Origin of the sequence: Microbacterium sp. SORGH_AS_0428, assembly GCF_031453615.1 — a bacterium.
Taxonomy (GTDB): domain Bacteria; phylum Actinomycetota; class Actinomycetes; order Actinomycetales; family Microbacteriaceae; genus Microbacterium.
The window spans coordinates 394,615-451,820 of sequence record NZ_JAVIZT010000001.1; the positions used below are offsets into that span (position 1 = coordinate 394,615).

Annotated in this window: 51 protein-coding genes, 1 other RNA gene and 1 pseudogene (2 of these 53 only partly in view); 23 read left to right on the forward strand and 30 right to left on the reverse strand. The window is 69.2% G+C overall.

Features of this window, described 5'->3' with window-relative positions; genetic code table 11:
• The 3 genes in view from QE374_RS02005 to QE374_RS02015 are tightly spaced (at most 24 nt apart) and all read left to right on the forward strand, a layout consistent with a single transcriptional unit that may run on beyond the window.
• Nucleotides 1-515, forward strand: partial view of a sulfurtransferase gene (locus QE374_RS02005; RefSeq protein WP_309731740.1) — the 3' portion only. It extends 388 nt beyond the left edge of the window; the window shows 515 of its 903 coding nt (coding positions 389-903); its start codon lies beyond the left edge, outside the window; its stop codon occupies nt 513-515.
• 24 nt (nt 516-539) lie between these two features.
• Nucleotides 540-980: a SufE family protein gene (locus tag QE374_RS02010; protein WP_309731741.1), complete on the forward strand. Its 441-nt coding sequence runs from the start codon at nt 540-542 to the stop codon at nt 978-980.
• Between the two features lie 2 nt (nt 981-982).
• Nucleotides 983-1,693, forward strand: coding sequence for a dihydrofolate reductase family protein (locus tag QE374_RS02015; protein WP_309731743.1), 711 nt, complete (start codon nt 983-985; stop codon nt 1,691-1,693).
• Here QE374_RS02015 and QE374_RS02020 read toward each other — a convergent pair.
• The gene (locus QE374_RS02020; RefSeq protein ID WP_309731745.1) at nt 1,662-2,885 is read right to left on the reverse strand and encodes an alpha/beta fold hydrolase; all 1,224 of its coding nucleotides are present in this window, start codon (nt 2,883-2,885) and stop codon (nt 1,662-1,664) included. The genes QE374_RS02015 and QE374_RS02020 overlap by 32 nt on opposite strands.
• 25 nt (nt 2,886-2,910) lie before the next feature.
• Here QE374_RS02020 and QE374_RS02025 point away from each other — a divergent pair, with 25 nt between their 5' ends.
• The 4 genes from QE374_RS02025 (at nt 2,911) to QE374_RS02040 (ending at nt 8,119) form a co-directional block, all read left to right on the forward strand.
• Nucleotides 2,911-3,498: a DUF3000 domain-containing protein gene (locus tag QE374_RS02025; RefSeq protein ID WP_309731747.1), complete on the forward strand. Its 588-nt coding sequence runs from the start codon at nt 2,911-2,913 to the stop codon at nt 3,496-3,498.
• Nucleotides 3,491-4,687, forward strand: coding sequence for an HRDC domain-containing protein (locus QE374_RS02030; RefSeq protein ID WP_309731749.1), 1,197 nt, complete (start codon nt 3,491-3,493; stop codon nt 4,685-4,687). Before QE374_RS02025 ends, QE374_RS02030 begins: the two co-directional genes overlap by 8 nt.
• Before the next feature lie 73 nt (nt 4,688-4,760).
• Nucleotides 4,761-5,966: a thiolase family protein gene (locus QE374_RS02035; protein ID WP_309731751.1), complete on the forward strand. Its 1,206-nt coding sequence runs from the start codon at nt 4,761-4,763 to the stop codon at nt 5,964-5,966.
• 8 nt (nt 5,967-5,974) lie between these two features.
• Nucleotides 5,975-8,119 (forward strand): 3-hydroxyacyl-CoA dehydrogenase NAD-binding domain-containing protein, encoded by a 2,145-nt coding sequence (locus QE374_RS02040; RefSeq protein ID WP_309736572.1) that lies wholly within the window; start codon nt 5,975-5,977, stop codon nt 8,117-8,119.
• 54 nt (nt 8,120-8,173) lie between these two features.
• Here the strand turns inward: QE374_RS02040 and dxs are convergent, their stop codons facing one another.
• From dxs to dut, 6 genes are all read right to left on the reverse strand, one after another.
• Nucleotides 8,174-10,132, reverse strand: coding sequence for a 1-deoxy-D-xylulose-5-phosphate synthase (gene dxs, locus QE374_RS02045; RefSeq protein WP_309731752.1), 1,959 nt, complete (start codon nt 10,130-10,132; stop codon nt 8,174-8,176).
• Between the two features lie 29 nt (nt 10,133-10,161).
• On the reverse strand, nt 10,162-10,533 hold the full coding sequence (locus tag QE374_RS02050; RefSeq protein ID WP_309731753.1) for a DUF2200 domain-containing protein: 372 nt from the start codon (nt 10,531-10,533) through the stop codon (nt 10,162-10,164).
• Nucleotides 10,534-10,607: 74 nt separating this feature from the next.
• A complete protein-coding gene (locus QE374_RS02055) occupies nt 10,608-13,442 on the reverse strand; it encodes an aconitate hydratase (protein ID WP_309731755.1) in 2,835 nt (944 codons plus the stop codon).
• Nucleotides 13,443-13,582: 140 nt separating this feature from the next.
• Nucleotides 13,583-14,371 (reverse strand): DUF3159 domain-containing protein, encoded by a 789-nt coding sequence (locus QE374_RS02060; RefSeq protein ID WP_309731757.1) that lies wholly within the window; start codon nt 14,369-14,371, stop codon nt 13,583-13,585.
• The gene (locus QE374_RS02065; protein WP_309731759.1) at nt 14,368-14,967 is read right to left on the reverse strand and encodes a DUF3710 domain-containing protein; all 600 of its coding nucleotides are present in this window, start codon (nt 14,965-14,967) and stop codon (nt 14,368-14,370) included. Before QE374_RS02065 ends, QE374_RS02060 begins: the two co-directional genes overlap by 4 nt.
• Entirely contained in the window at nt 14,964-15,419 is a 456-nt protein-coding gene (gene dut / locus QE374_RS02070) for a dUTP diphosphatase (RefSeq protein ID WP_309731761.1), read from the reverse strand. Before dut ends, QE374_RS02065 begins: the two co-directional genes overlap by 4 nt.
• A gap of 21 nt (nt 15,420-15,440) precedes the next feature.
• Here dut and QE374_RS02075 point away from each other — a divergent pair, with 21 nt between their 5' ends.
• On the forward strand, nt 15,441-15,911 hold the full coding sequence (locus QE374_RS02075) for a DUF3093 domain-containing protein (RefSeq protein WP_309731762.1): 471 nt from the start codon (nt 15,441-15,443) through the stop codon (nt 15,909-15,911).
• Here the strand turns inward: QE374_RS02075 and QE374_RS02080 are convergent.
• A complete protein-coding gene (locus tag QE374_RS02080) occupies nt 15,886-16,179 on the reverse strand; it encodes a DUF4193 domain-containing protein (protein WP_137416906.1) in 294 nt (97 codons plus the stop codon). The genes QE374_RS02075 and QE374_RS02080 overlap by 26 nt on opposite strands.
• A gap of 213 nt (nt 16,180-16,392) precedes the next feature.
• Here QE374_RS02080 and sepH point away from each other — a divergent pair, with 213 nt between their 5' ends.
• Nucleotides 16,393-17,412 (forward strand): septation protein SepH, encoded by a 1,020-nt coding sequence (sepH, locus tag QE374_RS02085; RefSeq protein WP_309731765.1) that lies wholly within the window; start codon nt 16,393-16,395, stop codon nt 17,410-17,412.
• Nucleotides 17,413-17,417: 5 nt separating this feature from the next.
• Here the strand turns inward: sepH and QE374_RS02090 are convergent, their stop codons facing one another.
• On the reverse strand, nt 17,418-18,539 hold the full coding sequence (locus QE374_RS02090) for an alkaline phosphatase family protein (RefSeq protein ID WP_309731766.1): 1,122 nt from the start codon (nt 18,537-18,539) through the stop codon (nt 17,418-17,420).
• A 54-nt stretch (nt 18,540-18,593) separates the two neighbouring features.
• On the opposite strand from QE374_RS02090, the gene QE374_RS02095 reads away from it, so the two are divergent.
• Entirely contained in the window at nt 18,594-21,053 is a 2,460-nt protein-coding gene (locus QE374_RS02095) for a DNA topoisomerase IV subunit A (protein ID WP_309731768.1), read from the forward strand.
• A 120-nt stretch (nt 21,054-21,173) separates the two neighbouring features.
• Here QE374_RS02095 and QE374_RS02100 read toward each other — a convergent pair whose 3' ends face one another.
• Nucleotides 21,174-23,252, reverse strand: a complete 2,079-nt coding sequence (locus tag QE374_RS02100; RefSeq protein WP_396653308.1) for a type IIA DNA topoisomerase subunit B — start codon at nt 23,250-23,252, stop codon at nt 21,174-21,176.
• 166 nt (nt 23,253-23,418) lie between these two features.
• On the opposite strand from QE374_RS02100, the gene QE374_RS02105 reads away from it, so the two are divergent.
• Nucleotides 23,419-23,643, forward strand: coding sequence for a hypothetical protein (locus QE374_RS02105; protein ID WP_137416902.1), 225 nt, complete (start codon nt 23,419-23,421; stop codon nt 23,641-23,643).
• A gap of 6 nt (nt 23,644-23,649) precedes the next feature.
• Here QE374_RS02105 and QE374_RS02110 read toward each other — a convergent pair whose 3' ends face one another.
• The 6 genes from QE374_RS02110 to QE374_RS02135 all read right to left on the reverse strand — a co-directional run bounded on the left by QE374_RS02110 (nt 23,650) and on the right by QE374_RS02135 (nt 29,859).
• The gene (locus QE374_RS02110) at nt 23,650-24,684 is read right to left on the reverse strand and encodes an alanine racemase (RefSeq protein WP_309731770.1); all 1,035 of its coding nucleotides are present in this window, start codon (nt 24,682-24,684) and stop codon (nt 23,650-23,652) included.
• Complete coding sequence (locus QE374_RS02115) at nt 24,681-25,334, reverse strand: alanine racemase C-terminal domain-containing protein (RefSeq protein WP_309731772.1); 654 nt, start codon at nt 25,332-25,334, stop codon at nt 24,681-24,683. The genes QE374_RS02110 and QE374_RS02115 overlap by 4 nt, the downstream gene beginning before the upstream one ends.
• A gap of 5 nt (nt 25,335-25,339) precedes the next feature.
• A complete protein-coding gene (locus tag QE374_RS02120) occupies nt 25,340-26,086 on the reverse strand; it encodes a glutamine amidotransferase (protein ID WP_309731774.1) in 747 nt (248 codons plus the stop codon).
• A complete protein-coding gene (locus QE374_RS02125) occupies nt 26,083-27,378 on the reverse strand; it encodes a MurT ligase domain-containing protein (RefSeq protein ID WP_309731776.1) in 1,296 nt (431 codons plus the stop codon). The genes QE374_RS02120 and QE374_RS02125 overlap by 4 nt, the downstream gene beginning before the upstream one ends.
• Nucleotides 27,379-27,385: 7 nt before the next feature.
• The gene (locus QE374_RS02130; RefSeq protein WP_309731778.1) at nt 27,386-28,729 is read right to left on the reverse strand and encodes an RNA polymerase sigma factor; all 1,344 of its coding nucleotides are present in this window, start codon (nt 28,727-28,729) and stop codon (nt 27,386-27,388) included.
• A 200-nt stretch (nt 28,730-28,929) separates the two neighbouring features.
• The gene (locus QE374_RS02135) at nt 28,930-29,859 is read right to left on the reverse strand and encodes a PAC2 family protein (protein WP_309731780.1); all 930 of its coding nucleotides are present in this window, start codon (nt 29,857-29,859) and stop codon (nt 28,930-28,932) included.
• A gap of 81 nt (nt 29,860-29,940) precedes the next feature.
• Here QE374_RS02135 and QE374_RS02140 point away from each other — a divergent pair, with 81 nt between their 5' ends.
• The 3 genes and pseudogenes from QE374_RS02140 (at nt 29,941) to sucB (ending at nt 34,546) form a co-directional block, all read left to right on the forward strand.
• Nucleotides 29,941-31,410, forward strand: a complete 1,470-nt coding sequence (locus QE374_RS02140; RefSeq protein ID WP_309731782.1) for a leucyl aminopeptidase — start codon at nt 29,941-29,943, stop codon at nt 31,408-31,410.
• Nucleotides 31,407-32,777, forward strand: a complete 1,371-nt coding sequence (gene lpdA, locus QE374_RS02145; protein ID WP_309731784.1) for a dihydrolipoyl dehydrogenase — start codon at nt 31,407-31,409, stop codon at nt 32,775-32,777. Before QE374_RS02140 ends, lpdA begins: the two co-directional genes overlap by 4 nt.
• 55 nt (nt 32,778-32,832) lie before the next feature.
• A pseudogene (gene sucB / locus QE374_RS02150) lies at nt 32,833-34,546 on the forward strand (2-oxoglutarate dehydrogenase, E2 component, dihydrolipoamide succinyltransferase).
• Between the two features lie 12 nt (nt 34,547-34,558).
• Here sucB and QE374_RS02155 read toward each other — a convergent pair.
• On the reverse strand, nt 34,559-35,827 hold the full coding sequence (locus QE374_RS02155; protein ID WP_309731786.1) for a hypothetical protein: 1,269 nt from the start codon (nt 35,825-35,827) through the stop codon (nt 34,559-34,561).
• A 118-nt stretch (nt 35,828-35,945) separates the two neighbouring features.
• On the opposite strand from QE374_RS02155, the gene QE374_RS02160 reads away from it, so the two are divergent.
• The gene (locus QE374_RS02160) at nt 35,946-36,656 is read left to right on the forward strand and encodes a DUF4191 domain-containing protein (protein WP_309731787.1); all 711 of its coding nucleotides are present in this window, start codon (nt 35,946-35,948) and stop codon (nt 36,654-36,656) included.
• A gap of 3 nt (nt 36,657-36,659) precedes the next feature.
• Here the strand turns inward: QE374_RS02160 and QE374_RS02165 are convergent, their stop codons facing one another.
• The gene (locus QE374_RS02165; RefSeq protein WP_137416891.1) at nt 36,660-37,094 is read right to left on the reverse strand and encodes an RDD family protein; all 435 of its coding nucleotides are present in this window, start codon (nt 37,092-37,094) and stop codon (nt 36,660-36,662) included.
• 135 nt (nt 37,095-37,229) lie between these two features.
• On the opposite strand from QE374_RS02165, the gene glnA reads away from it, so the two are divergent.
• Complete coding sequence (gene glnA, locus QE374_RS02170) at nt 37,230-38,654, forward strand: type I glutamate--ammonia ligase (protein ID WP_137416890.1); 1,425 nt, start codon at nt 37,230-37,232, stop codon at nt 38,652-38,654.
• A gap of 70 nt (nt 38,655-38,724) precedes the next feature.
• Here glnA and QE374_RS02175 read toward each other — a convergent pair whose 3' ends face one another.
• From QE374_RS02175 to QE374_RS02215, 9 genes are all read right to left on the reverse strand, one after another.
• Nucleotides 38,725-39,399, reverse strand: a complete 675-nt coding sequence (locus QE374_RS02175; RefSeq protein WP_309731791.1) for a hypothetical protein — start codon at nt 39,397-39,399, stop codon at nt 38,725-38,727.
• A gap of 188 nt (nt 39,400-39,587) precedes the next feature.
• Nucleotides 39,588-41,006: a PepSY-associated TM helix domain-containing protein gene (locus QE374_RS02180; protein WP_309736577.1), complete on the reverse strand. Its 1,419-nt coding sequence runs from the start codon at nt 41,004-41,006 to the stop codon at nt 39,588-39,590.
• A gap of 11 nt (nt 41,007-41,017) precedes the next feature.
• Nucleotides 41,018-42,244, reverse strand: a complete 1,227-nt coding sequence (locus QE374_RS02185; RefSeq protein WP_309731792.1) for a Dyp-type peroxidase — start codon at nt 42,242-42,244, stop codon at nt 41,018-41,020.
• Nucleotides 42,244-42,786, reverse strand: coding sequence for a copper chaperone PCu(A)C (locus QE374_RS02190; protein WP_309731794.1), 543 nt, complete (start codon nt 42,784-42,786; stop codon nt 42,244-42,246). The genes QE374_RS02185 and QE374_RS02190 overlap by 1 nt, the downstream gene beginning before the upstream one ends.
• A gap of 34 nt (nt 42,787-42,820) precedes the next feature.
• Nucleotides 42,821-43,417: a copper resistance protein CopC gene (locus tag QE374_RS02195; protein WP_309731796.1), complete on the reverse strand. Its 597-nt coding sequence runs from the start codon at nt 43,415-43,417 to the stop codon at nt 42,821-42,823.
• A gap of 108 nt (nt 43,418-43,525) precedes the next feature.
• Entirely contained in the window at nt 43,526-44,143 is a 618-nt protein-coding gene (locus QE374_RS02200) for a hypothetical protein (protein WP_309731798.1), read from the reverse strand.
• A gap of 48 nt (nt 44,144-44,191) precedes the next feature.
• On the reverse strand, nt 44,192-47,191 hold the full coding sequence (locus QE374_RS02205) for a bifunctional [glutamine synthetase] adenylyltransferase/[glutamine synthetase]-adenylyl-L-tyrosine phosphorylase (RefSeq protein ID WP_309731800.1): 3,000 nt from the start codon (nt 47,189-47,191) through the stop codon (nt 44,192-44,194).
• 7 nt (nt 47,192-47,198) lie between these two features.
• Complete coding sequence (locus QE374_RS02210) at nt 47,199-48,536, reverse strand: glutamine synthetase family protein (protein ID WP_309731802.1); 1,338 nt, start codon at nt 48,534-48,536, stop codon at nt 47,199-47,201.
• Between the two features lie 61 nt (nt 48,537-48,597).
• Nucleotides 48,598-48,783, reverse strand: a complete 186-nt coding sequence (locus tag QE374_RS02215; protein ID WP_137416882.1) for an SPOR domain-containing protein — start codon at nt 48,781-48,783, stop codon at nt 48,598-48,600.
• 68 nt (nt 48,784-48,851) lie between these two features.
• Here QE374_RS02215 and ppgK point away from each other — a divergent pair, with 68 nt between their 5' ends.
• Entirely contained in the window at nt 48,852-49,649 is a 798-nt protein-coding gene (gene ppgK, locus QE374_RS02220; RefSeq protein ID WP_309731804.1) for a polyphosphate--glucose phosphotransferase, read from the forward strand.
• A gap of 18 nt (nt 49,650-49,667) precedes the next feature.
• On the forward strand, nt 49,668-49,952 hold the full coding sequence (locus tag QE374_RS02225; protein WP_309731806.1) for a DUF6966 domain-containing protein: 285 nt from the start codon (nt 49,668-49,670) through the stop codon (nt 49,950-49,952).
• A gap of 19 nt (nt 49,953-49,971) precedes the next feature.
• Here the strand turns inward: QE374_RS02225 and rnpB are convergent.
• The 3 genes from rnpB to QE374_RS02240 all read right to left on the reverse strand — a co-directional run bounded on the left by rnpB (nt 49,972) and on the right by QE374_RS02240 (nt 52,747).
• Nucleotides 49,972-50,332, reverse strand: an RNA gene (rnpB, locus tag QE374_RS02230) — RNase P RNA component class A.
• Nucleotides 50,333-50,346: 14 nt separating this feature from the next.
• Nucleotides 50,347-51,996, reverse strand: a complete 1,650-nt coding sequence (locus QE374_RS02235) for a bifunctional 3'-5' exonuclease/DNA polymerase (RefSeq protein WP_309731808.1) — start codon at nt 51,994-51,996, stop codon at nt 50,347-50,349.
• A gap of 19 nt (nt 51,997-52,015) precedes the next feature.
• Nucleotides 52,016-52,747, reverse strand: coding sequence for a C4-type zinc ribbon domain-containing protein (locus QE374_RS02240; protein ID WP_309731811.1), 732 nt, complete (start codon nt 52,745-52,747; stop codon nt 52,016-52,018).
• 142 nt (nt 52,748-52,889) lie between these two features.
• On the opposite strand from QE374_RS02240, the gene QE374_RS02245 reads away from it, so the two are divergent.
• The 5 genes from QE374_RS02245 to QE374_RS02265 all read left to right on the forward strand — a co-directional run.
• Nucleotides 52,890-53,696: an ABC transporter ATP-binding protein gene (locus tag QE374_RS02245; RefSeq protein ID WP_309731813.1), complete on the forward strand. Its 807-nt coding sequence runs from the start codon at nt 52,890-52,892 to the stop codon at nt 53,694-53,696.
• A gap of 47 nt (nt 53,697-53,743) precedes the next feature.
• Nucleotides 53,744-54,748: an aliphatic sulfonate ABC transporter substrate-binding protein gene (locus tag QE374_RS02250; RefSeq protein ID WP_309731814.1), complete on the forward strand. Its 1,005-nt coding sequence runs from the start codon at nt 53,744-53,746 to the stop codon at nt 54,746-54,748.
• 28 nt (nt 54,749-54,776) lie between these two features.
• Entirely contained in the window at nt 54,777-55,595 is an 819-nt protein-coding gene (locus tag QE374_RS02255; protein ID WP_309731817.1) for an ABC transporter permease, read from the forward strand.
• Nucleotides 55,596-55,972: 377 nt separating this feature from the next.
• The gene (locus QE374_RS02260) at nt 55,973-56,491 is read left to right on the forward strand and encodes a hypothetical protein (RefSeq protein WP_309731818.1); all 519 of its coding nucleotides are present in this window, start codon (nt 55,973-55,975) and stop codon (nt 56,489-56,491) included.
• 239 nt (nt 56,492-56,730) lie between these two features.
• Nucleotides 56,731-57,206, forward strand: partial view of a PKD domain-containing protein gene (locus QE374_RS02265; RefSeq protein WP_309731820.1) — the 5' portion only. It continues 58 nt past the right edge of the window; 476 of the gene's 534 nt are visible here — the first part of the coding sequence; its start codon is at nt 56,731-56,733; its stop codon lies off the right edge, out of view.

The following is a 57,206-nucleotide window of genomic DNA, read 5'->3' on the forward strand; positions in this document are numbered from 1 at the left end:
GGATCGCAGAGGGTCGGGAGATCACGACCGAGCCGGCGGACCGCGCGCGCACCGAGTACCCCGTCATCGAGCGCGACGACAGCGTCCTGCGCGCCTACAAAGAGGATGTGCTCGCTCATCTGGGGCATCCGTTGATCGACGTTCGGTCACCCGAGGAGTACTCGGGTGAGCGCACCAGCGCTCCCGCCTACCCGGAGGAGGGCGCACTGCGTGCCGGCCACATCCCCTCTGCGCAGAGTGTGCCGTGGGCACGCGCGGTCGCCGAGGACGGCACGTTCAAGACGCGCACGGACCTGGACGCGATCTACCGCGGTGAGGCGGGCCTGACCGACGGCGAGCCGATCGTCGCATACTGCCGGATCGGGGAGCGCTCCAGTCACACCTGGTTCGTCCTGAAGCACTTGCTCGGCTTCGAGGATGTCCGCAACTACGACGGGTCCTGGACCGAGTGGGGCAGCGCGGTGCGCGTGCCCATCGTCACCGGTGCCGAGCCGGGCGAGGTGCCCGGCCGCTAGACGCCGCGTGCGAGAATGTCGCGGATGACCGACAGCGCCCTCCCCGAGAAGCTCGCCGAGATCCGCGAGGACTTCCTCGCCCTCGCCGAACCCGAACGCCTGCAGCTGCTTCTGGAGTTCTCGCAGGAGCTCCCGCCGATCCCGTCGGAGTACGAGGGACATCCGGAGTTGTGCGAGCGCGTGGCCGAGTGCCAGTCCCCCGTGTACATCGTCGTCGATGTGGATGAGGACGGCATCGTCGCGATGCACGCCACCGCTCCGGCGGAGGCTCCCACGACCCGCGGCTTCGCCAGCATCCTGGCACAGGGGCTGACCGGCCTCACCGTCGCGGACGCCCTCGCGGTTCCTGACGACTACCCGCAGAGCCTGGGCCTGACCCGCGCGGTCTCTCCCCTGCGCATCGCAGGGATGACGGGGATGCTCCTGCGCGCCAAGCGACAGATCCAACGCAAGAGCGGCACCTGAGCATGTACCTCACGCGTGTGATCCCCCGCCCCATCGAACGCATAGACGCCGGCGATGACGCCGGGCTGGCCTGGCTCCGCGCCGAGTACGAGCCGGATGCCGAGCGGTCGGTGCGGCTCAACATGATCACGTCGTTGACGGGTTCGGCGACGGGCACGGACGGTACGAGCGACACGCTCTCGAGTCCCGTCGATCGCCGCATCCTCGGGGTGATCCGCGGGTGGAGCGATGTCGTGGTGGTGGGCGCGCAGAGCGTACGCGCCGAGCGATATGTCGTGCCCAAACGCACCCGACTGGCGATCGTCACACGAACGGGACGGCTCGAAGGCCACCAGCTGGCGCCGGATGATGACACCGCCCGCGTCTTCCTCGTCTGCGCCGAGCGCGATGCCGACACCGTGAGAGGCAACAGCGAGAGTCTGGGTCTCGACGTCATCGCCGTACCCGGCGACGATCTCCAGCCGTCCCGCGTCATCTCGGCCTTCGCGGACCGCGGATGGCTGCGTGTCGTCTGCGAGGGAGGGCCCACGCTCGCCTCGCAGTTCGCTCAGGCAGGCGTCATCGATGAGTTCTGCGTCTCCGTCGCGCCGCAGCTCGTGCCGGCGACCGCGCCGTTCATCCATGTTCCGGACGGTCACGCGCTGGGTGCTCCACACGGCCTGCTCGTCGACGACTCCGGCTTCAGCTATCTGCGGGCTCGGCCGTCGGTGTGAGGCCCTGCGCGCGCACCCAGTCGCGGATGCGATCGCTCCACCGCTGCTCGTCGTAGTTCCAGAGCTTCGTGTGGCGGGCCACCTCGAACACCTCGAGCTCGACGAGGTCGGGCCGCGCCTGACGAAGATCGTGCGATGCGTCCGAGGGCACGAAGCCGTCATCGTCGCTGTGCAGGATCAGGATCGGATCGCGAAGCTCGTCCGCGCGCGCGACGACATCCAGGCGATCGAACGGGATCGGTGTTCCGGTACGGGTGAACGCCGTGCCCCAGTCCGACTGGAGCGCTGAGATGGCGAGCTTGGTCACGGTGACAGGAAGCTTCATGAGGCCCGCCTGGTAGTCGAGCACGACGCGCCAGTCGATGACGGGCGAATCGAGTACGACACCGGCGATCATGTCCCGATGCGCCGAGCTGAGGGCCAGCTGCAGCGCGATCGCGCCTCCCATCGACCATCCCATGAGCAGGATGCGGCGGGCGCCGTTGCGGCGGGCGAAGCCGATCGCCGCATCGACATCGCGCCACTCCGTGGCACCCAGCCCGTAGGTGCCCGTGCGGCTGCGCGGTGCCTCGCCGTCGTTGCGGTACGACACGACGAGCGTGGTGAGGCCAAGGTTGTGCATGAGCGGAACGGCGCGAAGGCACTCCGCCCGGGTCGTGCCGCGGCCGTGGATCTGGATGCACCACAGGTCCGTGTCCTTCTCGGCCGGGAAGAGCCACGCGGGGCACGGCCCGACGGCCGAACCGATGAGCTGGGAGCTGAAGGGCAGCTGCAATTGCTCCGGGCGGTCGAAGTACCAGCCGCTGAACGCCGCCTCAGCGGAGAGCCGTGCGTCCTGACCGACGTGTGTCAGCAGCTTGCGCTTGACGCCCGCTTCATTCTCGGCCAGCACGCTGCCGAGCTTGACGTAGTCCTCGGTGCCGCGGGTGAACAGCCCGTAGCGCCCCGGCAGCTCGGTGTCGTCGTTGCGCTCGAGCGTGATCGTCTGCGACGCCGGATCGAGCGCCAGGATGCGGGTGTCGGCACGACGCCCGGCGGGCGTCACGACCTGACGGGCCACCCGGATGGCGACGGCTCCGATCAGGGCGGAGCACAGCGCGGTCGCAGTCGCGAGAGCGACGGCTGCGCCGCGGAAGAGGGCGAAGGCGGTGGGTGAGGCGCCATGGCGGGCGGCGCGCCTGGAGTCCAACATCGTGGCTTCACTCTAGTCTGTCGCCGTGCCCTCCGACCCAGCCGCACCCGCGTCTGCACTCGACGACGCCGTCGCGCGGATCCTCGAGGTGTCGTTCCGCGAGGACCTCGTCGTGCGTCAGATTCCCGCTCCGTCCGGAATCGCCCCGGCCTCGTTCGCGATGGCCGGCGATGTGCGCCCCGAGCCCGGCGAGCACGAGTCCGCTTTCGGCACGGGCCGCTTCCTTCTCCTCCACGACCCGTCCGAACCCGAGCCCTGGGACTCGCCGTGGCGCATCGTGTGCTTCGCACAGGCGCCTCTCGATACCGAGATCGGCACGGATCCGCTGGTGGCCGACGTCGCCTGGTCCTGGCTCCTCGACGCCCTGCAGACCCGCAGCGCGGGCTACCACGCCGCATCGGGCACGGCCACGAAGACCCTGTCCAAGGGGTTCGGTTCACTCGCCGCCGAGGGAGACGGTGCCCAGATCGAGCTGCGCGCGTCATGGTCCCCGGAGGGCGAGATCGAACGACACGTCGAAGCGTGGGCAGAATTGGTTTGCATGCTCGCCGGGCTTCCGCCCGGCTCGGAAGGGATCGCGCAGATCCGGGGAAGGGGTTCATCCCGTGCCTGAGTACTCCGTCATCGCCGACGAAGCAGAGTTCACGTCGGCGATCGAGAGACTCGCCGAGGGTGAAGGTCCGTTCGCTGTCGACGTGGAACGTGCATCCGGTTTCCGCTATTCACAGCGCGCGTACCTGGTGCAGATCTACCGGCGCGGGTCGGGTGTGTTCCTCATCGATCCGCCGGCCCTCTCCGACTTCTCCCCGCTGCAGGCCGTCCTCGGCACGGCTGACTGGGTGCTCCACGCTGCCAGCCAGGATCTGCCGTCGCTGCGAGAGCTGGGACTGGAGCCGCCGCACATCTTCGACACCGAGCTCGCCTCGCGGCTTCTCGGACACTCCCGCGTCGGGCTCGGTGCCGTCGTCGAGGACACGCTCGGCATCACTCTCGCCAAGGCGCACTCCGCGGCGGACTGGTCGACGCGTCCGCTCCCCCAGTCCTGGCTGGAGTACGCCGCGCTGGATGTGGTGCACCTGGTCGACGTGCGTGACGCGCTCGTGACTGAGCTGGCCGAGCAAGGAAAGACCGAGCTGGCCGAAGAGGAGTTCCAGGCCGTACTCGACCGGCCCGTCAAGCCGCCGCGCACGGACCCCTGGCGACGGTTGAGCGGCCTGCACACCCTCCGTGGGCGCCGCAATCTCGCCATCGCCCGCGCGTTGTGGCAGGCACGCGAAGATCTCGCCGTCGCGCAGGACGTGTCTCCGGGTCGCCTGGTGCCGGACCGCGCGCTCGTGGCGGCCGTCGCAGCCGCTCCGGACAGCAAGCGTGCTCTCGCCGCGGTGAAGGAGTTCACGGGCCGTGCCAGCCGGTCGGAGCTCGACCGGTGGTGGGCGGCCATCGAGGAGGGGCGCGCCGCGACGGATCTCCCTCTCGAGCGTGTCGGCAGCGACGCGCTGCCTCCGCCGCGGGCGTGGATCGACCGCAACCCCGAGGCCGACGCCCGCCTGAAGGCCGCTCGGCCGCTCGTCGAAGCACGCGCCGAGGAGCTGACCATGCCCACCGAGAACCTGTTGACTCCCGAACTGCTGCGCCGCGTCGCGTGGGAGCCGCCGACACCGATCGACGCGGACACCGTGGGGGAAGCCCTCCTCTCCCTGGGCGCCCGCCGCTGGCAGGTGCGAGAAACCGCACAGGTGATCGCCGATGCTTTTGTGGCTTCCGTGCAATCGGTCGAGAACGCGGCGGAGGACGCTTCGTAGGTTCGATCCAACCGGTTTTTTCCGGCCCCGAGCCCCTCCTACGTTGGAGGAAACCCCGATCATTGGAGGCAGAGTGGCCGAGATTTCGGACGTCTTCTTCGTCGACGGCATGCGTACGCCCTTCGGGCGCGCCGGCGAGAAGGGCATGTACTGGAACACCCGCGCGGACGATCTGGTGGTCAAGACGATCATCGGCGTCATGGAGCGCAATCCGCAGGTCCCCGCGGACCGCATCGATGATGTCGCCATCGCCGCGACCAGCCAGACGGGCGACCAGGGACTCACCCTCGGCCGCTCGGCGGCGATCCTGGCAGGTCTGCCGATGACGGTTCCCGGCTTCGCGATCGACCGCATGTGCGCCGGCGCCATGACCAGCGTCACGACGATGGCCGGCTCGATCGGCGTCGGGATGTACGACGTCGCGCTCGCCGGGGGTGTCGAGCACATGGGGCATCACCCCATCGGCGCCAACGCCGACCCGAACCCGCGGTTCGTCGCCGAGCGGATGGTCGACCCGGGAGCGCTCAACATGGGCGTGACCGCGGAGCGCATCTTCGACCGCTTCCCGCATCTGACGCGCGAACGCAGCGACATGTTCGGGATGCTCAGCCAGCACAAGGCGCAGGCGGCGTACGAGAACGGCAGGTTCCAGCCCGACCTCGTGCCCGTGGCGATCAAGGACGCCGACGGTGCGTGGGGCCTCGCGACCGAGGATGAGGGACGACGCCCCGAGACGACGCTCGAGCAGCTCGCGACTCTGAAGACCCCGTTCCGTCCCCATGGTCGCGTGACGGCCGGCACGTCGTCACCGCTCACCGACGGCGCGACGATGGGCCTGCTGGCCGGCGGCGGGGCGGTGAAGGAACTCGGCCTGCAGCCGAAGATGCGCCTCGTCTCGTTCGCCTTCGCCGGTGTGCAGCCGGAGATCATGGGCATCGGGCCGATTCCGGCGACGGAGAAGGCCCTGCGCAAGGCGGGACTGACGATCGACGACATCGGCCTGTTCGAGCTGAACGAGGCCTTCGCGATCCAGGTGATCTCCCTGCTCGACCACTTCGGGATCGCCGACGACGACCCGCGCGTGAACCCCTGGGGCGGCGCCATCGCGCTCGGGCACCCGCTGGCCGCATCCGGCGTGCGTCTGATGATCCAGCTCGCCGCGCAGTTCCGTGAGCGGCCCGACGTCCGCTATGGACTCACCGCGATGTGCGTGGGACTGGGGCAGGGCGGCTCGGTCATCTGGGAGAACCCGTTCTTCGACGGCAAGAAGCGGAAGTGAGTGCCACCATGACCGACTACGACGCGATCGATTTCTCCCCGCTCGACCAGTTCAGCGGCGACGAGGTCGTCACCCACTCCCCCGTGCGCGACATCCGGCTGCCCTCGGGCAAGGTGCTGGCGCTCATCACACTCGACAACGGCCGGGATCACACCCGACCGAACACCCTCGGCCCCGCGACGCTGAAGGAGCTCGGCGACACGCTGTCCGCACTCGCCTCGCGCGCAGCGGCCGGCGAGATCCATGCCGTCGGCATCACGGGCAAGCAGTACATCCTTGCTGCGGGAGCCGACCTCTCCGATGTCTCGAAGGTCCCGTCACGGGATGCCGCCAAGCTCATTGCGCAGCGCGGCCACCAGGTGCTGGGTCGCCTTGCGGAGCTCGGCGTGCCGTCTTTCGCCTTCGTGAACGGCCTCGCGCTCGGCGGCGGCGTCGAGATCGCACTCAACTCCACGTACCGCACGGTGGATGCGTCCGCAGCCGCGATCGCGTTGCCCGAGGTGTTCCTGGGCATCATCCCGGGTTGGGGCGGTTCGTACCTGCTGCCGAACCTCATCGGCATCGAGAAGGCGCTCGAGGTCGTCATCTCGAACCCGCTGAAGCAGAACCGCACGCTCAAGCCCCGCCAGGCGTACGAACTCGGGATGTTCGACGCCATCTTCTCCCCCGCGAACTTCCTCGAGGAGTCTCTCGCCTGGGCCGACGGTGTCATCGGTGGCGCGATCAAGGTCGAGCGCAAGAACGAGCCCGGCAAGATCGAGCGTCTCACGAAGTGGCCGATCGCGATCAAGGTGGCTCGCGGCATGCTGGAGAGCCGGATCGGCACGGTCCCGCGCTCGCCTTACGTCGCGCTCGAGCTCCTCGACAAGGCCAAGGGGGGAACCAGGGCCGAGGGCTTCGCGCGCGAGGACGAGGCGCTGGCGGATCTCGTCGTCGGCGACCAGTTCGCGGCCTCGATGTATGCCTTCGATCTCGTGCAGAAGCGCGCGAAACGCCCCGTGGGCGCGCCGGACAAGACGCTCGCGAAGAAGGTCACCAAGGTCGGCGTCATCGGCGCGGGCCTCATGGCCAGTCAGTTCGCGCTGCTGTTCGTGCGCAAGCTCCGCGTGCCCGTCCTCATCACCGACATCGACCAGGCGCGGGTCGACAAGGGGGTGGCCCACATCCACGAGGAGATCGGCAAGCTCGAGGCGAAGGGGCGTCTGGACGCGGACGCCGCCAACCAGCTGCGCGGACTCGTGACCGGCACGACCGACAAATCGCAGTACGCGGACTGCGACTTCGTCATCGAGGCGGTCTTCGAGGAGGTCGGTGTCAAGCAGCAGGTGTTCGCGGAGATCGAGTCGATCGTGGCCGAAGACGCGATCCTCGCGACCAACACCTCGTCGCTCTCGGTCACCGAGATCGGGTCCAAGCTCGCGCACCCCGAGCGCTTGGTGGGCTTCCACTTCTTCAACCCGGTGGCCGTCATGCCGCTCATCGAGGTGGTCAAGACCGAAGCGACCTCGGATGCGGCGTTGTCCACTGCCTTCGTCGTGGCCAAGGGTCTCGGAAAGAACGCTGTGCTCACCGCCGACGCTCCCGGCTTCGTCGTCAACCGGCTCCTGGCGAAGGTCATGGGCGAAGCGGCACGCGCCGTCTACGAGGGCACGCCGCTGCTCACCGTCGAGAAGGCATTCGCTCCGCTGGGGCTGCCGATGACGCCGTTCCAGCTCATCGATCTGGTGGGCTGGAAGGTTGCGGCGCACGTGCAGGACACGATGGCGCATGCCTTCCCCGACCGGTTCTTCGCGTCGGAGAACTTCCACAAGCTGGCCGAGCTGGCGGAGATCGTCGAGAAGGACAAGAGCGGACGTGTCACGGGCTGGACGAAGGCCGCCGAGAAGGTGTTGAAGCCCGCTGTCGGCACGACACCTGTCGCGGAGGCGGAGATCCTCCGCCGCGTGCAGGACGGCCTGGCGCAGGAGATCCGCATCATGCTGGACGATGCGGTCGTCCCGGAGGTGCAGGACATCGATCTGTGCCTCATCCTCGGCGCGGGCTGGCCGTTCATCGACGGCGGGGCATCGCCGTACCTCGACAGAGAGGGCGCCTCCGAGCGCGTGTTCGGCGCGACGTTCCACACTCCGCCGATCCGCGGCGTCGGCGCCTGACTCACCGTCGAAGGGGCGGCTCACCGAACGGTGGGCCGCCCCTTCGACGTCGTGTCAGGAGCTGCGTGATCCGACGCCCTCGTCGTCCGGAACGCGGAGATCCGCCGCATCCTTCGACCCGCGGGCCACGGGGATCCGCGTGCCCAGCACCTGCGCGACCACATCCTGCGCGATCTTGGCGGCGGTGAGGCCTGCATCCGCGAGGATCTGGTCGCGGGAGGCATGGTCGATGAACTCGTCCGGGACTCCGAGTTCGTCGACGGCCGTGTCGACGCCGTTCTCACGGAGCACCTGACGGATGCGCGTGCCGATCCCGCCCACCCGGATGCCGTCCTCGATCGTGATCACGAGTCGGTGCGCGGCCGCCAGATCGACGAGTGAGCCCGCCACGGGGACGACCCATCGCGGATCGACGACGGTCGCACCGATGCCCTGCGCGGAGAGACGCTCGGCGACCTCCATCGCGGTATGCGCCATGGGGCCGATACCGATGATGAGCACGTCGGCCGCCTGGGGTTTCACGAGCACGTCGACGCCGTCGTCCAGACGCTCGACGGCGGGAAGCTCCGTGCCCACCGCGCCCTTCGGATATCGCAGCACGGTGGGACCGTCCGAGACCTCCACCGCCTCCGCCAGCTCCTCACGAAGACGCGCCGCGTCACGTGGTGCCGCGATCCGGATACGGGGCACCAGCTGCAGCATCGCAAGGTCCCAGATGCCGTGGTGACTCGGACCGTCGGGACCCGTGACGCCGGCGCGATCGAGGACGAACGTGACCCCGGCGCGGTGCAGCGCCACATCCATCAGCACCTGGTCGAACGCACGGTTCATGAACGTCGCGTAGACCGCGACGACGGGGTGCAGACCGCCGTACGCGAGACCTGCGGCCGACGCGGCCGCGTGCTGTTCGGCGATGCCGACGTCGTAGACCCGGTCCGGGAAGCGCTGCGCAAACGGCAGCAGGCCGGTGGGCCGCAGCATGGCCGCCGTGACGGCGATCACATCGGAGCGCTCCGCTCCGATGCGCGTGAGCTCCTCCGCGAACACGTCGGTCCACGCGGTCCCCGCGTCCGCGCCGAGCGTCGCACCCGTCACCGGGTCGATGCGGCCGACCGCGTGGAACTGGTCGGCCTCGTCCTCCACGGCGGGCTGGTAGCCGCGGCCCTTCTCCGTGATCGTGTGGACGATCACGGGAGCGCCGTAGTTCTTCGCGAGCTCGAGCGTCTCGAGCAGCGCCCGGATGTCGTGACCGTCGATCGGGCCCAGATACTTGATGTCGAGGTTGGAGTAGAGCGCCTCGTTGTTGGTGAACCGCGAGAGGAAGCCCCGCGTGCCGCCGCGCACGCCGCGATAGAACGCCCGCGCGGCCGGACCCAGACGGGTGATGAGATTGCGGGACCCGCGATGCAGACTCTGGTAGGCGTCGGCGGTGCGCACGCGGTTGAGGTAGCGCGCCATGCCGCCGATCGTCGGCGCATACGAACGGCCGTTGTCGTTGACGACGATGACCAGGTTCCGATCGTTGTCATCGGAGATGTTGTTGAGCGCTTCCCAGGTCATTCCGCCCGTGAGGGCACCGTCACCGACAACGGCGACGACGTGACGGTCGCGCCGGCCGGTCTGGGCGAAGGCACGGGAGATGCCGTCGGCCCAGCTGAGCGAACTGGAGGCGTGGGAGGACTCGACGATGTCATGCTCGCTCTCCGAACGCTGCGGATACCCGGCGAGGCCGCCGCGTGAGCGCAGCGCGGAGAAGTCCTGCCGGCCCGTGAGCAGCTTGTGCACGTACGACTGGTGTCCCGTGTCGAAGACGATGGGGTCGTTCGGCGAGTCGAAGACACGGTGCAGCGCGATGGTGAGCTCCACCACCCCGAGATTCGGTCCGAGATGCCCGCCGGTGCGGGCCACATTCTCGATGAGGAACGCACGGATCTCCCCGGCGAGCTCTTCGAGCTGAGCGGTCGTCAGGGTGCGCAGATCGCTCGGCCGGCTCACGTCGGACAACAACGACATATCTGTTCCCTTCCTCTCGGGCGAGGCCGTCATGATCGGGTCCGCCGGGCGCCTGCGGACTCCTGCCGCAATACCCTCGCCATCGGACGCCCCTTCGCGAGTTCATCGACGAGTTTGTCGAGATACCGGATCCGCTGCATGAGGGGATCGTCGATCTCCTCCACCCGAATGCCGCAGATCACCCCGGTGATCCGGTCGACATGCGGGTTGAGGTGCGCCAGAGCGAAGAAGTCCTCGAGACTCGTGCGCTCGGCGAGGTGGCGCGAGATCTCCTCGTCATCAAACCCCGTGAGCCAACGGATGACCTCGTCGAGCTCGGCGCTCGTGCGCCCCTTCCGCTCGATCTTCGCCGCATAGAGCGGATAGATGTCAGCGATCGGCGTCGCGAAGATCCGGCTCATCTCCACAGGTTAGCCGCTGCAGCAGAAGACGGGTCGGCCCCTTGCCAGGACCGACCCGTCTCAGGTGCGAACGCTCAGACGAGCGAGCGCAGCACGTACTGCAGGATGCCGCCGTTGCGGTAGTAGTCCGCCTCGCCGGGGGTGTCGATGCGCACCTTCGCCTCGAACGTGATCGTCTGCTTGCCCTCCGGCGAGAACTCGCTCGGCTCGGCCGTGACGGTCACCGTCTTGGGCGTGACGCCTTCGTTGAGCTTCTCCAGACCCGTGATCGAAACGATCTCGGTGCCGTCGAGGCCGAGCGACGACCAGCTCTCACCCTCCGGGAACTGCAGCGGGACCACGCCCATTCCGATCAGGTTCGAGCGGTGGATGCGCTCGAAGCTCTCGGTGATGACCGCCTTGACGCCGAGGAGGCTCGTGCCCTTGGCCGCCCAGTCGCGCGACGAGCCGGAGCCGTACTCCTTGCCGCCGAAAACCACGAGCGGCGTGCCCTGCGCGGCGTAGTTCTGGCAGGCGTCGTAGATGAACGACTGCGGACCACCGGGCTGCGTGAAGTCGCGCGTGTAACCGCCCTCGACGACCGCGCCGTCGTTGACCGCGCTGACGATCGCGTTCTTCAGGCGGATGTTCGCGAAGGTGCCGCGGATCATGACCTCGTGGTTTCCACGGCGCGAGCCGTAGGAGTTGAAGTCCTTCTGCGCGACGCCGTGCTCGGTCAGGTACTGCGCGGCAGGGGTGCCTGCCTTGATGTTGCCGGCCGGGCTGATGTGGTCGGTCGTGACCGAGTCACCCAGAGTCGCCATCACGCGCGCGCCGGTGATGTCGGAGACCGGGGTCAGCTCCATCGACATGCCGTCGAAGTACGGCGCCTTGCGCACATAGGTCGAGTCCGCATCCCACTCGAAGACCGGACCGGTGGGCGTGGGCAAGTTCCGCCAGCGGTCGTCGCCGTCGAAGACGGTCGCATACTGCTTGATGAACTGCTCACGCGAGATCGAGGTGTCGATGACGGCTTGGACCTCTTCAGTGGAGGGCCAGATGTCCTTGAGGAACACGTCCTCGCCGTTCTGGTCCTTGCCGAGCGGGTCGTTGTCGAAGTCGAAGTTCATCGAACCCGCCAGCGCGTAGGCCACCACGAGGGGCGGCGACGCGAGGTAGTTCATCTTCACGTCCGGGCTGATGCGGCCCTCGAAGTTGCGGTTGCCCGAGAGGACGGCCGTCACGGCGAGGTCGTTCTCGTTGATGGCCTCGGAGACCTCTTCGATCAGCGGACCCGAGTTACCGATGCAGATGGTGCAGCCGTAGCCGACGGTGTAGAACCCGAGACCCTCGAGCGACTTGTCGAGGCCCGACTTCTCGTAGTAATCCGTGACGACCTTGGAGCCGGGGCCGAGCGTCGTCTTGACCCAGGGCTTGCGCGTCAGACCCTTCTCGACGGCCTTCTTCGCGAGCAGGCCCGCCGCCATCATGACCGAAGGGTTGGACGTGTTGGTGCAGGACGTGATCGCCGCGAGGGTGACCGCGCCGTTGTCGAGGACGTACGGAGCCCCCTCCGGCGGCGTGACCTTCACGGGCTTGGACGCCGCCGCCGGTCCGCCGCTGGAGATCAGGATCTCGCCGGTGTGCACGTGCTCGTCGCCGGGCACGGGGCCGGGGTCGGACGCGGGGAACGACTGGTCGCCCTCGAGGTCGACGATCGAGTCCGACGTGGACGCGGTCGCGTAGTTGAGGATGTCCTTCTCGAACTGAGCCTTCGCCTCCGACAGCAGGATGCGGTCCTGGGGACGCTTGGGGCCGGCGATCGAGGGGACGACCGTGGCGAGGTCGAGCTCCATGTACTCGCTGAAGACCAGTTCGCGCGACGGGTCGTGCCAGAGGGACTGCTCCTTGGCGTACGCCTCGACGAGCGCGATCGCCTCGTCGCTGCGACCGGTGAGGCGCAGGTAGTCGAGGGTCACGTCGTCGATCGGGAACATCGCGGCCGTGGAGCCGAACTCCGGGCTCATGTTGCCGATCGTCGCGCGGTTGGCCAGCGGGACGGAGGCGACGCCTTCGCCGTAGAACTCGACGAACTTGCCCACGACGCCGTGCTTGCGCAGCATGTCGGTGATCGTCAGGACGACGTCGGTCGCGGTGACGCCGGCGGGGATCTCACCGGTGAGCTTGAAGCCGAGGACGCGCGGGATGAGCATGGAGACGGGCTGACCGAGCATGGCGGCCTCTGCCTCGATGCCGCCGACGCCCCAACCGAGCACGCCGAGGCCGTTGACCATCGTGGTGTGCGAGTCGGTGCCGACACAGGTGTCGGGGTACGCGCGCAGCACGCCGTCGACCGAGCGGTCGTAGATGACCTTGGCGAGGTGCTCGATGTTCACCTGGTGGACGATGCCGGTGCCGGGCGGGACGACCTTGAAGTCGTCGAAGGCGGTCTGACCCCAGCGCAGGAACTGGTAGCGCTCGCCGTTGCGCTCGTACTCGATCTCGACGTTGCGCTCGAGCGCGTTCTCGGACCCGAAGAGGTCGGCGATGACCGAGTGGTCGATGACCATCTCGGCGGGCGAGAGCGGGTTGATGCGGTTCGGGTCACCGCCGAGCGCGGTGACGGCCTCACGCATCGTGGCGAGGTCGACGATGCAGGGCACACCCGTGAAGTCCTGCATCACGACGCGAGCGGGCGTGAACTGGATCTCGGTGTCGGGTTCCGCATCCGGGTTCCACGAACCGAGAGCCTGGATCTGCTCCTTCGTCACGTTGGCGCCGTCTTCGGTGCGCAGCAGGTTCTCCAGGAGGACCTTGAGGCTGAAGGGGAGCTTCTCGTAACCGGCGACCGTGTCGATACGGAAGATCTCGTAGTCGGTGCTGCCGACCGTCAGGGTGCTTTTCGCACCGAAGCTGTCAACCGTGGACACGTCTGTCTCCTTCGTCGGCGTTCACGGGCGTCGTCGCGGGGCCCGATCTGCCCATCTTCCCCGCGTCCGGAAGGGGTTGCTAGGAAGGTAAGCCTTACCCCGTCGCCCGGAAATTTATCTCGATGTCGAGATAAATAGTATCACCGGGCGCCGGAGTCCTCCGCGTCGGACACGGCGTCGGTTCGCGGGTAGCACGCCCGGACGACGAGCCATGTCACCGCGAGCAGAGGGGCGAACAGCGGGAGCCCCATGGCGATCTTCAGCACACCGAGTGTGGTCACATCCCCGGCGAGATAGAAGGGCAGCTGGACCGCCAGCTTCGTGAAGAAGAACAGACCCCAGACCAGCGTGAGCCAGAAGAAGGTCCGGCGCTTGCGCCGATCGGCTCGCCACGCGGTCGCTTCACCCATGAGCCACCCTGCGGCAAGCCCGATGATGGGCCAGCCGATGAAGGCAGAGACGAGGAAGGCAGTGCCGTAACCGCCATTGATGAAGAACCCGAGCAGGAAATTGTCTTCGCCGCGGCCGGTCCACAACGCGAGGCCGGCTGCAAGAGCTGCGGCGATCAGGCCACCCAGCGCCGGAGAGGCGTTGCTCCGCCAGATCAGCCGAACGACCGTGAACAATGCGGCGACACCCACCGACAGGGCGAGCGAGAGCGGAAGGTTCCCCGTCCCGGCCGCGGGGTCCTGCGTTGCCGTGAATGTGATCACGAACACGAGACTCGGGAGTACGGACTCGATGATGCCGCGCCAACCGCCGATGGCGTGCCACACCACATGACCGGTGCTCGCCTGCTGTGCCGGGTCCAGTCCCGCGCGTCGCGCCGCCGCCCCCAGCGCGGATCCGATGAGCTCGGATGCGCGGGGCTCGGCCGGAGCCGGCGGGTCGAGCGACGGCCGCTCGTCGCGCGTCTCGTCGGAGCTCACGCCGCGCCCGGGGTCGCCGGCATCTTCAGGGGGATGAGGTCGCGCGGCGGCATCGGCGTGCCGCCGCGGACCACGACGAGCGACCGGAAGAGGTCCTCGATCTGGGCGGCGGCGTCGACGTTCGACGTCGCCGCTCCCCCGATCACGCCGCGCAGAAACCAGCGGGGGCCGTCGACGCCGACGAAGCGCGCGAGTCGCTTGGCGCCGCTGCTGGCATCACCGGCCACGACGACCGGCACCTCGGCGAGCAGCTCCGGACCGAGCGGGCCCTCTCGCTCCTCGACGCGTCCGCCCTGCTGACGCACCTGCTGGCGGATCTGCTCGCGGGTCTCCTCCCAGAGCCCGCTCGAGCGGGGCGCGGCGAACGGCTGCACCTGGAGCGTCGAGTCGGCGTAGTCGAGACCGACGGCGACGATGCGCTTGGTCTGCTCCTCGACCTCGAGCCGCAGGTTGAGCCCCTCGCGCGGCAGCACCTTGATCGCGCCCAGATCGATGTAGGGGCGCACAGGGTTCACCTCCGACTCGTCGAAGGGTCCCGCGGTCTCGCGGTCGATCGGAGCGCTCTTGCCGCTCGGTTCCAGAGATGCGTCGGTCATCGGGTCGTCCTCGCAGAAGTGTCGTATCCGGTGGAGCCGAAGCCCCCTTCGCCGCGCACGCTGGCGGGCAGCTCATCGACCGGGAGGAAGCGCACCGGCGGGATCGGAAGGACCACCAGCTGTGCGATCCGGTCGCCCGCCGAGACCTCGTAGGCCTCGGTGCGGTCGGTGTTCAGGAGCGCGACCTTGATCTCGCCGCGGTAGCCCGCATCCACGGTCCCGGGAGCATTGACCACGGTCACCCCGTGCTTGGCCGCCAACCCCGAACGAGGCATGACGAACGCCGCATACCCCTCGGGCAGCGCGATGCGCACGCCGGTGCCCACGAGAGCACGCTCTCCGGGCCCGAGTCGCACCCCCTCTGCGGCGATCAGGTCGGCACCCGCGTCGCCCGGGTGAGCGAACTCCGGGAGGACGGGCGCGATAATGGGGATGTCCACGCTTTCGGCCACCTCACGAGGGTAATGCAGAACATGACTTCCGACGTCGACTATCGCGAACGCCTGAGCCCCTCGCTGTGGACGCTCGTCGCCGCCGCGGTCTGCGCCCCCATGGTGGCGCTCGCCCTTTCCCCCGTCGACACCACTCTCGCGCTGGTGGCGGGCGTCGCGGTCGCGGCCCTGATCGTCTGGGCCCTGATGGCGGCCGCGCCTCGTGTCGAGGTCAGCGGTGGGGTGCTTCGTGCGGGCAGGGCCCACATCCCGGTCGACCTTCTGGGAGAGCCGGTCGCCTACTCGGGCGAGGACGCGCGGTTCGCGCGTGGCCGGGATGCCGACCCTCGGTCGTGGATGCTGGTGCGCGGCGGAATCGGTGGGGCGGTCGTCGTTCCCGTCGAGGATGCGGACGATCCGACACCGGCGTGGGTGGTGTCCTCTCGGACCCCCGACCGACTCGCCGCGGCGGTGCGCAGAGCGCAGGTCAGGCAGCGCACTCCACGCAGATAGCGCCGAGCGACTCCTCGTGGTCGATCTGTGAGCGGTGCTTCACGAGGAAGCAGCTGACGCAGGTGAACTCGTCCTCCTGCGCGGGGAGCACGACGACGTCGAGCTCCAGGTCCGAAAGGTCGGCGCCGGGCAGCTCGAAGCCCGACGGGTTGTCGGCGTCCTCGACGTCGACGGCCCCGGACATCTTGTCCGGAACGCGCTCCTTGAGCGCTTCGATGGACTCGCTGTCGTCTTCGGTCTTGCGGGGGGCGTCGTAGTCCGTAGCCATTCTTCTCGTGTCTCTTGTCGCGTTGTGGATCTCCCGCCGTCGGGCAGGCGGCGATAGTTTGCATGACCGGGTGGCATTTAGCAAATGCGGATGCGTAGTGCTCGCATCGCGGTCGGCACGCATCGAAACTCGCGCCACGCCCCGGATATTCCCGCCCGCGGCGATGCCCTGTGTCAGCATGGGCCCACACGGCAGATGGGAGGCGTGTGTCGCATGGAACAACTCAGAGTGATCGGCACCGAAGACGGTGTGCTGGTGGTCTCCACCGAGTCCGGGCAGCGCTACTCCCTGGCCATCGATGAAGTGCTGCGCGCGGAGCTTCGTCGGGCACGCAAGGAGCGCGAGGAGCCCGCCAAGGCGAACCGCCCCAGCCCCCGCGAGATCCAGGCGCAGATCCGCGCCGGCCTGTCGGCGCGAGAGGTGGCCGAGGTGCTCGGCGCGACTCTCGAGGACGTCGTGCGGTTCGAGCCTCCCGTGCTCGCCGAACGCGAGTTCATCGTCGGGCAGGCGCTCGCGGTGCCGGTGCTGCTCGGGTCCGACTTCGACGGAGACAACCAGACGAGCTTCGGCGACGCCGTGCGCGCCAAGCTGGCCGAGGCGGGCGCGACGGGCGAGCGGTGGACGAGCTGGAAAGAGCCCACCGGATGGGTCGTCAAGCTGGGCTTCGTCGCCGGTGACGTCGAACGTGACGCGCGATGGAGCTTCGAGCCCCGGCGCAGCTCACTGTCGCCGCTGAACGCCGATGCCACCCAGCTCTCCCGTCAGGGTTCGCTCCCCGAGGGACTCATCCCGCGCCTGCGCGCACTCGACACCCCCGGCATCAAGGACGACACGCGCTTCGACAGCGGTGCGTTCGGCCCCCGCCACGACGCGAGCGAGCGTCCGACTCTTCCGGCGCCGGCGAGCCCCGCGGTGCAGGATGCGGCCATCAAGCGCGCCCCCGAGGCTGTGCAGACCTCGGCCGAGACGGCGGACCTGCTGGAAGCCCTGCGTCGCCGGCGCGGCCAGCGCACCCCCGCTCCCGCGTCGGAGACTCCCGAGGAGCCGACCCGGTCTCCCTCGCCTGTCGCCCTCTTCGACGCACTGGAGCCGGGCTACACCGAGACGAGCGATCCCGCACCGGCGGAGACCTCCCGCAGTGAACCTTCATCTGACGCGGGGCGCCGCAAGGGTCGCACCTCGATGCCCTCGTGGGACGAGATCGTCTTCGGAGCCCGTTCCGACGAGAGCTGAGAGCGCTAGGCGGCGAAGCCGCCCACGCCGATGAGGGGGACGACGCGCTCCTCCGTGGTGAGCGAGCCGTGCTGGCCGACCATGTGCTGCGCCGAGGTGTCGGCGAGGCGACCGTCGTAGTAGGCGACACGACCGCGCGCCGCCACCATCACATCGCCGATGCGCGCGGCGACCTCGGCGGAGACGGTTTCACCGAACAGCCCGGCGGCGATCGCCTCCTCCCGCGTGAACACCCACGCCGTCGGTTCGTCCCGCCAGGCGCGGATCAAGGAATGCTCGTCACCCGGGTGCGCATAGAGGTGCAGCATCCGGGGTTCCCCCGCGATCGCCGCAGCGGTATCGAGACGCGGGTCGCCGTCGGCCATGACGATCTGACGGTGCCGCGGAACGTCGACCATGCCGTGGTCCGCGGTCACGACGACCCCGACGCCTGCGCCGGCGCCCGTATGCAGGCGGCGCGCCGCCGCATCCACCGCTTCGAGCGCAGCGGTCCACCGATCCGACGCGACACCGTGCCGGTGTCCGGCCGCGTCGAGCTCGGGAGCGTAGAGGTAGACGATCGTTCCCGGCGTGCCGCGGGCTTCGGTGATCGCGCGCTCGACGCGGTCGTCCAGCCTCTTCTCGCCGACGTTCTCCGCCCCTCGGAGGGTCGCCTCGGTGAAACCCGTACCGGCATACTCGGGCTTCGAGACGACGACCCAGCGGTGAGCCGCATCCGTCGCGCTGAGCGGAGCGACCTTCGGCCACATGAGCGGGTCCAGAGCGCGAGCGCCCCAATCGGTGAGCTGGTTGTGGACGAGCCCGGTCAGGGGATCGCGGGCGCGGTAGCCGACGAGTCCGTGCTCGCCGACATCGGATGCGGTGAGCAGGCTCGTCAGGGCGGCCGCCGTCGTGCTCGGGAAGACCGAGGTAGCGACGCGCTTCTTGCCGCGGTGCTCGGCGAGGAAACGGGCGTAGGCGAGGTTCTCCGCGAGGTTGGCGGCGCCCAGTCCGTCGACGACGAACACGATGAGGCTCTGCACGGTGGGCCACCGAACGGAACGGCCGTCGAGAGCCGCGATCGCGTCGGGCAGCACACCGGTGAGCCTCGGGGCGCCGGAAGGGTCCGCCGGTAGGCTGAGGGTCATCGGGCCCAGTCTCGCATACCCGCGCCAGGCCCTTTCCGACCCGAGGTGTTCTGCATGTCCCGAGCCACGTCCGATTCCGCGCCCGCCGAGGAAGGCCGCATCGAAGACATCGACCTGTCTGCCGAGATGCAGGGGTCCTTCCTCGAGTACGCGTACTCGGTCATCTACTCGCGCGCCCTTCCGGACGCGCGCGATGGGCTCAAGCCGGTGCAGCGACGCATCCTGTTCCAGATGGCCGACATGGGCCTGCGCCCTGACCGCGGGCATGTGAAGAGCGCCCGCGTCGTCGGCGAGGTCATGGGAAAGCTCCATCCCCACGGCGACTCCCCCATCTACGACGCGCTCGTGCGCCTCGCCCAGGACTTCGCACTGCGGGTGCCGCTGGTCGACGGCCACGGGAACTTCGGTTCTCTCGATGACGGTCCGGCCGCCGCCCGCTACACGGAGGCGCGTCTGGCACCGGCCGCGCTCGCGCTCACCGAGAACCTCGACGAGGACGTCGTCGACTTCATCCCCAACTACGACGGCCAGTTCCAGCAGCCCGAGGTCCTCCCCGCCGCGTTCCCCAACCTGCTCGTCAACGGCACGACCGGCATCGCCGTCGGCATGGCGACCAACATGGCGCCGCACAACCTGAACGAGGTCGTCGCCGCCGCCATCCACCTGCTCGACAACCCCGACGCCACGCTCGAAGAGCTCATGGAGTTCGTCCCGGGTCCTGATCTGCCCGGCGGCGGAGTCATCGTCGGCCTCGACGGCATCAAGGACGCATACGCCCAGGGACGTGGGAGCTTCCGCACGCGGGCCAAGGTGTCGGTCGAGTCGCTCGGCCCCCGGCGCACGGGTCTGGTCGTGACCGAGCTGCCGTACATGGTGGGTCCCGAGCGCGTGATCGAGAAGATCAAGGACGCCGTCAACGCGAAGAAGCTCACGGGCATCGCGGATGTGGCGGACTTCACCGACCGCAACCACGGGCTGCGCCTGGTCATCACGATCAAGACGGGTTTCGATCCCCAGGCCGTCCTCGACCAGCTCTACCGCCTGACGCCGCTGGAGGACTCCTTCGGCATCAACAACGTCGCCCTCGTCGACGGTCAGCCCCAGACGCTCGGGCTGAAGCCCCTGCTGCGCGTCTATCTCGACCACCGGATCTCGGTGGTCACGCGCCGCAGCCGCTACCGCCTCGCGCGCAAGCAGGAACGACTGCACCTCGTCGAGGGCCTGCTCATCGCGATCCTCGACATCGATGAGGTCATCCAGGTCATCCGCTCTTCGGACGACAGCGAGCAGGCGCGCACCCGCCTGATCGAGGTGTTCGATCTCTCACAGCTGCAGGCGGAGTACATCCTCGAGCTGCGCCTGCGACGCCTGACCCGCTTCTCGCGCATCGAGCTCGAGACCGAGCGCGACCAGCTGCGCGCCGACATCGCGGCGCTCGAAGAGCTGCTCGGCAGCGACGTCCTCCTGCGCGCACAGGTCGCTCGCGAGCTGGAGGCCGCATCCGACACGTACGGCACGCCGCGTCGCACTCTGCTGCTGAACGGCGGCCCTGTCACGCCTCGAGGCGCGAAAGCAGCGGCCGCTGCCGACCTGCAGATCGCCGATGCGCCCTGCCGCGTGTTCCTGACCGCGACCGGTCGGATGCTGCGGGCCGAGCTCATTGCTGATGCGATCGACGGCGGCATCGTGCCCCCCGCTCGGCGCAGCAAGCACGACGCCATCCGCAGCGCAGTGGATGCGACCGTCCGCGGCGACGTGGGAGCGGTCACCAGCGCCGGACGCCTCGTGCGCTTCTCCCCCGTCGACCTCCCCTCGGTTCCGGGGAACAGCGTGCAGCCCGCGGCCGGAGCGAAGGCCGATCAGTACCTCGGTCTCGGTGCGAACGAGCACATCCTCGCGCTCGTACCGCTCGATGCGTCCGCCCCGATCGCGCTGGGTACGGCGCACGGCGTCGTCAAGCGCGTCGCCGTCACCGAGCTGGCCCCGGGCAAGCCGGACGCGGAGATCATCGCCCTGAAGCCCGGCGACCGCGTCGTCGGCGCGGCTCTGGCACCCGACGACGTCGAACTCGTCTTCGTGAGTTCGGACGCGCAGCTGCTGCGTTTCGACGCATCCGCGGTGCGCCCCCAGGGCAAGAGCGCCGGCGGCATGGCCGGCATCCGACTCGCCGAGGGCGCCAAGGTGATCATGTTCACCGCCGTCGCCGCGACCGAGGACTCTGTGGTCGTGACGATCGCGGACTCGTCGCAGGCACTCGCCGGCACAGCCGGCGGCAGCGGGAAGGTCTCGGTGCTCGCGGAGTTCCCCGCGAAGGGACGCGCGACCGGAGGAGTGCGCGCGCAGCGTTTCCTGAAGGGCGAGGACACCCTCATGCTCGCGTGGGTCGGCGATCGGCCACGCGCCGTCGGTCCCGACGGCGCCGTGCGCACGCTCCCCGAGGCGGGCGCGAAGCGCGACGCATCCGGTCAGCCGTTCGACGACGTGATCGGCGCCGTCGGCACCCCGATCGCCTGATCCCCTCCTTCACACCGCGAGACTGCATTCCGCGCACGAGATCACGGGTATTACCCGTGATCTCGTACGAAAGATGCAGTCTCGTGGGAAAGGGACGAAAGAGCGGACGGATGCGGTGGGTCAGGCGTCGATGGATTCGCGCGAGAGCCGGTCGCTCGAGGTGACGATGAAGTCGCGGCGCGGGGCGACCTCGTTGCCCATCAGAAGCTCGAAGGCCTCATTCGCGCGGGTGGCCGCATCCGCGTCCTCCACGGTCACGCGTCGGAGCATGCGACCGGCGCGGTCCATCGTCGTGGTGGCGAGCTGATCGGCGTCCATCTCACCCAGGCCCTTGTAGCGCTGCACGGGCTCCTGCCACCGCTTGCCGGCCTTCTGCAGCTTCGCCAGCAACGTGTGCAGCTCTTTCTCGCTGTACGTGTAGATCGTCTCGTTGGGCTTGGTGCCCGGGTTCATCACGACCACGCGGTGCAGCGGCGGCACGGCGGCAAACACCCGCCCGGCCTCGACGAGCGGACGCATGTAGCGGAAGAAAAGGGTGAGCAGAAGGGTGCGGATGTGAGCACCGTCGACGTCGGCGTCGCTCATGAGGATGACCTTGCCGTAGCGCGCGGCGTCGATGTCGAAGGAGCGGCCGGAGCCCGCACCGATCACCTGGATGATCGCGGCGCACTCGGCGTTGGAGAGCATGTCGCTGATCGATGCCTTCTGCACGTTGAGGATCTTGCCTCGGATCGGCAGCAGAGCCTGGTACTCGCTGTTGCGGGCCAGCTTCGCGGTGCCGAGGGCCGAGTCGCCCTCCACGATGAACAGCTCGGAGTCGGCGACCTCGTTCGTGCGGCAGTCCGCGAGCTTCGCGGGCAAGGACGAGGACTCGAGCGCGGACTTGCGACGCTGCGTCTCTTTGTGGGTGCGCGCGGAGATGCGTGCCTTCATCTCCGAGACGACCTTCTCCAGCACCTGTGCGGTCTGGTTCTTGTCGTCGCGCTTGGTGGAGGTGAACTTCGCCGTCAGCTCGCGCGAGACCACGTTGGCGACGATCTGGCGCACCGCCGGCGTACCGAGGATCTCCTTCGTCTGGCCTTCGAACTGCGGCTCCGGCAGGCGCACGGTGAGAACGACCGTGAGCCCCGCGAGGATGTCGTCCTTCTCCAGCTTGTCGTTGCCCACCTTGAGCCGACGGGCGTTCTGCTCCACCTGGCTGCGGATGACCTTCATCAGTCCGGCTTCGAAGCCTGCCTGATGCGTTCCGCCCTTCGGGGTCGAGATGATGTTCACGAACGAGCGCATTGTCGTGTCGTAGCCCGTCCCCCACCGCAGCGCGACGTCGACCTCGCACGAGCGCTCGAGTTCGGTCGGCACCATCGCGCCCGAAGGCTGCAGCACGGGAACCGTCTCGGTGAAGCTACCTTCGCCGGTCAGCCGCCAGGTGTCGGTGATCGGGGCATCGGGGGCCAGGAAGTCGGCGAACTCGGAGATGCCGCCGTCGAAGCGGTAGCTGGTCTCGACCCGCTGCTCACCGCGCTGATCGTCGACCACGATCTCGAGCCCGGGAACGAGGAACGCCGTCTGACGCACGCGCTGCACGAGCTCGTCGAGCCCGAAGGCCGCGTCCTTCGTGAAGATCTGCCGGTCCGCCCAGTAGCGGATGCGGGTTCCCGTGACTCCGCGCGGCGCCTTGCCCACGACGCGCAGCTCCGACGAGCGCTGATAGGGCGTGAAGGGTGCGTCCGGCGAATCACCGGCGAACATGCCGGGTTCGCCCCGGTGGAACGACATGGCGTAGGTCTTGCCGCCGCGGTCGACCTCGACGTCCAGGCGCTCAGACAACGCGTTCACGACAGAAGCCCCGACGCCGTGCAGACCTCCGGATGCGGCGTAGGAGCCGCCGCCGAACTTGCCGCCGGCGTGGAGCTTCGTGAAGACGACCTCGACACCGGTCAATCCGGTACGCGGTTCGACGTCGACGGGGATGCCGCGCGCACGGTCGCGCACCTCGACGCTGCCGTCGGCGTGGAGCAGGATGTCGATGCGCGAACCGTGCCCGGCGAGGGCCTCGTCGACGGAGTTGTCGATGATCTCCCACAGGCAGTGCATGAGACCGCGGGAGTCGGTGGAGCCGATGTACATGCCCGGGCGCTTGCGGACGGCCTCGAGCCCCTCGAGGACCTGCAGATGGTGGGCGGAGTATTCGGCAGTCACAATCCTCAAGGGTATCCGGGGCCACCCCCGCGGCTCTGCACAGACACGACACCACCGGGGCCGCCGTACGCGGTCAGCGAAACGCGCGCCCGCGCGGGCATGGGTCACAGTCACGCGTGGTTACATGTCATATCCGTACCCGCCCGACGCACCGAGGAGGTCTCCGATGAGCACGACGTCGACACCCACCGAGCAGTCCGCCGTACTGGAACACCGGCTGACTGCCGCCGACCGCTGCGACTCGTGCGGAGCACAGGCCTACATCGCCGCCGAGGTCAACGGCAGCGAACTGCTGTTCTGCGCGCACCACGGCCGCAAGTACGAGGAGAAGCTCCGCGCCGTCGCCACCAGCTGGCACGACGAGACCGCTCGCCTGGTCGACGCGGTCTGATCCGCCTCAGCGGTATCGCCGCTCCACCAGCGGCGACACCCGCAGTGCGATCTCCTCGCCGATCGTGCCGATGGTCTCGGCCAGATCGGTGGGGCTCGCCGCATCCGTGCCATAGATGCGCACCACATCACCCGCGCACGCGCCGTCCCATCCCGCGACGACCGCGCTGACCTCGTCCACCGCCACCAGAGCCCGCGGACCCGCCGGCGTCGTGACCTCGACACGCCCCGCCAGCGCCGACACCAATCCGTCCAGTGCGCCTACGTCGATGCGCACCCGACCACCGTCGACGGAGAGAACCGCCGCCTCCCACGAGCCGATGGGTGCGATCCCCAGCTCCGCATCGGCCGGGCCGCCCGCGGGGCGGATCCCGTAGCAGAACGCCCCCACCCGGACGAGGTCGTACCGGAACTCTGCGCGCGCCGACGACGCCGCGCTCGCGGCGAGATGACGGAGCGGGCGGTCGAATCCCGCATCCGTCACGGCCGCGACCGCATGCTCGAAGGCGGCCCGCGAAAGATCGTCCTCCTCGTCGGATGCCTCGGCGATATGGCTCCAGACTCCGGCGAGCTCCACGACGCCCTCACGCGCCAGCGCGACGACGCGGGCCACCGCATCGGTCCACTCCTCGGGCCGGATGCCGTTGCGGTGCAGACCGGTGTCGATCTTCAGGTGGATGCGGGCGCGGATGCCGCGCGCACGGGCCGCATCCGCCACCTCCTCGAGAAGGTCAGCGTCGCCGACACCGACGTCGAGATCCGCATCGAGCGCCGCGCGGATCGCACTCTCGCGCACGATCATCCAGACGAAGATGCGCGGCCCGTCTCCGACGGCCCGTCGCACCTGGAGCGCGGTCGCGACGTCGAACGCGCCGATCCAGCCGACTCCTTCGGCCACGGCACGACGCACCACCTCTGACACCCCGTGCCCGTACGCGTCGTCCTTGACCACGAGCATGAGTGCGGCCGGCGCCACGCGATCTCGCACCACGGCGATGTTGCGCGCAAGCTGATCGAGGTCGACGTGCAGCACGGAGGTCACGACGCCTCCTCCCGGCGAGCCCGCAGTCCCACAGCCGTCGCGATCTCGTCCGCGCGCCATCCGGTCGCGCGCGCCCAGTCTGCGACGCGCGGACCTTCTTCACCGAAGAACACCGCGCGGTCTCCGCGTGTGACAGGCGCGTCGCCGATGTCGACGACACACACATCCATCGCGACGCGCCCCACGATCGGATGCGCCGCTCCGCCGATCACGACGTGGGCTCGATTGCCGAGTTCACGCACCACACCTTGCGCGTATCCGCCCGTCACGAGCGCGACGCGCGTGTCCCGCGGCGCGCGGTGGAGGTAGCCGTAGGAGACGCCCTCGCCGGCACGCAGCGCCTTGGTGGAGAGCACGGTGCCGATCAGCGTCATTGCGGGAAGCGTACGATCCCATCCGAACACGATGTCCGGCGCGAGGGTCGGCGTCCCGAACGTCACCGTACGATCGCGCTCGGCGAGCTCGGTGGCGTCGTCGACGAGCAGCACAGCGTCCGTTCGGGCGCGGAGAACGGAGGCGGTCGCCAGGAGACCGTGACCGTAGGCGTCGCGGCGGAGGTCGACGACCGGCGCGACGACACCGGCCGAGCGGACGTTGTCCACGATGGCCGACGTGCGGATCCGCGCCACGGGTGCGCCGTCGTCGCTCATACGACTCAGAGCTGGATCGCGGTGAACCGCTTGTCGACGGCGAGGCGCTCGATCTCCGCGCGGGCCGCGCGAGCGTGCGCATCGATCTCGGCGTGCGCCGGGCCGGGCTCGTACTTCGCGTCGTGACGCGCTAACGCCTGGGCGAGCAGCGCGTCGGCCAGATCCGGATTCAGCGGCAGCACCGGGCCCTGCACGTTCGTCGCGTAGACCGAGCCCATACGGACCGTTTCGAATCCGCCCTCGATGCCACCGTTGCCGGCGGTCACGGTGCCGTACGCGATGCCCGGGTCGGCCAAGCGCCACAGAGACGCGTGGTCTTCGAATCCGACGAGCTTTCCGTCGGCGGTGTCGGCGACGACGTATCCCACCCGGCGCTGCTTCGTACGCCCCACGCGGGCCGGGATGAGTCCGAGCCCGTCGAGGTGCGTGCCGTCGACGAGGTCGATGCCTTCCGAGAGCAGCTCCGACCCTCCTCCCACGGCGAGCACGACGGCGCCCGCACCGATGAGAGCGGCGAGCCACTCACGACGGCTCGCGAGGTCGTCTCTCACGACGCGCAGCGCAGACAGCGGACCGTTGCCGATCACGACGACGTCGGCTTCCGCCGGCGCGGCCTCGCCGATGCCGACGAGAGTCACCTCACTCTCGTGGCCGGCGAGAGACGCGCGTGCGGCGAGGACCTCCACGTTGCCGCGATCTCCCGTCACGCCGAGCAGATCAGGGTAGAGCTGAACGATTCGCAGCATCGTCATCGTCGAGCCACCTCCTGATCGCCGTAGCCGAGGATGCGGCGACCGATCATCATGAGTTCGTAGTTGACGAACCAGATCTGGCGGCCGGCTGAAGTCGGAGCGAACGCACGCATGAGTTCGACGGCCTTCTCCATATCGGGCTCGACGACCCCGATGGGGATGCCCGCGTACGCGAGTCGTGTCGCGATCTGGTGCGCCTTCTCCCCCGTGACGACATCCACGTGATCGAACGCGCTGAGATCGACATCGTAGAGCCAGGAGACGTCGGGGGTGCCTTCGTCGATCGCCATGAGAACACGCTCGGGCGCGCCGTCCAGGGCGTCGACGTTGAGCTGGAGACTGGGGCCGTTCTTGAACATCACGAACTCGACCTGTTCGCCCGAACGGTCGCGGCGCAGCGGTACGAGCTCGCCCCGGCCATACGCCGGCGTCATCTTCGAGAAACCTGCGGCGGCAGCGTCGTCCCGGAAGCTGTCACCCAGAACGTGACGCGCGGTGCTGATCGCGGCTGCCGCATCCACGGCGTAGTGCAGCCCGCGAGCCGGCAGCGTCACGGCGATCGGCCGACCGTCGAGCGTGATCTCGACATTGCGCCCGGTCACCGCGGTGACCTCGCTCTCGGCGGGATGATCGAGAGCGCCGACCGTGCCGCTGCGGGTGTCGGCGGCGTTGTTCAGGCCGTGGGCCGACGCGGCGACGACCTCGCCGGACGCGCCGAAGAACGACACCGGCGACCGCAGCGCCGAGGCGTCGATCTTGCTGAGGTACGGATCGTCGCGGTTGACCACCACACGCACGGACGCACGGGTCGCGGCGTCGAGCATCATGTCGGCGACCCGCTCGGTCTCGTAGAAGCGATAGAGCTGGTCGACCTGGACGTTGAGGGCGACGATGACGCGAGGCGAGAGGATGTCGGCGAGATCCGCCGCGTACCCCTCGTCCACCTCGAGCACCGCCACATCCGCCCGGACCTTGCCGGTGGGGGTCGCTTCGGCCAGCAGTGCGCTGGTCACGCCCTGCGGCAGATTGGCGCCGGTCGGATTCGTGAACACACGCAGCCCATGGGCGCGCAGCACCTCACTGACCATGTGCGTGGTCGTCGTCTTCCCGTTGGAGCCGAGGACGAAGACCACGCCGTACGGGAACTGCGCCGCAAGGCTGCTCAGCAGAGTCGGCGCGAGCCGGTTGGCGAGGTAGCCCGGGAAGGCCGACCCGCCACCACGCAGACGCGTGGCGAAACGGGCGGCCTTGCCTGCGAGCACCGCGGGGACATAACGGATGCTGCCGCTCACGCCCCGATCACTCCAGGTAGTCGCGCAGCGACTGCGAACGGCTGGGGTGCCGCAGCTTCGCCATGGTCTTCGACTCGATCTGGCGGATCCGCTCGCGGGTCACACCGAACGTGTCGCCGATCTGGTCGAGGGTCTTGGGCTGTCCGTCGCCGAGGCCGAAACGCATGCGGATGACACCCGCTTCGCGCTCGCTCAGCGAATCCAGCAGCGACTCGAGCTGCCGCTGCAGCATCGTGAATCCCACCGCGTCAGCGGGGACGACGGCCTCGGTGTCCTCGATGAGGTCACCGAACTCGCTGTCGCCGTCTTCGCCCAGCGGCGTGTGCAGCGAGATCGGCTCACGGCCGTACTTCTGCACCTCGATGACCTTCTCGGGCGTCATGTCGAGCTCGCGGCTGAGCTCCTCGGGCGTGGGCTCGCGACCCAGGTCCTGGAGCATCTGGCGCTGCACGCGGGCCAGCTTGTTGATGACCTCGACCATGTGCACCGGGATACGAATGGTGCGGGCCTGGTCGGCCATGGCACGGGTGATGGCCTGACGGATCCACCACGTCGCGTAGGTGGAGAACTTGAAGCCCTTCGTGTAGTCGAACTTCTCGACGGCGCGGATGAGGCCGAGGTTGCCCTCCTGGATGAGATCCAGGAACTGCATGCCGCGTCCGGTGTACCGCTTCGCGAGCGAGACGACCAGACGCAGGTTCGCACCCAACAAGTGGCTCTTGGCGCGCTGTCCGTCGCGCGCGACCCACTGGAGATCGAGTCCGAGCTGCGTCGACTTCTCTGCCGCCGACATCTTCGACAGCTTCTCTTCGGCGAAAAGACCCGCCTCGATCCGCATGGCGAGCTCGACCTCTTCGGCCGCGTTCAGCAGCGGGACCTTGCCGATCTGCTTCAGGTAGTCCTTGACCGGGTCGGCGGTGGCGCCGGTGATCTGCGTCGAGTAGACCGGGACGTCGTCCTCGTCGCTCGACGAGATGACGATGGCGCCGGTCGGGAGCGGCTCGCTGAAGGCGGGCTTGGTGTTCTCGCCGTCCTCGTCCTCCGCGTCGTCGTCGGAGGCCTTGGCGCTCTTCTTGTCGGCCGCGGCCTGCTGGTCGTCGCCTTCTTCGGCGTCGTCGCTGTCGTCGACCTCGACGTCCACATCGACGTCGTCCTCGAACTCTTCCTCGTCGTCGGCGGCTGCCTTCTTCTTGGCGGGCGCCTTCTTCGCCGGAGCCTTCTTGGCCGGAGCCTTCTTGGCGGGCGCCTTCTTGGCCGGCGCCGCAGTCTCGGTCGCCGCGTCGACGACCTCCTCGTCACCCGGCGTCGCGGTCTTCCGCGAGCGGGATTCGGTCTTCGTGCCAGGAGTCACGGTTCACCTTTCACCGACGCGATCACGCCGGTCGTTCTCGAACACGAGTAAGACCCTTGTCAAGTCCGGAGCAGGAAACTCCTTGATCGACAACGGGCCGGTGCTCTATTGTCTCATACCCCCGGCCGCGGCTTTGCACGCGCGGCCTGCTCCTCTTGACAACACCCCCGGATCCCCCTGCATTCCCCCGACGCCCGGCGTCAGCCGAAACTCGGTCCTCGTTGATCGTCGTCATGGGAGCCGTTGGCGAGGAAGCGTTCCAGCTCCGCCGCGATCTCGTCCGCGCTGGGAAGATCCGCCTCGTGCAGCAGGGGCGTGGCCAGCGTCGCGCCCGCCATGTAGGCGTCGTAACGCTCTTCTAGGCCCGTGAGCATCGTGGTGAGTTCGTCGCTCGCACTCACCTGCTCGCCGACCTTCGACAGGAAGTCCTCGTTCTGCTCCCGCAGGTCGTCGACAGCGAACACGAGGCCCGTGGCGGCCGTGACGCTGTCGAGCGCCGTGATGGCGGATGCGGGGTACTCGGTGTCGCTCAGATAGTGCGGAACCAACAGGACGAAACCGGCGACGGAGTGGCCGGCTGCGACGAAGCGGTACTCGAGCAGATGCCCCACGGTCGCGGGCACGGTCGTGTGCGGCTTCCACACCGAGTGCGCCTCGGTGAGCGCGGCGCGATTCCCGGAGACGGTCGTTCCCAAGGGGCGCGTGTGCGGCACGGGCATCCCGATCGCATGCACCCACGTGACCGAGGAGACGGCGAATGCCGTCGCCGCACCCACGACGGCGTTGACGAACGCCTCCCACGCGAAGTCGGGCTCGTAACCGGCCAGCAGCAGGAAGGGCCGCGAGAGGGCGTCATAGGCCAGCGAGAGTTCGAGCCGCGCGGGACGGTAGTCGGTGAGGTGGTCGGCGTCGAAGGTGATCTGAGGCCTACGCGCCCGGTAGTCGAGCAGGACGTCGTTCTCGAAGCGCAGCAGCACGGCAGGATTCGCCTCATCGCGCAGATAACCGATCGACTGCGACACGGCAGATCCTGCATCCGTGAATCCTGTGAGCAGGATCACGAGCGGGAGCCCGGTGGGCACCGCAGGCGCGTCGTCGACGCTCACGTACAGCGGCGGGGTCCAGGACATTCCTCCATGGTACGAGGCTGCGAAGACGCAACGGCCGCGGTGGGCCGTCTCTACTCACGTGGGCGTCCTTAGGATGGAGTCATGCCGTTCCCGGATCTGCACTTCACCCCGGCCCCTCTCACCGACAGCACCGCGGACGCGCTGCTGCTGGCGCTGCCTCCCCTCGACGATGCGTTCTACGAGGAGGGACTCGGCCAGGCGATGCGCGACACCCTCGAAGCAGTCGGCTTCACCGGCGCCGCCGGGGCCGTGCAGCGCGTGGTCCTCCCCGGGGTCGCGGGGCTTCCCTCCGTCCCCCTCGCCGTCGTCGGCACCGGGGCTTCCCCCGACGGCGGGGCGCTGCGCTTCGCCGCAGGCGCGGGCGTCCGCACGCTCGCCGGCTTCACCTCGCTGTCGCTCGCCGCACCGTCCGTGACGGGCGGAGCACGCGAGCTCGCGGAGGGTGCGGGCCTGGGCGGCTATCGCTTCGCGGGCTACAAGAGCTCGACGGGCAAGACCCGCGCCGAGTCGGTCACCGTGCACGGCGACGGTTCCGAGGCCGACCTGGCCGCCGCGCGGGCCACCGCATCCGCCGCCGCCGTGGTCAAGGACCTCGTGTCCACGCCCGCCGAGTGGCTCGGTCCGGCGGACCTGGCGGACCAGGCCGTCGAGCTGGTGGCCGACCTCCCGATCACTGTCGAGGTGTATGACGAGGTGCGTCTTCGTGACGAGGGCTTCGGCGGGATCCTCGGCGTGGGGCAGGGCTCGGACCGTCCGCCGCGACTCGTCCGCCTCGATTACTCCCCCGCCGACGCCAAACGGCACATCGCGCTCGTCGGCAAGGGCATCACCTTCGACACCGGCGGCCTCTCGCTCAAGCCGGCAGCCTCCATGGTCGGCATGAAGTACGACATGTGCGGTGCCGCGACCGTCCTCGCCGTCGTCCGCGCGGCAGCCCAGCTCGCCGCAGATGCCCGCGTGACGGCGTGGCTCTGCATCGCCGACAACATGCCGTCCGGCCGCGCGACCCGGCCGGGCGACGTCCTGCGCATGGCGGATGGAACAACGGTCGAAGTGCTCAACACGGATGCGGAGGGGCGCCTCGTCCTGGGCGACGGCCTCGTCGCGGCCAGCCGTGAGAACCCCGATCTGATCGTCGATGTCGCCACCCTCACGGGTGCCATCACCGTCGCGCTCGGCAATCGCCTCACGGGCGTCATGGGTTCGGACGACGCCGTCGCCGAGTACCTCGCGTCGGCCGAGCGGGTCTCCGAGCTGTCGTGGCGCCTGCCCCTCCCGGCGCACATGGAGGAGGAGCTCGACTCCCCGATCGCCGACATGGTCAACGCGAAGATCGGCGACCCCGCGGCAGGCTCCCTGTTCGCCGGTCTCTTCCTGCAGCGATTCGTCGGCCGCACCGACGGCCCCGACTCGCCGCGCATCCCCTGGGTGCACCTCGACATCGCGGGCGTCGGGATGAACAAGGGCGCCGGCTACGGCTTCACCGACAAGGGCCCCACCGCCGCCACCGTTCGCAGCCTCATCGACCTCGTCACCGGATCCTCGCGGTGACCGCCCGCAGCACTGACGTCGCCATCATCGGCGGCGGGAGCGGGGGCTACGCGGCCGCTCTGCGCGCCGCGGAGCTGGGCAAGAAGGTCGTCATCATCGAAGCCGACAAGGTCGGCGGCACGTGCCTGCACCGAGGATGCGTCCCCACCAAGGCGCTCCTGCACGTGGGCGAGACGGCGGATGCGGTCCGTGAAGGACCGTCGTTGGGTGTGAAGGCCACGCTCGACGCGATCGATGTGCCCGCGATGCACGCGTTCCGCAGTGAGCTGGTCGCGAAGAAGTACAAGGGCCTGCAGGGCCTGCTGTCCGCGCGCGGCGTGGAGATCCTGACCGGCCGCGGCCGGATCGCCTCCCCCGGCGTCGTCGAGGTGGGCGGCGAGACGATCGCGGCTACCGACATCGTCGTCGCCACCGGCGCTCGCACCCGCACCGTGGGCATCGAGCTCGGTGGCCGCATCCTCTCCAGCGAGACGGCGCTCGAGCTCGACGAGATCCCGTCGCAGGTGATCGTGCTGGGCGGTGGAGTCATCGGCGTCGAGTTCGCCAGTCTGTGGCGCTCCCTCGGAGCCGAGGTCACGGTCGTCGAGGCCGCCGACAGCCTCGTCCCGGCGGAGGACGAGATCCTGCGACAGCAGCTCGCCCGCGCGTTCCGCCGTCGCGGCATCCAGACCCGGCTCGGATCGCCCTTCGCGGCCGTGACGCAGGATGCGCAGCAGGTGAGTGTCGAACTGGCGGACGGAACGGTCCTCACCGGCGACTACCTGCTGGTGGCCGTGGGGCGTGAACCCGCCGCGGACGGCATCGGTCTCGAAGCCGTCGGGGCCGTCCTCGATCGCGGCTTCGTCGTCGTCGACGAGCGGTTGCGCACGGCCGTCCCGGGAATCTGGGCGGTCGGCGACATCGTCGCAGGCCCGCAGCTCGCGCACCGCGGGTTCCAGCACGGCATCGCCGTGGCGGAGCGCATCGCGGGCCAGGACCCCACGATCGTCCCGGACGAGCTCGTGCCGCGCGTGGTGTACAGCTCGCCCGAGCTCGCGTCGGTCGGCATCACGCGCCAGGCGGCCGAGGAGCGTTACGGCAGCGACGGCATCCGCGTCGTCGACTACAACCTTGCGGGCAACGCGCGCACCGAGATCCTGGGCGGCGGCGGTGTCGCGCGGGTCATCCGACGCGTCGACGGCCCCGTGGTGGGCGTCCATCTCGCAGGTCCGCGAGTGGGCGAGCTGATCACCGAGGCGCAGCTGGTGATCGGCTGGGACGCACACCCCGAGGATGTCGTCCCCTTCATCCACGCCCACCCCACTCAGAGCGAGGCGCTGTCCGAAGCGTTCCTGGCTCTGGCAGGCAAGCCCCTGCACACGCTATGAGGCTTCGGCTTCACTAAGCTAGACACCGATATCGCAGTTCGAAGGAGCAAATCCCATGAGCACTTCCGTTGTCCTCCCCGCTCTCGGCGAGAGCGTCACCGAGGGAACGGTCACCCGCTGGCTCAAGAATGTGGGTGACACGGTGGAGGCGGACGAGGGTCTGCTCGAGATCTCCACCGACAAGGTCGACACCGAGATCCCCTCGCCGGTCAGCGGCGTCATCGAAGAGATCTTCTTCCAGGAGGACGACACCGTCGAGGTGGGCGCTGTCCTCGCCAAGATCGGCGACGGCTCCGCCGCTGCGGCTCCCGCCGCAGAGCCCGAGGTGGCCGCCGCTCCCGAGCCCGCCGCCGAGGCTGCTCCGGCCGCCGCACCGGCACCTGCCGAAGAAGCTGCCCCCGCAGCAGCACCCGCCGCATCCGGCGGCCGTGACGTCGTTCTTCCGGAGCTCGGCGAGAGCGTCACCGAGGGCACCGTCACCCGCTGGCTCAAGGCCGTCGGCGACGAGGTCGCCGTGGACGAGCCGCTGCTCGAGATCTCCACCGACAAGGTCGACACCGAGATCCCCGCGCCGTTCGCCGGCACCCTGCAGGCCATCCTCGTCCAGGAGGATGAGACGGTTGCGGTCGGAAGCCCGCTCGCCCGCATCGGCGACGGCGCTGCGCCGGCCGCAGAGGCCGCGCCCGAGGCTCCGTCCACAGAGAAGCCCGTCGAGGTCGAAGAGGCTGAGACCGAGGCCCCGGCGAGCTCCGCCCCCGCTGCCGCGCCTGCTCCGTCCGCTGCCCCTGCATCCGCGCCGGCCCCCGCCGCTGCTCCGGCACCGGCTCCCGCGGCCGAGACCTCCGCCGACGAGGGCTCGGGCTACGTCACCCCGCTCGTGCGCCGTCTCGCCGCTCAGCAGGGCGTCGACCTCGCGACCGTCACGGGCTCGGGCGTCGGCGGACGCATCCGCAAGGAAGACGTGCTCAAGGCGGCTGAGGCCGCTGCCGCTCCCGCCGCGGCATCCGCGCCCGCGGCACCGGCCGCGACCAAGGCTCCCGTCGAGGTCTCCGAGCTCCGCGGCACGACGCAGCCGATGTCGCGTCTGCGCAAGGTGCTCGCGAAGCGCGCGGGTCGAGTCGATGCAGGCCACCGCGCAGCTCACGACCGTGGTCGAGGTCGACGTGACGAAGGTCGCGCTGTTCCGCGACGGCGTGAAGAACGAGTTCCAGCAGAAGACGGGCGACAAGCTCTCCTTCCTGCCGTTCTTCGTCCTGGCAGCAGCCGAGGCGCTGAAGACGTACCCCGTCATCAACGCGACCGTCGACGGTGAGCAGATCGTCTACCCGTCGAGCGAGAACATCTCGATCGCGGTCGACACGGAGCGCGGACTGCTCACGCCGGTCGTGCGCGAGGCGGGCGACAAGAACCTCGCCCAGATCGCTCACGACATCGCCGACCTGGCAGCCCGCACGCGCGACAACAAGCTGAAGCCCGACGAGCTCGCCGGCGGAACGTTCACGGTCACGAACACGGGCTCCCGCGGCGCGCTGTTCGACACCCCGGTCGTGTTCCTGCCGCAGTCCGCCATCCTCGGCACGGGCACGGTCGTCAAGCGCCCCGGCGTCGTGACGGTCGATGGCAAGGACGCGTTCTCGGTGCGCTCCTACGTGTACCTGGCTCTGTCGTACGACCACCGGATCATCGACGGCGCGGACGCGGCGCGGTTCCTCTCGGCGATGAAGACGCGCCTCGAGACGGCCGACTTCGCTGGAGACCTCGGGATCTGACTTTCCCGGCACCTATGGGTGCTGCGCGACATCATGGATGCCGCGCAGCACCCATTCGTCGTTCTGGCGCACGATCGCCACGATCTGCGACACCGCTCGACCGCTCGGATCGTCGGCACGTAGGAGGGTGAGATCGCCGAGATCGTCGATGACCGTCAGCGCTACGTCCGCGACCGTGACCGCGCCCGCGGGGTCGGCGTCGATCCGTGCCTCCTGCAGCTTCTGCCGACAGGCGTCGTCGCCGCACGCATTCCATTCGGCGAGCAACCTGCGCGCCGCGGCAACGGGGTCAGCAGTCTCCTGCACGGCGGCCGGAGCGTCGACGGGCGGCGCCGCGACCCCGGCGTCCTCCGCCGGGAGGGAACCCTGGGACGACACCGGCACGGGCGCGGCGTCTTCGGGCTCCGGCCACAGGAGCCCCGCCGCGAGAACCAGACCCACGACCCCTACCCCGACGAGCAGCACTGGTCGGCGGGATCGCGGCTTCTTCGCCGGCACGGGGCGACGCCACCGTTGACGGAGGGCGTCCACCCGCTCAGCGACCAGGTCGCTGAGCGATCCGTCCATCGCCACGGTCAGTCGCCGCCACGCCGGCATGGAGCGGTTCGCCTCCGCGCGCGCCTGAGCGCGGGTGATCCCCGCTCCGGCGGATGACTCGTCGATGCGCACCGCCCGCGGCCGCGCCGCGGCGAACAGGTCGTCTTCCAGAGCGGGAAGCACTCGGACGATGCGCGCGGTGTCGCGCACCGCTGCGGCGGCCGCGTCGATCGCACGCACGGCGACCTCATGATCACCGGCGTCCAACAACGCGATCAGTTCGGCGGCTCCCACCGCAGCGGCGGAGCCCTCGTGAGCGTGGACGAACAGCGGTGTCCCGGCGGTGTCCAGCCACCAGGTGCCGATGCAACTGCCCCGTGGATGCGCGGAGGTCTCGGCCGCGACGCCGCGGAGCAGGCTCACGGCGACGGTGACGGCCTCACCCGGCTCCACCGTCACCCGTCGTCGAAGCAGCGACTCCAGGGTGCAGCGGACCGCCGGGAGGAGGACGAACGGCCCCCTGGCCGTCGTGACGATGTCCAGAGGCGCCATGACGTGTTCGCCGGAGGCCGCCCAGATCCCCGTCCCCTCGACGGCGGCGACAGGGACCGCGAGGGCCGGCTCCCCGTCGTGGACCACGACGTCACCGTCGAAGGGGGCCGCATCGGCGGCGACGGTACGCAGCACCACCGGCTCCAGGAGCGGGCGCAACGGCGGCGGTGCGGGCAGGAGCGAGGACGACATGCTCCGATCGTGCCCGCTGGAGCGGCGGGCCCTGCTCCGGCCGCGCGGCGGAAGGAGACTCGATGCGCCGCCCGCGGATGGGGAGAAGAGATCGGACGGCACCGGTAGGCTGGAGGGCATGGCAGCCCGCGATTCCGCACCCGAGAAGCGCCCCGGATTCTTCTCGCAGTTGAAGACCCTGTACCGCTACACCAAGGACGCGTACTCCTGGCTGCCCTACGCCCTCATCGGCATCGTGCTGCTCGGCATCGCCCTCGGCGCGGGCGTCGGCTTCCTCATCCCGCCGTTCGCCGTCTGGAGCGTCATCCTCTGGGGCATCACGGGCCTGTTCGCCGGCATCCTGGGCTCGCTCATCCTGACGACCCGACTGTCGACCACCGCGATGTACAAGCAGATCGACGGCATGCCGGGAGCGGCAGGCCGCGTGATGTCGGTGTCGCTCGGCCGCCGCTGGCAGGCCAGCGAGATGCCCGTCGGCATCAACCCCCGCACACAGGAGGCCGTCTACCGCGCCGTCGGCCGCGGCGGCATCGTCCTCGTGGGCGAGGGCGCGCGCGGTCGTCTGACGCGTCTCGTCGCGGACGAGCGCTCCAAGGCGCAGCGGGTGGCCTCCGGCGTGCCCGTGACCGTGTTCTATGTGGGCCACGGCGACGACGAGGTTCCGATCGCGAAGCTCGCGAGCACGATCAAGGCTCTGCCGAAGAAGATCGACCGCACCACGATGGCCGCCGTCATCAAGCGGATCGACTCGGTGTCGCAGTCGCTCACATCGCTGCCGATCCCGAAGGGCGTCGACCCCAACCGCGTGCGGGCTCAGCGCCCGCGTTGATCCTCAGGCGCGGATGAGGATGCTGCCCGCGGCCTGATCGTGCAGTCCGCGCTGGTCGGCGTCCCAGACGACCGCGGGAATGACGAGAAGCAGCAGCACGGTGCGCACGATCGGCCGCCACAGCCCGATCCATCCGCCGCGTACGAGAACGAGTCGCATCCCGAGGATGCGGTGCCCCGGGCTTCCCCCGATCAGGGGGATGAAGAGGATCTGCACCAGCGCGAACACCAGCATCGGCGCGAACGTCGACAGTCCCGCTTCCCCGGGCAGCGCCCACGGGTCGTACCGGAGGAACGCGACGGCGAGGATCGTGGCGCACGTCCAGTCGATGAGCAGGGCCAGCAGGCGCCGTCCGACACGCGCGACAGAGGTCGAACCGGTGCGGGGCAGCCCGAGGCGCTCTCCGGGATAGCTGGACTCGACAGGGGTCTCGGGCATGCATCAACCCTAATCGGGCACCCGTAACATCCCGGAAACATATGGGACACTGGCGAGCAACGCCCGATCGATAGCGTCGGATCAGCCCGCCGTGGCGGGCGGAACTTCCCGAAATGCCCTACCTCTGGAGTCTCCATGTTCAGTGATTCATCCGAGGTGCTGAAGTTCATCAAGGACGAGGACGTCAAGTTCCTCGACATCCGCTTCACGGATCTCCCTGGTGTGCAGCAGCACTTCAACATCCCCGCCTCCACCGTCGACGAGGAGTTCTTCACCGTCGGTCAGCTGTTCGACGGCTCGTCGATCCGCGGGTTCGCGAACATCCACGAATCGGACATGCAGCTCATCCCGGACGTGTCGACCGCATACCTTGACCCGTTCCGCGAGGCGAAGACGCTCGTCATGGTCTTCGACATCTACAACCCGCGCAACGGCGAGATCTACTCGAAGGACCCGCGCCAGGTCGCGAAGAAGGCCGAGAAGTACCTCGCATCCACCGGCATCGCCGACACCGCGTTCTTCGCCCCCGAGGCCGAGTTCTACATCTTCGACGACGTCCGCTACGAGGTGAAGCAGAACTCGAGCTTCTACTCCGTCGACTCCGAAGAGGGCGCCTGGAACACGGGCCGCGCCGAAGAGGGCGGCAACCTGGCCAACAAGACCCCGTACAAGGGCGGCTACTTCCCCGTCTCCCCCGTCGACAAGACGGCAGACCTGCGCGATGACATCAGCCTGCGCCTCATCGAGGCCGGCCTCATCCTCGAGCGCGCGCACCACGAGGTGGGCACCGGCGGCCAGCAGGAGATCAACTACCGCTTCGACACCATGGTGCACGCGGCCGATGACATCCTGAAGTTCAAGTACATCGTCAAGAACGTCGCCGAGCAGTGGGGCAAGGTCGCGACCTTCATGCCCAAGCCGCTCTTCGGCGACAACGGTTCCGGTATGCACACGCACCAGTCGCTGTGGAACGACGGCAAGCCGCTGTTCTACGACGAGAAGGGCTACGGCGGCCTGTCCGACATCGCCCGCTGGTACATCGGCGGCATCCTGGCGCACGCGCCCGCCGTCCTGGCCTTCACGAACCCCACGCTGAACAGCTACCACCGTCTGGTGAAGGGATTCGAGGCTCCGGTCAACCTGGTCTACTCGGCCGGAAACCGTTCGGCGGCCATCCGCATCCCGATCACGGGCACCAACCCGAAGGCTAAGCGCATCGAGTTCCGCGCGCCCGACGCCTCGGGCAACCCGTACCTCGCATTCGCCGCTCAGCTCATGGCCGGCCTCGACGGCATCAAGAACCGCATCGAGCCGCACGAGCCGGTCGACAAGGACCTCTACGAGCTTCCCCCCGAGGAGGCCAAGGGCATCCCGCAGGTGCCGAACTCGCTGCTCGACTCGCTCGAGGCGCTGCGCGCCGACCACGAGTTCCTGCTGCAGGGCGGCGTCTTCACCGAGGAGCTCATCGAGACCTGGATCGAGTACAAGATCGAGAACGAGATCCAGCCGATCGCTCAGCGCCCGCACCCCTTCGAGTACGAGCTCTACTTCGGCGTCTGACGCCGAGAGCCTCGCGCTCCACACGAAGGACCGCCCCGGCATTCGCCGGGGCGGTCCTTCGTTGCACGTGTCAACCGAACGAGCCGCTGCTCATAGCCGCGATGAGCGCCATCAGAAGGAAGACGCCGACGGCGATCGCGAACAGCAGCACGATGTGGCCGAGGATCATGCCGACGATCGCGTTCGTGCGCCCCACGCCTCCCGTGCGCTTCGCCTTCGAAAGCCCCGCGTAGCCGAGTGCCACGGAGCAGATACTCAGGGGGAAGGTCATGATCACGATGAAGAACCCGAAGAAGGGGATCAGCAGGCTGAGCAGGGATGCGGCGGAGATCGCACCGAGGATCATCGACCACAGCGCGGGGTTGTTGGACGGCGGACCGTCCACCGTCGATGCGGGCTGCTGCGGAGCCGGGTACCGGGGCTGTGGCGCATACCCGGCCACTGGCTGGCCGTAACCCTGCGCGGGCGGATAGCCCGGTGCCTGAGGCTGACCATAACCCTGCGCCGGCGGATACGCCGGCTGCGCATACCCCGGGTACGTCTGGTGCGGCGGAGCCCCGTACGGCTGGGGCGGCACGCCGGATGCCTGCTGTCCGGCCTGGTATTCGTCGGCGCCGGGAGCCGGTTGCACCGGATACGCCGGCACCGGATACGCCGGCTGCTGCCCGCCGACCATCGGTTCGGGCTGGATCGAGCCGTCGTGCGCCGCGGAATGCGGCTCGGACGGCTGCTGCGGATCGGACATCGTTCCCCCGGTCGTCGTCGTGTCGCTGTGCATCACGCCGGGCGGCGCGAACGCGCTCAGCGGTCGCCGTCCAGCATACGGATGCCGATGGCACGGCGACCGGAGCTTGCGCCCGCACGGGGATAACCGTCGGGCACTGCCCGGCGACCGCGGCGGATCAGGCCGCGACCGCCGGGCAGCCGGCGCGTTCAGCCCGCGCGCACGCGAGCACGCAGGCCGAGGAGCGCGTCGATCACGACGAAGGCGACGAGCGGGTAACCGACGAGCGGCAGCCACCAGCCGATCAGGCCCGCGACCGCAACGACGGCGAGCACACCCCACCAGGGCGCCGCGCGCAGTGCGCCCCGCGCCGGTGCGGACCCCATCCGCTTCCCACCGCGTGTTGGCCTGCGTCGCCACCACATCGCGTACCCGAGCACGACGAGCGTCCCGATACCGACGGCGATGAGCAGCAGTGCGAGCTGGTTCACCCACCCGAACAGGACGCCCATATGCAGGTCTATGCCCCACCGGGCGAGTTTGGCCAGCAGCGGGAAGTCGGCGAAGTCCACCCGGGACACCACCTGCATCGTGGCGCCGTCGATCGCGACCGCATCCGCCTCCGTGGGGAACGAGCGCTTGATCTCCGTGACCGTCCACGCCTGTCCCGACGCCGCGGGAGGTTTGATCTCCACCTCGCCCGTGTCGACGTTGATCCGACGTGCGATCGCGAGGACCGCGTCGAACGTCGCGGGGTTCGCCTCCCCCGTCGGCATCGGCGCCGCGCCGCCGTGATGAGCGGCGTGCTCGTCCGGCGCCTCCTCGGCACCGGAGAGATCCGTCCGCAGTGCCGGCGTCGCACCACCGATCGCCGCGCGCGCCGCGGAGACGTTCGCGCCGGCGTAGGTCGACCAGGTGATCCCCGTCGCCGAGAGCATGAGAGCGCCGAGAAGCACCCAGATACCGACGGAGGCGTGCCAGCTGAACAGACGCCGGTATCCGCTTCGTCGCACGGCCGGCACCACGAGCTCCCGCTTGACGCGCGCTCTGCGGATGCGCTGAACCCACAGCGCCGCTCCCGCGAGCACGACGACCGCGAGCCAGGATGCGGCGAGCTCGCTGTACAGGCGTCCGGGTTCACCGAGGTGCAGATTGCGGTGGAGGTTCGAGATCCACGTGCGCACGGGAAGCGAGCCACTCGTGCCGTACGCCGTGAGATCGCCGCGGATCTCGCCCGTCCCGGGGTCGACGAAGACGGCCCGCGATTCGCTGGCCGCGAGGTCGTCCTCGGCGAACATGACCCGGGTCGTATCCCCGGGTTCCGGGGCCGGGCGCACAGCGGTCGGCACCGCACCCTCGCCGACATACGCTTCCGCCGCCGTGATCTGCTCCGCGAGCGACAGCGACGTGGCGGTCACCGGCGCATGGAGCTCGTGCCCGTAGACGAGCTCATCGAGCGTCGGGGCGATCGCATACAGGGCCCCGCTCGTCGCCGCGACGAGGATGAAAGGGCCGACGAGCAGCCCCGCGGAGAAGTGGAGGCGCAGCAGCAGCGATCCGAACCAGCCGCCGCGGGAACGGGCCGGGCGCGGGCGGGCCTGTGACGGAGGGACGAGGGTGTCGATCATCGTCTCGTTCCTCACGACAGCAGGGTCTCGCCGATGAATCCGCCGGGCGCGCAGCCGGGTGGCGCCGCGAACACCGCCGAGCCGATGGGCGTCGTCCACTCATTCAGCAGGTCGAGCTCGTCGAGGCGCCGCTGCAGCGGCACGAACTGGCTCGCCACATCCGCCTGAAAAGCGACAAACACCAGACCGGCACGCGAGATCTCGCCGCCCGCGGGAGTGTCGTCATAGTTGTAGCCGCGCCGGAAGATGCGCTCCCGACGATCGTCGCTGCGGGCTCGGCGCATGTGGGAGAACTCCGGGATGACGGGGAACCCGATGGCAGTCTTCGCCTCGAAGTCCGGCTCATCGTGCTCGTTCGTCCCTGTCAGCGGCGCACCGCTCGACTGGTAGCGACCGACGGACGCGTCGCGTCCGGGGCGGTCCAATCGGTCCCACTTGTCCAGATCCATCGCGATGCGGCGCACGACCACCCCGGTGCCGCCGGCCAGCCACCCGCGCTGATGCCACACGAGCTCGTCGAAGTCGGCCGTGCCGGGTTCGGGATTCGCCGTGCCGTCGACCTGTCCGAAGAGATTGCGCATCGTGGTGCCGGGCTTCACCGTGCCGTGTGCACGGCGGAACCCGTTCTGAGTCCAGCGGACGGTCGCGAAACTGCGCGCATCCTTCAACAGCATCCTCGACGCGTGCGCGAGCGTCACCGGATCATCCGATGCCACTTGGATCAGGAGGTCGCCATCGCAGTACTCGGGCTGCAGCCGGTCGATGCCGAAGGCGGGCAGGGGCGCCAGCCACACCGGAGCGGATCCGCCCGCCACCGCGACGAAGCGCGGTCCGAACGCGAATGTGACGGTGAGGCGGGCGGGTGCCAGCGCAAGCTCGGGCTCGGAGTCGGCGAGGGCCGGCTCCCCCTGGGTCATCCGAGCGGCGTCGTCGCTCAGCGTGCGCATGAGCCGCCGCAGGCCGTCGCGATCGACCTCGGGTTTCAGGTCCAGGGCCACGAAGACCGCGTGCGACTGCGCATCGGTGTCGATTCCGGCCTGATGCACGCCGTGGAAGGGCACCGTGGTGTCGCCGTTGAGGGATGGGACGGCGGATGCCGCGGGCGGAGCGGTCTGGAATGCGGCATCCATCGCGATCGCGGCCGCCGCGCCGACACCGGCGACAGCTCCCCCGAGGAGGAACTGTCGCCGGGTGGCGCGATGCCGGACCGTGGTGTCGTCGGGATCGCGCCGTGACATCAGTGGCTCATCCCGCTGTCGCCGCTCATGTCCATGTCGCCGCCCTCGTAGTTCTCGTTCGCACCGGCGTAGTCCTTGACCGGAGCGGTGATCTGAGAGCTCGTGCCGTCCGAGTACGTGAGGGTCAAGGTGACGTCGTCACCCGCGACGAGGGGTGCGGCCAGGTCCATGAGCATGATGTGGTTGCCGCCGGGAGCGAGGGTCAGGCTGCCGTGCGCGGGGATCACGAAGCCGCCCTCGATCTGACGCATGACCATCTGCCCCGACTCGTTCTCGACGGTCTCGTGGAGCTCGACCGTGGACGACGCGGGCGTCGTCGCGGATGTCACCGTGACGTCGGCGTCGCCGTGGTTGGTCAGTTCGCCGAACGCGGCCGACATGCCGGAGTCGGCGGACTTGACCCAGGCGTCGGAGACGGAGATCGTCTCGGCAGCGGTGACGGAGCTCGAGCTCGGCTGACTCTGGGCGGCGCAACCCGCGAGAGCGAGTGCGGTGAGAGCGAGAACTGCGGTGAAGCGGATACGGGTGGTGGGAGTGTTCACAGGGGTGTGCCTTTCAAAAGCGGGACGGGCGAGCTCAGTGCTCGGCGTCGTCCGTGCCGCGCGCGTCGAAGCGGCGGCGGAGGAAGAGGATGAGTGCGAAGAGCGCGACGGCGATGCCGGCGCCGGCGGCGCCGATGAACGCGATGCGCAGCGCTCCGGCGTTCTCCTGACCGGCCTCATCGACCGTCGGCTCGTCTGACTGCGCTGCCTGGCCGTCGACACTGGGTGCCGTCGGCTGCGCCGTGTGCTCGAGAGGGGTCCCGTCGCCGATCGTGAACGGGACGGTGCCCGCGATCGGATGCCCGTCCGACGACACCACGCGCCACCGCACCTCGTACCCAGCGGGGGGCATGTCCGGCTGCAGCTCGACGGTGACCGTCGGGCCGTCCAGCACCGGCTCGCTGGCAGCCCAGTCGTGCCCTTCGGCATCGGCGACGATCACCGCCGCGCCGGTGTCGAGCACATCGGCCGAGAAGGTCAACGTGACCTGCGCCGGAGCCTCGGTGAGTCGTTGCCCGGTCTCGGGCGTGGAGGAGAGAAGTTCATCGTGAGCGGACGCGGGGGCGGCCACCGCCAGGACGGCGGCGAACGCCACCACGATCCCCGCGACGATACGTCGCGACAGGGACATGGGACACCTTTCGACAGCGGCGCGCGCAGGCGCCGCACCACACGGGACGCCTGTCTCGGAGACAGGCGGAAGCGCAGCACACGACGCGAGCGCGTCGTGACAGCGTGATCAGACCGTGTGCAGTCGGGGCGGACCGCGGCGGGCGATGTCTCGGAGGAAGAGCCTCTGACCGGGCTGACGATGCCGCGCGCAGGCGACAGACGGGAAGCGCGGAGCGTCGACGTCGACGTCGGCGACGACGAGTGCCAGGCGGATGCGGAGGCGCCCGACCAGCGTGCGCGTCAGTTCGATCAGCGCACGCACGCAGCGTTCGCCGCGATGCAGCGCGAGGATCGTCACCACCGCGGCGACGGCGTGACCGAGCCACATCGCCGGATCGCCGTGCAGAGCGTCGGTCATCCCCGTGCTCGGCACCGGCTGAGTGTCACCCATGCCGTGCATCGCGTGATGGTCTTGCCCCATGCCAGGCACAGCGAAGGATCCGAGGACGAAGAGGGTATGGAAGAGCGCCTGGCTGAGCGCGACCGCCACCGACAGGCGCCACACCGACAGGCGCCGCCCCGTGAGCACGGTGCAGACGGCGAGCGACAGCACGAAAGGGATCAGGATCCCGAGCCAACCCGGCACCGCACCGCCGGCGCTCACGTGCGAGAGGAGGGCGACGAAGGTCGCCACTGCCGCAGACGTCGTCCCGCGCAACAGGCGGGGAAGACGGGAGCGGCGCACGACCCTATTGTTGCAGCCGGTGGGAGATGCCTCGTCCCACGCGGACGATCAACCGTAGAACTGCTTCTCGAACACGCGCCGCGACAGGCGGGCCACCCGCATCCAGTCCTCTTCGACCCGCGATGCCGAACGCGGCGGATACTCCAGGAGTCGTCCGATGCCGTCGAGGCGGCGCCGGTCGGCAGGCAGGACGTCGCTCGTCTGAGCCGACAGGAGGGTGTTCGCCGAGCGCAGGCGGCTGGCGAGCCGCCACGCCTCGTACAGCCGTGGCACTGCGCTCTCGGGCAGAAGCCCCGCCTCTCCTGCGGTGCGCAGGGCATCCGTCGTCGAGGTCGTGCGCAGTGCCGGCACGGCGTGGGCGTGCTGCAGCTGCAGCAGCTGGACGAGCCACTCCACGTCGCTGAGGCCGCCGGGACCGAGCTTGAGATGGCGTGAGGGATCGACGCCCTGCGGAAGCCGCTCGCTCTCGACGCGCGCTTTGATGCGCTTGATCTCACGCACGCCCTGCGGATCCGCCCGCACCGGGTACCGCACGCCGTCGGCCAGTTCCGTGAACGCGTCGATGAGCTTCACGCTGCCCGCGACGCCGCGTGCGCGCAGCAGGGCCTGCGCCTCCCACGACAGCGACCACCGGCCGTAGTACTCCGCGTACGAGTCGAGCGACCGCACGAGGGGGCCGTTGCGCCCCTCGGGGCGCAGGTCCGCATCGAGGTCGAGCGGAACGCGATGGTCTTCGGAATGGGTGCGCAGCCCCTGAACCAGCTTCAGCGACAGGGCGTGCGCACGCTCCGGGTCGACGCCGTTCGCCCGGTAGACGTACAGCACGTCCGCATCCGAGCCGAAACCGAGCTCTCGTCCGCCGAAGCGTCCCATCGCGATGACCGAGAAGTCGAGTGCGTCGTCTTCGGGCGGCACGACCTCGCGGCGCACGGCACGGAGCGTCGCCTGGATCGTGACCTCGGTGATCGTGCTGAGGGAGTCCGCGAGCTCTTCGATCGTGAGCACGCCGAGAACGGCGGCCATCGCGGTGCGCAGCAGCTCGCGTCGTCGCAGGGCACGGACGAACGGCATCGCGTCGTCGAGGCTGTCGTGCCGCGTCTGAATCGCGCGGGCCTCCGTCTGCAGCGCGACGCCGCTGCGCGGGCGCAGGAGCTCGGGGTCGTCGAGCCAGGCCGCCGCTTCCGGGATCCACTCCATGAGCTCGCCGATGTAGCGGGAGCCCGACAGCACGCGGGTGAGGCTTTCGGCCGCCGCCGACGAGTCCCGCAGCAGCCGCAGGAACCACGGGGTGTCCCCCAGTCGTTCGCTGATGCGACGGAACGCCAGCAGTCCGTAGTCGGGATCGACGCCGTCGGCGAACCACCGGATCATGATCGGCATCAGGTGGCGCTGAATCGTGGCCTTCCGACTGATCCCGCTCGTCAGCGCAGCGATGTGCCGGAGCGCACCGGCGGGGTCTTGGAAGCCGATGGCCGCCAGACGATCGTGCGCCTGCGCCGCGGACAGCGTGCGCTCGCCCTCCGGGAGGGCTGCGACGGCGGAGAGGAGCGGTCGGTAGAACAGACGCACGTGGATGTCGCGCACCTCGCGCTTGACCCGCTCCCACTCCGCCGTGACTCCGGCGGCACTGTCGGCAACCCCGCTGGCACGAGCGAGGACCCGGCGATCGTCGTCCTTCTCCGGCATGAGGTGGGTGCGACGAAGACCGCGCAACTGCAGTCGATGCTCGAGCACTCGAAGGAACCGGTAGTCCCGGGCGAAGGCCGCGGCCTCGGCACGCCCGATGTAGCCCTCCGCGACGAGCGCATCGAGCGCGTCCAGTGTGCCCCGCTGACGGATGCGGTCGTCGGTGAGCCCGTGCACGAGCTGCAGCAGCTGCACGGTGAACTCGATGTCGCGGATGCCGCCGGGGCCGAGCTTGATCTGCAGCGGCACCTCGTGCGCGGGGATGTGGTCGGTGACGCGCTCCCGCATGCGTTGCACGCTGTCGACGAAGTTCTCGCGCGCGGCGCTCGTCCAGACCTTGGGCTGCACGGCGGCGACGTACTCGCGACCGAGCTCCAGGTCGCCCGCGAGCGGCCGCGCCTTCAGGAGCGCCTGGAACTCCCAGCTGCCCGCCCAGCGGTCGTAGTACGAGAGGTGGGACTCGAGGGTGCGTACGAGCGCGCCCTGCTTGCCCTCGGGTCGCAGGTTGGCGTCGACCTCCCACAGCGGAGGTTCGATCTCGATCCCCGAGATCCCCTGCATCGTCTGTACGGCGAGGCGTGTCGCGATGTCGATGAGGCGACTCGCGCCCCACTCCTCCTCGGCCCCGTCTGCGGCACCGCACACGAAGATGACGTCGACGTCGCTGACGTAGTTCAGCTCGCGGGCGCCGGTCTTACCCATGCCGATGATGGAGAGCCGCGTTGCGGCGACCTGTTCCCGCGGGAACAGACCGCCGGGCCTTCCCTGCGAGATGCGGGTGCGGGCCACGCTCAGCGACGCCTCGAGAGCTGCGCCCGCCGCATCCGCGAGGGCTGCGGCGACCTCGGGGAGCACGTCGATCGCATCCGGGGCTCGCAGGTCGAAGGCCGCGATGCGTGCCAGCAGCCGGCGGTAGCGCACGCGCAGCGCGACCCAGGCGGACTCGTCCCCGGATGCGGCGAAGCCGTCCTGCGCCCCGACCGACTCCTGCAGCTCTCGCTGCATCTCATCCGCGCGCGGCAGGATCTCACCCGCGGTCGAGAGGTCCGCGAGCTCTTCGGGGTGGCGCAGGTAGAACTCGCCGAAGCCCTCAGAGGCGCCGAGCAGCAGCCAGAAGACCCGGCGCGCGTGCGGGTCGCGCAGCGTCGCCGTGACGGCATCGGGGTTGCGGCGTGCGATCCTGCTCGCGCTGCGCAGGGCGCCGTCGGGATCTGCGGCCCGGCCGAGATCGGTGATCACCTCGGCGCGAGGGAGCGTCAGCAGCTCGACGAGCTCGTCGAACGCGCGCTCCGCCGCCTCGAGGTCACCGAGCCCGAGTCGGACGAGGTCCGTTCGGCTCGAGGAGCGCTCCGTGCCGGCCATCGCCGGCTCAGAGCATCTCGAGGTTGCTCTGCAGCTCGAAGGGCGTCACCTGCGAACGGTAGCCGGCCCACTCACGCCGCTTGTTGGCGAGCACGTAGGTGAAGACGGTCTCGCCCAGCGTCTCGGCGACGAGCTCCGACTCCTCCATGTACTGCAGGGCCTGATCCAGGCTCGCGGGAAGCGGTGCGTATCCGAGCGCGCGGCGCTCGGAATCGGTCAGCGACCACACGTTGTCCTCGGCCTCGGGCGGCAGCTCGTAGCCTTCCTCGATGCCCTTGAGACCTGCGGCCAGCATGAGCGCGTACGCGAGGTAGGGGTTGGCGGCCGAGTCGAGAGCGCGGTACTCCACTCGCGAGGAGCCGCCCTTGTTGGGCTTGTAGAGCGGCACCCGGACAAGAGCCGAGCGGTTGTTGTGACCCCAGCTGATGAAGCTGGGCGCCTCGTCGCCGCCCCACAGGCGCTTGTACGAGTTCACGAACTGGTTCGTCACCGCGGAGATCTCGTTGGCGTGACGCAGCAGGCCGGCGATGAACTGACGGCCGACCTTGGAGAGCTGGTACTGCGCGCCCTCTTCGTAGAAGGCGTTGCGGTCGCCCTCGAACAGCGACATGTGCGTGTGCATGCCGCTGCCCGGCTGCCCGCTGAGCGGCTTGGGCATGAACGTCGCGTAGACGCCCTGCTCGATCGCGACCTCCTTGATGACCGTGCGGAAGGTCATGATGTTGTCGGCCGTCGCCAGCGCGTCGGCGTAACGCAGGTCGATCTCGTTCTGCCCCGGGCCGCCCTCGTGGTGGCTGAACTCGACCGAGATGCCGAGGTCTTCCAGCATCCGCACCGAGCGGCGACGGAAGTCGTGGGCCGTCCCGCCGGGGACGTTGTCGAAGTAGCCGGCGGAGTCGACCGGCTCCGGACCGCTCGGACCGTAGGTCGAGGACTTCAACAGGTAGAACTCGATCTCCGGATGCGTGTAGAAGGTGAATCCGGCATCCGAGGCCTTCGCGAGAGTGCGCTTGAGGACGTGACGCGGGTCGGCGACGGCGGGCTGGCCGTCGGGCGTCGTGATGTCGCAGAACATGCGCGCGGTCGGGTCGATCTCGCCGCGCCACGGCAGGATCTGGAAGGTGGTGGGATCCGGGTGGGCGAGCAGGTCGGACTCAAAGGTGCGCGTGAGGCCCTCGATCGCGGAACCGTCGAAGCCGAGGCCCTCGGTGAAAGCCCCCTCGACCTCGGCGGGGGCGATCGCCACCGACTTCAGGGTTCCGATCACGTCGGTGAACCAGAGACGGATGAACTTGACGCCGCGCTCTTCGATCGTGCGCAGTACGAAATCGCGCTGCTTGTCCATGCTTTTCCTCCCGGCCCGTCAGGGCCCGATCACGTGGTGGGGGTGCGCTCCGAGCGGCGCGTCAGTCGTTCTCGAGGGCGTCGTCGGCCGCCCACTGCGCGGAGCGCTGCTTGATCAGTTCGGGGGCGTTCGCCGCCTCTTCGGCCGTGTCGAACGGACCGGCGCGGTCGATCGCCGGGGACTCGAAACCTCGCTCCACCTCGCCGGTGGTGAGGTTGTACCAGTACTTCTCGCTGTCTTCGCTCACGGCAGACTCCTCATCGCTCTCGAGACGATCCTACTGATCACGACCCGTGTGCTGGATAGGCTGAACCCATGGCAGCAGAGAAGTCTCGCGCGGTGGGTATCGACATCGGCGGAACCGGCATCAAGGGTGGAATCGTCGACCTCGAGAAGGGCGAGCTGATCAGCGACCGGATCAAGGTGTCCACACCTGCGGGCGCAGAGCCGACGGACGTTCTGGATGCGGTGCGCAGCGTGCTCGACACGCTGGAGGTGGCGGACTCCGACTACCCGCTCGGCGTCGCCTTCCCGGCCATCGTGAAGAACGGTCGGACGCTGTCGGCCGCGAACGTCTCCGACAAGTGGATCGACTTCCCCGCCGAGGAGTTCTTCGAGGAAGGTCTCGGCCGCGACATCCACTTCGCCAACGACGCGGATGTGGCCGGCGTCGCCGAGATGCGCTTCGGCGCCGCGAAGGGCGTCGACGGACTCACGATCCTCACGACCCTCGGTACCGGGATCGGCTCGGCCGTCATCTACAACGACGTCCTCATCCCCAACAGCGAGCTCGGCCACCTCCAGCGCGCCAAGCACGGCAAGGACGCCGAGGCGTACGCCGCCTACTCCGCCATGGAGCGCGACGAACTGAGCTGGGAAGCGTGGGCCGAACGCCTGCAGTGGTATTACTCCCACGTCGAGTTCCTCTTCAGCCCCGACCTGTTCATCGTCGGCGGCGGCGTATCGAAGCATGCGGACAAGTTCCTGCATCTGCTCGAGCTGCGCACGCCGATCGTGCCCGCCGTGCACCGCAACAATGCGGGCATCATCGGCGCGGCAGCGCTCTCGCTGGGCGTCGAACCGGACCTTGAGGAGACCGTCACCGGTCAGTGACCGGCCGGTGCCGGAACGATGGGCGACACGCCGTTGGAGCAGTCCCTCCGGGAGCTGAACACGCTGCTGGCCTCCGTGGGTGAGACCTTCTGGGCGCAGTGGGCGGCGCGCGCTGCCGATCGGATCGCCGCGGGTGGTGATCCCGGCGATGTGCGCGGCGTCTTCGGCGGGATGGGCAGCTTCAACGACCTGGTCATCCATCCCGCCAACGGGCACAGCGTCACCGACGACCGGATCGTGGACGCGAACCGGCACCTCGACGAGCTGCGCGAGAGGATCTACGCCGAGTCGCAGGCGGTGTAGATCGCGCGACGGGCGGGGGCGAATGGGCCGGCCTGTACGCCGGGTTCTGTCCGGGGGCTTTCGCCCCGTGGACGGTCATCTCTCTCGGCGACACGTTGCCGTGCCGCTCCAGCGGCCTACCCGGGGACTCGGCGAGCCGCGTCGTCATCCCCTGTCTGGCCTTGCTCCGGACGAGGTTTACCTTGCGGGTCGTGTCACCACGACCCCGGTGGTCTCTTACACCACCCTTTCACCCTTACCCGGGCCGAAGCCCGGGCGGTCTGCTCTCTGTGGCACTGTCTCGCGGATTGCTCCGGGTGGGTGTTACCCACCGCCCTGCCCTACGGAGCCCGGACGTTCCTCGGCGCGGTTACCCGCGACGCGACCGTCCAGCCGACCCATTCGCCTTCCGAGTCTACCGGGGGCGGCCGGCATCCTCCGGTTCGTGGCGGATGACCTCCACATCCAGCGGGAAGTCGATCGGAAACGTGCCGAACAGCAGACGCCCGGCCGCCTCGGCGGCCTCGGTCACCGCCTGCACGACCGCATCGGCCAGTTCCCCCGGGGCGTGCACCATCACCTCGTCGTGGAGGAAGAACACGAGATGCGCGCGATCCGCGAACACCGGTCCGGATGCGGCTGCGAGCGCTCCGGCCGAGGAAGGCAGCGCGTCCAGACGCCGCCGAATCTCGGCAAGCCAGCACAACGCCCACTCGGCCGCCGTGCCCTGCACGACGAAGTTCCTCGTGAAGCGGCCGCGTTCACGGGCCGCGCGCAGCGCGCCCTCGCGCACACCCGGCTCCACATCCGCTTCGCTCGCGCGCGCCTGCAGAGCGAGCCATGACGCCTCCGCGTCGGGCGTGCCGCGCCCGAGCCAGGTGGCGACGCCCCGGCCGTCCTCTCCCGCGACGGCGGCAGCGTCTACGAGCGCCATGGCCGTCGGGAAGGTCTGGCGCAGGCGCGGCACGAGGCGTCCGCTGTCGCCCGTGGTCGCGCCGTACATCGCGCCGAGCATCGCGTACTTGGCCTCCTCGCGGGTCGCGACCGCGCCGGTCGCGACGATCCCCTCGTACAGATCCCGTCCGCGCGCCGCCTCCGCCATCCGCGTGTCGCGCGCCATCGCGGCGAGCACCCGTGGCTCGAGCTGGGCCACATCCGCATCCACGATGACCCATCCCGGATCGGGGCGTACGGCCGGGCGCAGCTGCCGCGGAATCTGCAGCGCTCCCCCGCCGCTCGATGCCCATCGACCTGTCACGACACCTGCCGGCACGTACACGGGTCGAAAGCGATCGGCCCGCACCCACTCGTCGAGCCAGGCCCACCCGTTGGCCGTGTACAGCCGTGCGAGCTTCTTGTACTCCAGAAGCGGCTCCACCACCGGATGCTCGATGTGCGCGAGCTCCCATTTGCTCGTCGAGCCGACGGTCAGCCCGGCCCGATGCAGCGCGCGCAGCACCCGCGGCGGAGAATCCAGCGACAGCGACGCGTCGCCGAGCGCCGCACGCACCCGTTCGCCCACCTCACGCATGCGGTCGGGCGCACCGCCTGCCGCGGGGCGGCGGCCGAGCGTATCGACGAGGATCCGTTCGTGGGTCGCACGATGCCACGGCAGCCCCGCCGCGTGCATCTCAGCGGCAACCAGTGCACCGGCCGACTCCGCCGTGACGAGCAGCATCAATCGTCCCGGGTCGCGGGAAGCCGCGATCGCCGCCCTCTGGGCGCGCCACTCGGCCTCGACCTCATCGAGACCGAAGGCGGGTACCTCGTCGAACGCGAACAACGCCTCGCCGCTGTCCGCGACGGTCGGAGCGAGATCCCACCTGTCAGTCGCGGTCCACGGCACACTCGCGGGACTCAGCGGACTGTGGCGCAGGATGCGGCGCGCGAGCCGCACATCCCACGCGCGCGCGACCCGCTCCCCCGCCGCGAGGATCGCGGGGTAACTCGCGGCGGTGTCGGCCCACACCCAGCGGGTGGGTGTCGGCGCGTCTGGGGAAACCTCACGGACGCCGTCCGTGGCGACGATGCGCCAGGACGACGACGCGGCTTCGCGGCCGGTCATCTCATCCGACCGCGGCGGATCACAACCCCAACTCGGCGGTGCGCACGAGGATGCAGCCGCACTCCGGGCATGTCGCCACGACGTCGTCGGCCACCTGCCGCAGGGCCGCGAGGTCGGTGCCGGAGAGCACCATGTGGCAGCCGCCGCAGGTACGGGCCTGGAACAGCGCCGCACCAGCCGAGCGGGTCGCCAGCTTCTCGTACAGCGCGAGGAGCTGCTCCGGAACGGAATCGGCGACGGCCGCGCGGTCGCGGCCGAGCTGCTGCTCAAGAGCGGACGCGGCCTCCACGGTCTCCTTCGCCTCCGCGGAGAGGCGCGATCCCTCGTCGTTGTTCCCGGCCACGAGCTGCTGCTGCTCCACCACGGCAGCCTCCGCGGCTTCGAGACGCTCCATGAGCTCGAGCTGCGTCTCCTCGAGCTCGTTCTGACGACGGATCAGCGACGCCAGCTCCCGCTCGAGGCCGACGGCGTCCTTGGCGCTCGCGGTCTTCTGCAGAAGCTGCTCGTCACGCTGACGACGCGCGACGACCAGCGCCACATCACCCTCCACGCGTCGCAGTTCCACGGTGACATCGTCGACGACGTTCTGGCGTGCGGCGAGCTCCTGGGCGAGCTGCTGCTTGGCCTTCACGAGCTCACCGATGCGCGCAGCCTGCGGAGGATTGCGTCGGGCGTGATCGGCCTGCGCGCGGCGGGCGTCGATGTCGGCGAGATCCAACAGGCGCAACTGGTCAGCGTGGGCAGCGTTCACCCCTCCAACCTACGCCAGCGCACACCGCACCACGGCGGCGGTGCGGTGACGGCTTGTTACCTCCCGTGTCGGCCGGTGTGCTCCGGCCGACCAGGCTCGTTAGTTTCGGGACTCGATCCCCGTCCGCCCCGAGGAGCCCGCCATGAGCACCGCCGTCGCCACGGACCGCGTCCACCCGGATGCGGGAGCGCCCGCATCCCGTCTGCGTTTCGACGGCCTTGGTCGCACCTTCGGCACGCACGTCGTGCTCGAGGGGATCGATCTCACGGTCGAGCCGGGCGAGCTGGTCGCGATTCTGGGTGCCTCCGGCTCGGGCAAGTCGACGCTGCTGCGCATCGCCGGGGGGCTCGACCGCGCGAGCGACGGGGCGGTGTCGATCGACGGCGAGCCCGTGGCGGCGCACGACGCCCGCGTCGCCATCGGCTTCCAGGAGCCGCGCCTGCTGCCGTGGCGATCGGTGTCGGAGAACATCGCGCTGGGGCTGCCTTCCGGTCTCTCCCGCGACGAACGTTCGCAGCGCATCGGATCGCTGCTCGAGCTCATCGGACTCACCGCCTTCGCGAACCACCGTCCCCGCGAGATCTCGGGGGGAATGGCGCAGCGAACCTCGCTCGCCCGCGCGCTCGCGCGGCGGCCCGGCGTGCTCCTGCTCGACGAGCCGTTCGGAGCCCTCGATGCGCTCACGCGGCTCAAGATGCAGGATCTTCTGCTCTCGATCCTCGACGAAGCGCCGACGACCACGCTTCTGGTCACGCACGACGTCGATGAGGCCCTCCAGGTCGCCGACCGGGTCATCGTGCTCGGAGTCGAGACGGGTTCGGCGGGCGCCCGCATCCAGCGCCTGGTGACGGTTCCTGGAAGCCGGCCGCGCGATCGCGGCTCAGCGGAGCTCGCTGAGCTCCGCGCCGATCTCCTCGGCGCGCTCGGCATCGATCGCCACGCGCACTGACGCATCCCTTCGCATCCCTTCCTTTCCACAGCAATCGAGAGGCCCTCATGTCCCGCTCACGCCGTTTCCTCGGTGCCTTCGCCGGCTTCGCCGTCGCCGCCGTCGTCCTTTCGGGCTGCGTCGCCGGGGAGGACGCTCCCGCTCCCGCGGGCAGCGACGCCGCCGCATCCGACGTCACCATCAAGCTCGACTGGGCCACCTACAACCCGCTCAGCCTCATCATCAAGGACCAGGGGTGGCTCGAGGCCGACGGCTACAACGTCGAGTGGGTGCAGTCGCTGGGTTCGTCGAAGGCCAACGAGGCGCTGCGCGCCGGGGCCATCGACTTCGGGTCCACGGCCGGCTCCGCCGCGCTCCTCGCTCGTGCCAACGGCGTTCCGCAGCAGATCGTGGATGTCGTCGCGCAGCCCGAGTGGTCGGCGCTCGTCGTTCCCGCAGACTCCGACATCACCTCGGTGGCCGATCTGAAGGGCAAGTCGGTCGCCGCCGCCCTCGGCACCGACCCGTACTTCTTCCTCGTGCAGGCACTCGAGGCAGAGGGCCTGTCGATCGACGACGTCACCGTGCAGAACCTCATCCACGCCGACGGCTGGGCGGCGCTCCAGGGCGGCTCCGTGCAGGCGTGGGCGGGCCTGGACCCGATCATGGCCTCGGCGGAGGCCAGCGGCGCGAAGCTCCTGTACCGCAACCTCGACTTCAACTCGTACAGCGTGTTGAACGCCACCGAGTCGATCATCAAGGACCACCCCGAGATCGTGCAGGTCGTCGTCGACGCCTACGAGCGTGCGCGCGCCTGGGCGCTGGAGAACCCCGACAAGACCGCGCAGATCCTCGCCGACGCCGCCGCGATCGACCCCACCGTCGCGCAGAAGGTCATCGACGAGCGCGAGGGCCTCGATGTCGATCCCGTGCCCGGCTCCGCGCTGGCAGTCGTGCTCGCGCCCATCGGCGCGATCCAGGTCTCGCTGGGCGATGTGACCTCGCAGGACAAGGTGGACACGGCGCTGGACACCCTGTTCGCGCCGCAGTTCGCCGAGAAGGCCAAGGGCTGAGTCCCGCATCCGAGAGGACCACACGACGATGAGCACGACCGGTACCGCCCCTCGCGCCGGGCAGACCGCATCCGCACGCGGACCGCTGTCGCGACGCGGTGTGCGCGCCCTTCTGGGCTGGGTGGTGCCGGTCGCGCTCGTCGCGCTGTGGTTCCTTCTCACCAACCCCGCAGCACCCATCGTCCCGGGGTACAAGTTCCCGAGCCCCGAGGCGGTCGTAACCGCGGGTGTGGATCTCGCCCAGCGGGGAGAGCTCTGGCAGTTCATCGCGATCTCCGTCCAGCGCGTGATCATCGGGTTCAGCGTCGGCGCACTGCTCGGCATCTCTCTCGGCGGTCTCATCGGCCTGTCGCGGTTCTGGGACGCGCTGCTCTCCCCCACGCTCGGCGTGATCCGAGCCGTTCCCAGCCTCGCGTGGGTGCCCCTGCTGATCGTGTGGTTCCAGGTCGGCGAGCAGTCGAAGATCATCCTCATCGCGATCGGCGCGTTCTTCCCCGTGTTCACCACGGTCTCGCTCGCGCTGCGTCACGTCGATGCGCAACTGGTCGAGATGGGCCGCTCCTTCGGCTACACCGGCCTGCGCCTGTTCTTCACGGTGCAGCTGCCCGCGGTTCTGCCCGCGCTCTTCTCCGGGCTGCGCCTGGCGCTCGTGCAGGCGTGGCTCTTCCTCGTCGCCGCCGAGCTCCTCGGCGCATCCATGGGGCTCGGATTCCTGCTGCTGCGCGGCCAGAACACGGGACGCGTCGACCAGATCGTGCTGGCGATCATCCTGCTCGCGGTGTTCGGCAAGCTCACCGACTCCCTGCTCGCTCTCGTGCAGCGCTGGGCCGTGCGCCGCTGGGGCTGACCTCTCCTCCCCCGGCCCCGGCTCCGGCGGGGCAGGTGCTGGGCGCGCGCACGTCGGCGCGGTGCACCCATTCGCCGCGCGCACGTCGGAGTTTCAGCGTTCCGTCGGAGGTTTTCGCCCGAATCCTCCGACATCAGAGCGAATCTCCGACGCTCGTGGTGTCAGCCGGACGCCTGCCCGACGCCTGTCCGCGCGTATCCGCCGCGCGCACGTCGGAGATTCGGCCTTGCGTCGGAGGTTTCCGCCCCAATCCTCCGACATCGGCGCAAATCTCCGACGCTCGGGACGCGGAACGCGCGAGTCCCGGGCGGATGCGGCTGCCCTGCGGCTGTGGATAAGCCCTGCCGAGGGCACCCGCTCGCGGCTACCGTGTCGGCATGTCCCGGCGTCACGTCTCGATTACGGCCATGATCGGCCTGTTCGTCACGCTGAGCGTGTCCGGCTGCATGACACCGACGCCCGAGTCGACCCCCACCCCGACGGGCTTCGCTTCCGAGGCGGAGGCTTTCGCCGCCGCCGAGGCGACCTACCGCGCATACATCGACGCGCTCAACAACGTCGACCTCAGCGACCCCGCGACCTTCGAGCCGTTCTATGGCCTCACTAGCGGTGATCTCAATGCATCCGATCGAGAGACTTTTTCTGGCTATCACGCCGAAGGATTTAGCAAAACTGGCGAGGTCGAGGTGACACAGGTTGCGGGCGCGGATTGGCTAGAACCGATTGCCACCCTGCAAGTTTGCTACGACGTGTCGAAAGTAGAGATTGTCGACGCAAAGGGGACGTCGCTCGTCACAGATCGGCGTCCGGACGTCCAGCCCCTCGACGTGATGGTGGACGTTGAGCAGAACAAGGTGACCAAGATTGGCGCCAGCACGGAGCCGCTCGCATGTTGAGGGGTTCGCTTACTGCGTGGTTTATAGCCGCAACCATGCTAGGCGTCGCGCAGTCGTCGGCCTGCGAATCATCAAATGCGCTGATCGACGGCTGCTGGACCAGCACGGACGGCACGTCCGTCATCGTGGAAGGGACGCAAACGCAGCCGGGAGCCAACGGCGGCGGATCGGAGTGGATCCCGACGAGCGGACCCGGAAACGGTGGGACGGCGCCTGCGCAACCGAAGACCCCCTTCGGCATGGATCTGCTCTACGAACAGATCCCGCAGGACGAGCCCAGCGAAGACATCCCCGCTGTCACAGTCGCCGATCTCGCGGCGTTCACTCCGCAGCAGCCGTCCTTCGCCGCCGAGCCCGCGGGGCTCGGCGTGGCGGGGCTGCCCACCAACGTGATCGCGGGAGCGTCCGAGCACACGGTCGCCGGCACCCTGTTCGGACGCCCGGTCATCGTTCGCTTCAGCCCTGTCGGATTCCGGTTCGACTATGGCGACGGAGCGACGAGCACCTCCTCGACCGGCGGCGCGTCGTGGGCCGCCCTGGGACAAGCGCAGTTCACGCCGACCGCCACGAGCCATACCTTCACCTCGCCCGGGGAGTACACCGTCACCGTGAGCGTGGCCTACGCGGCCCTCGTCGACTTCGGCGTCACGACGCGAGCGGTCAATGGCACCGTGGTCGCGGATGCGGCGCCGCAGACGTTGCGCGTCCTCGAAGC

Bases quoted from the DNA above. Each gene is read 5' to 3' on its own strand.
- QE374_RS02105 (WP_137416902.1), top strand. From the start codon at position 23,419: ATGAGCACGACGTCGACACCCACCGAGCAGTCCGCCGTACTGGAACAC.
- glnA (WP_137416890.1), top strand. From the start codon at position 37,230: ATGTTCAGTGATTCATCCGAGGTGCTGAAGTTCATCAAGGACGAGGAC.
- QE374_RS02115 (WP_309731772.1), bottom strand. From the start codon at position 25,334: ATGAGCGACGACGGCGCACCCGTGGCGCGGATCCGCACGTCGGCCATC.
- sepH (WP_309731765.1), top strand. From the start codon at position 16,393: ATGGAACAACTCAGAGTGATCGGCACCGAAGACGGTGTGCTGGTGGTC.
- QE374_RS02050 (WP_309731753.1), bottom strand. From the start codon at position 10,533: ATGAGCCGGATCTTCGCGACGCCGATCGCTGACATCTATCCGCTCTAT.
- QE374_RS02260 (WP_309731818.1), top strand. From the start codon at position 55,973: ATGTCCCGGCGTCACGTCTCGATTACGGCCATGATCGGCCTGTTCGTC.
- QE374_RS02245 (WP_309731813.1), top strand. From the start codon at position 52,890: ATGAGCACCGCCGTCGCCACGGACCGCGTCCACCCGGATGCGGGAGCG.
- QE374_RS02255 (WP_309731817.1), top strand. From the start codon at position 54,777: ATGAGCACGACCGGTACCGCCCCTCGCGCCGGGCAGACCGCATCCGCA.
- QE374_RS02155 (WP_309731786.1), bottom strand. From the start codon at position 35,827: ATGTCGTCCTCGCTCCTGCCCGCACCGCCGCCGTTGCGCCCGCTCCTG.
- QE374_RS02075 (WP_309731762.1), top strand. From the start codon at position 15,441: ATGACTTCCGACGTCGACTATCGCGAACGCCTGAGCCCCTCGCTGTGG.
- QE374_RS02180 (WP_309736577.1), bottom strand. From the start codon at position 41,006: ATGATCGACACCCTCGTCCCTCCGTCACAGGCCCGCCCGCGCCCGGCC.
- QE374_RS02225 (WP_309731806.1), top strand. From the start codon at position 49,668: ATGGGCGACACGCCGTTGGAGCAGTCCCTCCGGGAGCTGAACACGCTG.
- QE374_RS02205 (WP_309731800.1), bottom strand. From the start codon at position 47,191: ATGGCCGGCACGGAGCGCTCCTCGAGCCGAACGGACCTCGTCCGACTC.
- QE374_RS02235 (WP_309731808.1), bottom strand. From the start codon at position 51,996: ATGACCGGCCGCGAAGCCGCGTCGTCGTCCTGGCGCATCGTCGCCACG.
- QE374_RS02135 (WP_309731780.1), bottom strand. From the start codon at position 29,859: ATGTCCTGGACCCCGCCGCTGTACGTGAGCGTCGACGACGCGCCTGCG.
- QE374_RS02185 (WP_309731792.1), bottom strand. From the start codon at position 42,244: ATGTCACGGCGCGATCCCGACGACACCACGGTCCGGCATCGCGCCACC.
- QE374_RS02095 (WP_309731768.1), top strand. From the start codon at position 18,594: ATGTCCCGAGCCACGTCCGATTCCGCGCCCGCCGAGGAAGGCCGCATC.
- QE374_RS02015 (WP_309731743.1), top strand. From the start codon at position 983: ATGTACCTCACGCGTGTGATCCCCCGCCCCATCGAACGCATAGACGCC.
- QE374_RS02010 (WP_309731741.1), top strand. From the start codon at position 540: ATGACCGACAGCGCCCTCCCCGAGAAGCTCGCCGAGATCCGCGAGGAC.
- ppgK (WP_309731804.1), top strand. From the start codon at position 48,852: ATGGCAGCAGAGAAGTCTCGCGCGGTGGGTATCGACATCGGCGGAACC.
- QE374_RS02140 (WP_309731782.1), top strand. From the start codon at position 29,941: ATGCCGTTCCCGGATCTGCACTTCACCCCGGCCCCTCTCACCGACAGC.
- QE374_RS02020 (WP_309731745.1), bottom strand. From the start codon at position 2,885: ATGTTGGACTCCAGGCGCGCCGCCCGCCATGGCGCCTCACCCACCGCC.
- QE374_RS02040 (WP_309736572.1), top strand. From the start codon at position 5,975: ATGACCGACTACGACGCGATCGATTTCTCCCCGCTCGACCAGTTCAGC.
- QE374_RS02080 (WP_137416906.1), bottom strand. From the start codon at position 16,179: ATGGCTACGGACTACGACGCCCCCCGCAAGACCGAAGACGACAGCGAG.
- QE374_RS02210 (WP_309731802.1), bottom strand. From the start codon at position 48,536: ATGGACAAGCAGCGCGATTTCGTACTGCGCACGATCGAAGAGCGCGGC.
- QE374_RS02065 (WP_309731759.1), bottom strand. From the start codon at position 14,967: ATGACCGACGCATCTCTGGAACCGAGCGGCAAGAGCGCTCCGATCGAC.
- QE374_RS02250 (WP_309731814.1), top strand. From the start codon at position 53,744: ATGTCCCGCTCACGCCGTTTCCTCGGTGCCTTCGCCGGCTTCGCCGTC.
- QE374_RS02195 (WP_309731796.1), bottom strand. From the start codon at position 43,417: ATGTCCCTGTCGCGACGTATCGTCGCGGGGATCGTGGTGGCGTTCGCC.
- QE374_RS02160 (WP_309731787.1), top strand. From the start codon at position 35,946: ATGGCAGCCCGCGATTCCGCACCCGAGAAGCGCCCCGGATTCTTCTCG.
- QE374_RS02120 (WP_309731774.1), bottom strand. From the start codon at position 26,086: ATGACGATGCTGCGAATCGTTCAGCTCTACCCTGATCTGCTCGGCGTG.
- dxs (WP_309731752.1), bottom strand. From the start codon at position 10,132: ATGTCGTTGTTGTCCGACGTGAGCCGGCCGAGCGATCTGCGCACCCTG.
- QE374_RS02090 (WP_309731766.1), bottom strand. From the start codon at position 18,539: ATGACCCTCAGCCTACCGGCGGACCCTTCCGGCGCCCCGAGGCTCACC.
- QE374_RS02165 (WP_137416891.1), bottom strand. From the start codon at position 37,094: ATGCCCGAGACCCCTGTCGAGTCCAGCTATCCCGGAGAGCGCCTCGGG.
- QE374_RS02175 (WP_309731791.1), bottom strand. From the start codon at position 39,399: ATGTCCGATCCGCAGCAGCCGTCCGAGCCGCATTCCGCGGCGCACGAC.